The organism is Burkholderia aenigmatica, assembly GCF_902499175.1.
Taxonomy (GTDB): Bacteria; Pseudomonadota; Gammaproteobacteria; order Burkholderiales; family Burkholderiaceae; genus Burkholderia; species Burkholderia aenigmatica.
This window is the reverse complement of record NZ_CABVQC010000081.1, coordinates 1-40,442: the sequence shown is the minus strand read 5'-3', so window position 1 is coordinate 40,442 and position 40,442 is coordinate 1. Positions and strand designations below refer to the sequence as shown.

At 66.8% G+C, this 40,442-nt stretch carries 43 protein-coding genes and 1 tRNA gene; 32 read left to right on the top strand and 12 right to left on the bottom strand.

The annotated features are described in order from the left end of the window. From gspL to BDO18943_RS37005, 3 genes are all read left to right on the top strand, one after another. A partial coding sequence (gene gspL / locus BDO18943_RS37015; RefSeq protein WP_175026084.1) for a type II secretion system protein GspL occupies nt 1-679 on the top strand: 679 nt, incomplete at its 5' end. Continuing rightward, a complete protein-coding gene (gene gspM, locus BDO18943_RS37010) occupies nt 676-1,182 on the top strand; it encodes a type II secretion system protein GspM (RefSeq protein ID WP_175026083.1) in 507 nt (168 codons plus the stop codon). The genes gspL and gspM, both read left to right, overlap by 4 nt. 31 nt (nt 1,183-1,213) lie before the next feature. Then, nucleotides 1,214-2,002 carry a type II secretion system protein N gene (locus tag BDO18943_RS37005; RefSeq protein WP_175026082.1) on the top strand — a complete coding sequence of 263 codons (789 nt, stop codon included), beginning with the start codon at nt 1,214-1,216 and terminating at the stop codon, nt 2,000-2,002. A gap of 22 nt (nt 2,003-2,024) precedes the next feature. Here the strand turns inward: BDO18943_RS37005 and BDO18943_RS37000 are convergent, their stop codons facing one another. Together BDO18943_RS37000 and BDO18943_RS36995 are read right to left on the bottom strand one after the other, a co-directional pair. Continuing rightward, nucleotides 2,025-3,590 carry an efflux transporter outer membrane subunit gene (locus BDO18943_RS37000; protein WP_175026081.1) on the bottom strand — a complete coding sequence of 522 codons (1,566 nt, stop codon included), beginning with the start codon at nt 3,588-3,590 and terminating at the stop codon, nt 2,025-2,027. A 269-nt stretch (nt 3,591-3,859) separates the two neighbouring features. Then, nucleotides 3,860-4,144, bottom strand: coding sequence for a multidrug ABC transporter ATPase (locus BDO18943_RS36995; protein ID WP_011350474.1), 285 nt, complete (start codon nt 4,142-4,144; stop codon nt 3,860-3,862). A gap of 174 nt (nt 4,145-4,318) precedes the next feature. On the opposite strand from BDO18943_RS36995, the gene BDO18943_RS36990 reads away from it, so the two are divergent. Both BDO18943_RS36990 and BDO18943_RS36985 read left to right on the top strand, forming a co-directional pair. Beyond that, nucleotides 4,319-4,810: a MarR family winged helix-turn-helix transcriptional regulator gene (locus BDO18943_RS36990; RefSeq protein ID WP_175026080.1), complete on the top strand. Its 492-nt coding sequence runs from the start codon at nt 4,319-4,321 to the stop codon at nt 4,808-4,810. Nucleotides 4,811-4,987: 177 nt separating this feature from the next. Next, complete coding sequence (locus BDO18943_RS36985; RefSeq protein ID WP_175026079.1) at nt 4,988-6,550, top strand: DHA2 family efflux MFS transporter permease subunit; 1,563 nt, start codon at nt 4,988-4,990, stop codon at nt 6,548-6,550. 60 nt (nt 6,551-6,610) lie between these two features. Here the strand turns inward: BDO18943_RS36985 and BDO18943_RS36980 are convergent, their stop codons facing one another. Beyond that, complete coding sequence (locus BDO18943_RS36980; RefSeq protein ID WP_043184822.1) at nt 6,611-7,537, bottom strand: LysR family transcriptional regulator; 927 nt, start codon at nt 7,535-7,537, stop codon at nt 6,611-6,613. Nucleotides 7,538-7,675: 138 nt separating this feature from the next. Between BDO18943_RS36980 and BDO18943_RS36975 the strand changes: the two genes are divergently transcribed. From BDO18943_RS36975 to BDO18943_RS36895, 17 genes are all read left to right on the top strand, one after another. Continuing rightward, complete coding sequence (locus BDO18943_RS36975; protein WP_175026078.1) at nt 7,676-8,152, top strand: CidA/LrgA family protein; 477 nt, start codon at nt 7,676-7,678, stop codon at nt 8,150-8,152. A 13-nt stretch (nt 8,153-8,165) separates the two neighbouring features. Then, a complete protein-coding gene (locus BDO18943_RS36970; protein ID WP_175026077.1) occupies nt 8,166-8,888 on the top strand; it encodes an LrgB family protein in 723 nt (240 codons plus the stop codon). 269 nt (nt 8,889-9,157) lie between these two features. Next, nucleotides 9,158-9,694: a flagellar basal body-associated protein FliL gene (gene fliL / locus BDO18943_RS36965; RefSeq protein WP_143330941.1), complete on the top strand. Its 537-nt coding sequence runs from the start codon at nt 9,158-9,160 to the stop codon at nt 9,692-9,694. A gap of 22 nt (nt 9,695-9,716) precedes the next feature. After that, entirely contained in the window at nt 9,717-10,715 is a 999-nt protein-coding gene (fliM, locus tag BDO18943_RS36960) for a flagellar motor switch protein FliM (protein WP_043184817.1), read from the top strand. After that, entirely contained in the window at nt 10,708-11,196 is a 489-nt protein-coding gene (gene fliN, locus BDO18943_RS36955; RefSeq protein WP_043184816.1) for a flagellar motor switch protein FliN, read from the top strand. Before fliM ends, fliN begins: the two co-directional genes overlap by 8 nt. Next, nucleotides 11,193-11,765 carry a flagellar biosynthetic protein FliO gene (gene fliO / locus BDO18943_RS36950; protein ID WP_175026076.1) on the top strand — a complete coding sequence of 191 codons (573 nt, stop codon included), beginning with the start codon at nt 11,193-11,195 and terminating at the stop codon, nt 11,763-11,765. Before fliN ends, fliO begins: the two co-directional genes overlap by 4 nt. 36 nt (nt 11,766-11,801) lie before the next feature. Beyond that, nucleotides 11,802-12,563, top strand: a complete 762-nt coding sequence (fliP, locus tag BDO18943_RS36945; protein ID WP_043184813.1) for a flagellar type III secretion system pore protein FliP — start codon at nt 11,802-11,804, stop codon at nt 12,561-12,563. Between the two features lie 19 nt (nt 12,564-12,582). Next, nucleotides 12,583-12,855 (top strand): flagellar biosynthesis protein FliQ, encoded by a 273-nt coding sequence (gene fliQ, locus BDO18943_RS36940; RefSeq protein ID WP_006491272.1) that lies wholly within the window; start codon nt 12,583-12,585, stop codon nt 12,853-12,855. A gap of 22 nt (nt 12,856-12,877) precedes the next feature. Further along, nucleotides 12,878-13,660 (top strand): flagellar biosynthetic protein FliR, encoded by a 783-nt coding sequence (gene fliR / locus BDO18943_RS36935; RefSeq protein ID WP_175026075.1) that lies wholly within the window; start codon nt 12,878-12,880, stop codon nt 13,658-13,660. 176 nt (nt 13,661-13,836) lie between these two features. Further along, complete coding sequence (locus tag BDO18943_RS36930; RefSeq protein WP_043184811.1) at nt 13,837-14,841, top strand: ABC transporter substrate-binding protein; 1,005 nt, start codon at nt 13,837-13,839, stop codon at nt 14,839-14,841. 122 nt (nt 14,842-14,963) lie between these two features. Next, a complete protein-coding gene (locus tag BDO18943_RS36925; RefSeq protein ID WP_043184810.1) occupies nt 14,964-15,761 on the top strand; it encodes an ABC transporter ATP-binding protein in 798 nt (265 codons plus the stop codon). Between the two features lie 37 nt (nt 15,762-15,798). Further along, nucleotides 15,799-16,656 carry an ABC transporter permease gene (locus BDO18943_RS36920; protein WP_011350459.1) on the top strand — a complete coding sequence of 286 codons (858 nt, stop codon included), beginning with the start codon at nt 15,799-15,801 and terminating at the stop codon, nt 16,654-16,656. 88 nt (nt 16,657-16,744) lie between these two features. Then, nucleotides 16,745-18,112, top strand: coding sequence for a sensor histidine kinase (locus tag BDO18943_RS36915; protein ID WP_175026085.1), 1,368 nt, complete (start codon nt 16,745-16,747; stop codon nt 18,110-18,112). A gap of 12 nt (nt 18,113-18,124) precedes the next feature. Further along, the gene (locus BDO18943_RS36910; RefSeq protein WP_041492705.1) at nt 18,125-18,802 is read left to right on the top strand and encodes a response regulator; all 678 of its coding nucleotides are present in this window, start codon (nt 18,125-18,127) and stop codon (nt 18,800-18,802) included. A gap of 281 nt (nt 18,803-19,083) precedes the next feature. Beyond that, the gene (locus BDO18943_RS36905) at nt 19,084-20,214 is read left to right on the top strand and encodes a porin (RefSeq protein ID WP_043184808.1); all 1,131 of its coding nucleotides are present in this window, start codon (nt 19,084-19,086) and stop codon (nt 20,212-20,214) included. 337 nt (nt 20,215-20,551) lie between these two features. Next, nucleotides 20,552-22,570: a site-specific DNA-methyltransferase gene (locus BDO18943_RS36900; RefSeq protein ID WP_175026074.1), complete on the top strand. Its 2,019-nt coding sequence runs from the start codon at nt 20,552-20,554 to the stop codon at nt 22,568-22,570. Continuing rightward, on the top strand, nt 22,570-25,596 hold the full coding sequence (locus BDO18943_RS36895) for a type III restriction-modification system endonuclease (RefSeq protein WP_175026073.1): 3,027 nt from the start codon (nt 22,570-22,572) through the stop codon (nt 25,594-25,596). The genes BDO18943_RS36900 and BDO18943_RS36895 overlap by 1 nt, the downstream gene beginning before the upstream one ends. 256 nt (nt 25,597-25,852) lie before the next feature. Here BDO18943_RS36895 and BDO18943_RS36890 read toward each other — a convergent pair whose 3' ends face one another. The 5 genes from BDO18943_RS36890 to egtB form a co-directional block, all read right to left on the bottom strand. Next, complete coding sequence (locus BDO18943_RS36890; RefSeq protein ID WP_175026072.1) at nt 25,853-26,236, bottom strand: hypothetical protein; 384 nt, start codon at nt 26,234-26,236, stop codon at nt 25,853-25,855. 188 nt (nt 26,237-26,424) lie between these two features. Beyond that, nucleotides 26,425-26,679, bottom strand: a complete 255-nt coding sequence (locus BDO18943_RS36885) for a hypothetical protein (protein ID WP_011350453.1) — start codon at nt 26,677-26,679, stop codon at nt 26,425-26,427. Between the two features lie 37 nt (nt 26,680-26,716). Further along, a complete protein-coding gene (locus tag BDO18943_RS36880) occupies nt 26,717-27,019 on the bottom strand; it encodes a hypothetical protein (RefSeq protein WP_089449610.1) in 303 nt (100 codons plus the stop codon). A gap of 296 nt (nt 27,020-27,315) precedes the next feature. Beyond that, nucleotides 27,316-28,329, bottom strand: coding sequence for an L-histidine N(alpha)-methyltransferase (gene egtD / locus BDO18943_RS36875; RefSeq protein WP_175026071.1), 1,014 nt, complete (start codon nt 28,327-28,329; stop codon nt 27,316-27,318). Then, a complete protein-coding gene (gene egtB, locus BDO18943_RS36870) occupies nt 28,313-29,536 on the bottom strand; it encodes an ergothioneine biosynthesis protein EgtB (RefSeq protein ID WP_175026070.1) in 1,224 nt (407 codons plus the stop codon). Before egtB ends, egtD begins: the two co-directional genes overlap by 17 nt. Nucleotides 29,537-30,087: 551 nt before the next feature. Here egtB and BDO18943_RS36865 point away from each other — a divergent pair. Then, nucleotides 30,088-30,564 (top strand): carboxymuconolactone decarboxylase family protein, encoded by a 477-nt coding sequence (locus tag BDO18943_RS36865; protein ID WP_175026069.1) that lies wholly within the window; start codon nt 30,088-30,090, stop codon nt 30,562-30,564. Next, complete coding sequence (locus BDO18943_RS36860) at nt 30,564-31,445, top strand: sigma-70 family RNA polymerase sigma factor (protein WP_175026068.1); 882 nt, start codon at nt 30,564-30,566, stop codon at nt 31,443-31,445. Before BDO18943_RS36865 ends, BDO18943_RS36860 begins: the two co-directional genes overlap by 1 nt. Nucleotides 31,446-31,534: 89 nt before the next feature. On the opposite strand, the gene BDO18943_RS36855 is transcribed toward BDO18943_RS36860, so the two are convergent. Beyond that, entirely contained in the window at nt 31,535-32,038 is a 504-nt protein-coding gene (locus BDO18943_RS36855) for a DUF2628 domain-containing protein (RefSeq protein ID WP_175026067.1), read from the bottom strand. 319 nt (nt 32,039-32,357) lie between these two features. Further along, nucleotides 32,358-32,434: transfer RNA gene (locus BDO18943_RS36850), tRNA-Val, on the bottom strand. A 585-nt stretch (nt 32,435-33,019) separates the two neighbouring features. On the opposite strand from BDO18943_RS36850, the gene BDO18943_RS36845 reads away from it, so the two are divergent. Genes BDO18943_RS36845 through BDO18943_RS36820 form a run of 6 tightly spaced genes read left to right on the top strand, consistent with a single transcriptional unit; the run spans nt 33,020 to nt 36,043 of the window. Next, nucleotides 33,020-33,274 (top strand): hypothetical protein, encoded by a 255-nt coding sequence (locus BDO18943_RS36845; RefSeq protein ID WP_175026066.1) that lies wholly within the window; start codon nt 33,020-33,022, stop codon nt 33,272-33,274. Nucleotides 33,275-33,299: 25 nt separating this feature from the next. Continuing rightward, on the top strand, nt 33,300-33,611 hold the full coding sequence (locus BDO18943_RS36840; RefSeq protein WP_175026065.1) for an immunity 53 family protein: 312 nt from the start codon (nt 33,300-33,302) through the stop codon (nt 33,609-33,611). Beyond that, the gene (locus BDO18943_RS36835) at nt 33,608-33,946 is read left to right on the top strand and encodes a hypothetical protein (protein WP_175026064.1); all 339 of its coding nucleotides are present in this window, start codon (nt 33,608-33,610) and stop codon (nt 33,944-33,946) included. Before BDO18943_RS36840 ends, BDO18943_RS36835 begins: the two co-directional genes overlap by 4 nt. After that, a complete protein-coding gene (locus BDO18943_RS36830; RefSeq protein WP_175026063.1) occupies nt 33,943-34,761 on the top strand; it encodes a hypothetical protein in 819 nt (272 codons plus the stop codon). Before BDO18943_RS36835 ends, BDO18943_RS36830 begins: the two co-directional genes overlap by 4 nt. A 37-nt stretch (nt 34,762-34,798) precedes the next feature. Further along, a complete protein-coding gene (locus BDO18943_RS36825) occupies nt 34,799-35,710 on the top strand; it encodes an Imm72 family immunity protein (protein ID WP_175026062.1) in 912 nt (303 codons plus the stop codon). A 15-nt stretch (nt 35,711-35,725) separates the two neighbouring features. Continuing rightward, nucleotides 35,726-36,043: a hypothetical protein gene (locus tag BDO18943_RS36820; protein WP_175026061.1), complete on the top strand. Its 318-nt coding sequence runs from the start codon at nt 35,726-35,728 to the stop codon at nt 36,041-36,043. Between the two features lie 814 nt (nt 36,044-36,857). Here BDO18943_RS36820 and BDO18943_RS36815 read toward each other — a convergent pair. Continuing rightward, on the bottom strand, nt 36,858-37,616 hold the full coding sequence (locus tag BDO18943_RS36815; RefSeq protein WP_175026060.1) for an anti-sigma factor family protein: 759 nt from the start codon (nt 37,614-37,616) through the stop codon (nt 36,858-36,860). Next, nucleotides 37,613-38,134 carry a sigma-70 family RNA polymerase sigma factor gene (locus BDO18943_RS36810; protein ID WP_175026059.1) on the bottom strand — a complete coding sequence of 174 codons (522 nt, stop codon included), beginning with the start codon at nt 38,132-38,134 and terminating at the stop codon, nt 37,613-37,615. The genes BDO18943_RS36815 and BDO18943_RS36810 overlap by 4 nt, the downstream gene beginning before the upstream one ends. A 157-nt stretch (nt 38,135-38,291) precedes the next feature. On the opposite strand from BDO18943_RS36810, the gene BDO18943_RS36805 reads away from it, so the two are divergent. Both BDO18943_RS36805 and BDO18943_RS36800 read left to right on the top strand, forming a co-directional pair. After that, on the top strand, nt 38,292-39,386 hold the full coding sequence (locus BDO18943_RS36805; RefSeq protein ID WP_175026058.1) for a catalase family peroxidase: 1,095 nt from the start codon (nt 38,292-38,294) through the stop codon (nt 39,384-39,386). Next, nucleotides 39,386-39,916 carry a cytochrome b gene (locus BDO18943_RS36800; protein WP_175026057.1) on the top strand — a complete coding sequence of 177 codons (531 nt, stop codon included), beginning with the start codon at nt 39,386-39,388 and terminating at the stop codon, nt 39,914-39,916. Before BDO18943_RS36805 ends, BDO18943_RS36800 begins: the two co-directional genes overlap by 1 nt. Nucleotides 39,917-40,442 lie beyond the last annotated feature (526 nt).

Sequence of the window (40,442 nt, the reverse complement as noted above, 5' to 3'; positions counted from 1 at the left end):
GGCCGGCACGCTGGCCGCACTGGCGGGCGGCGGCGACGTCGAACTGTACGAACTCGGCGAACCGGGCGCGGAGCCGCGGCTCGCGTCGGTCGGCCGCGCCGACGGCCCGCTGCTGCCGGGCGCCGCGCCGCTGTCGTTCGATGCATTCGCGCGGCGCGCGCTGACCGAGAAGTTCGACCTGTGCCAGTTCGAATTCGAATCGCAGCCGTGGCGCTTCGACCGCGCGACGGTGAAGCGCCTGCGCGTGCCGCTCGCGCTCGTCGCGGCGACCCTCGGCGTGGCGGTGATCGGGATGAACCTGCACTGGTGGAAGCTGTCGCGCGAACGCGATGCGCTGTCCGCGCAGATCACCGAGACGCTGCTGTCCGCGTTCCCGAAGACGACGACGGTGCTCGATCCGCCCGCGCAGATGCAGCGCCAGCTCGACCAGTTGCGCCTCGCGGCCGGCGAGCTGTCGCCGAACGATTTCCTCGCGCTGTCGAGCGGGCTGTCGCGTTCGATGGGCGCGCTGCCGCTGAACGGCATCGCGTCGCTCGACTATCACGACCGGAAGCTCGACGTCGGCTTCAAGCCGGAGGTCAAGGTCGATCCCGATTTCACGCAGCGCCTCGCGCGTAACGGACTGTCCGGCGAAGTCGACAGCAACACGGGCAAATGGACGATCCGGAGCCGCTCATGAAAACGGAACAACTGAACCAGACGCTGGCCCAGTTCTGGGGCGAGCGCTCCCAGCGCGAAAAGATGCTGCTCGGCTGGGGCGGCGCCGTGCTGGCGGTCGCGATCGCGTATTCGGTGCTGTGGTCGCCCGCGCAGGACGGCCGCGCACGGATCCAGCGCGAGCTGCCGACGATGCGCCGCGAGCTCGCGCAGATGACCGCGCAGGCGAACGAGGCGAAGTCGCTGACGGCCGCCGCGCAGGGTGTGGCACCGACCGGCCTCGCGCTGAAGGATGCACTGACCGCGTCGCTGTCCGATCACGGGCTGCAGGGCGCGCAGGTGCAGATCGTCGGCAACGGCGTGCAGGTCCAGATGAAGAACGTGTCGTTCCCGGCGTGGACGCAGTGGCTCGACGATGCGCGCCGGCAGTTCAAGGTGCAGGTTGGCGAGGCACATGCGACCGCGCTGAAGGACGACGGCCAGGTCGACCTGACGGCCGTGATGCAACCGTCTACGCAGAAATGACGCAGTGGATGACGCAAGTGGCGGTCGGCCGATGAGGCCGGGGATCAAGCGGCTCGCCACCGCATTGCCGTGGGTACTGGCAGGAGGCTTGGCGACGGCGGTGACGCTCGTCGCGCTCGCGCCGGCCGCGTGGATCGCACCGCAGTTCGCGCGCGCGACCGGCGGGCACGTGAATCTCGTCGATCCCGACGGGTCGCTGTGGCACGGCTCGGGCACGCTGATGCTCGCGCCGGGGGCCGACCAGAGCGCGGCGACGCTGCTGCCGGGCCGGGTCGAATGGACCACGGGTTTCTGGCCGCTGCTGACCGGGCGCGTGCAGATGCGCATGCGGCAGACCGAGGCGATGCCCGATGCGGTCACGCTCGATGCGACGTGGCGCGGCGCGGTGCTGTCGGCGGGCACGATGGCCGTGCCCGCATCGCTGCTCGCGGGGCTCGGCACGCCGTTCAACACGCTCGACCTGCAGGGCGACGTGCGGCTCGGCTGGAGCGACTGGCGCCTGATCGGCAACAACGCGTTCGGCCAGCTGACGGTGACGATCGACTCGATGAGTTCGCGCGTCTCGCGCGTGAAGCCGCTCGGTTCGTACCGCGCGGTGCTGCAGGCGAAGGGGGCCGGCGCCGACCTCGACCTGTCGACGACGCACGGCCCGCTGTTCCTCGACGGTCACGGCAACTTCGGCCCGGGCCAGGGATCGTTCCGCGGCACCGCGCATTCGGCGCCCGAACAGCAGGCGAACCTCGCGGGGCTGCTGAACCTGCTCGGCCACCCGATCGGGAACAACGAGGTGTCGCTGATGTTCGGCGACGCGCAGCGCTGACGCGCGCGTCGCCCTTCCCTTCCTACTTCTGCGCGAGCGGCGCGGCAACCGACGGTGCGGTGGCCGCGGGTGCGGCCGCACCGGACGCCGGCACGGGTGCCGCCATGTCGCCGTTCTCGCGCGCCATCTCCGCTACGTTCCAGCCGCCGCCGAGCGCCTTCACGAGCCCGACCGACGACGTCATCCGCTGCCCGGAGATCGTCGCGAGCTTCTGCTGCGCGGTGAACGCGGTGGTTTGCGCGGTCAGCACGTTCAGGTAGGCGACCGTGCCCGCCTTGTACTGGTTCGTGACGATCGCGAGCGAATGCTCGGCGCTGTCGACCGCCTGCCGCTGCACGTCGATTTCCTGCGCAAGGATGCGCTGCGACGCGAGGTTGTCCTCGACGTCCTGGAACGCGGTGAGCACCGCGAGGCGGTACGCGGCGACGTCCTGGTCGTAGGTCGCACGCGCGGCGTCGGTCTGCGCGGCGCGCAGCCCGGCGTCGAACAGCGTGGCCGCGAGCTGCGGGCCGACCGTCCAGAAGCGCGCCGGCAGCGTGAACAGCTGCGACCACACCGAGCTCTGGAAGCCGCCGGTGGCCGACAGCGTGAGGGTCGGGAAGAACGCGGCGATCGCGACGCCGATCTGCTCGTTCGCGGCCGCTGCACGGCGCTCGGCCGCGGCGATGTCGGGCCGGCGTTCGAGGATCGCGGACGGCACGTCGACCGGCGTGATCGGCGGCTCGGCCGTGAGCGGATTCGGTGGCAGCGAGAAGGTCGATGCCGGCTCGCCGATCAGCGTCGCGATCGCATGCTCGTACTGCGCGCGCGCGACGCCGTTGTCGATCGACGCGGCCTGCGCGCTCTGCAGTTGCGTCTGCGCCTGGATCACGTCCGCGCGTGCGGCGACGCCCTGCGCGTACTGGTTCTGCGTGAGTTTCAGCGACTGTTCGTACGACTTCACGGTGTCGTCGAGCAGCTTCTGCAGCGCGTCGGACGTGCGCAGCTGGAAATAGGTCTGCGCGAGCAGCGCCTGCTGCGACAGCCGCGCATTCGCGAGATCGGCCGCGGCGGCCGCTTCGCCGGCGCGCTGTGCGCTGACCGTACGGCTCACCTTGCCCCACAGGTCGGGCTCCCAGCTTGCGTCGAGGCCGATGCTGTAGCTGTTGTTGATCGAGCCGGTCGAACCGCTGCCGAAACTCGACGATGAACCCGACGACACCGACGCGCGCGGCGTGCGGGCGCGCGAGCCCGATGCGGTCAGCCCGACGGTCGGGAAATACGCGGCCCGCGCCTCGGTGACGAGCGCGCGCGCCTGCCGGTACGCGGCGGCCGATTGCGCGATGGTCTGGTTCGATGCGTTGAGCTTGTCGATCAGCGCATCGAGCTGCGGATCGTTGTAGACCGACCACCACGCGCCGCGGTCGGTGCGGTCGGCGGGCTGCGCGACCTTCCAGCCGGCCGGCGCCTCCTTGTACGCGGCGGGGATCGACGTGTCGGGCCGGTGATAGTCGGGCCCGACGGCGCAGCCGGCGAGCAGCACGGCCGTCGCAACGGCGACGGCGGCGCTCAGCGGGCGAAGGGCGCGCGGGAGGGTGGCGTACGGCATGGTGATTTTCCTGTCTGGGCGCGACGTCCGGCGAGCGGCGTCGCGCGATGCGGTCGTCGTGCCGCTGGCGGACAAATGGTAACTGACGGCGGGAAAGCTGCGCAGCCCCAAGGGTACGGTGCGCGGCGACAGGAATGTGTTACCGGCACGAGCGGCCGGTTTACCGGCCATTACGGCCAGCGGGCGGGAAGACGGGTGTGCGACGCCGGCCGTGCGGGGTGCGGCCGGCGCTCAGTCGGAGCAGTCAGGAAGGCGGGAGACGCGCGATGTCAGTGGCAGCGCGCGGGCAGCGGGAGCGGTTCGGCGGCGGACCGCCATGTCGACGGCTCCGTCGCGGCCGGCTGGCCCGTGCGGCGAGCGCCGTCTTTCGCGTTGCGCTGCCGGCGATGATCGAACCATGCGAACCCGAGCGCCGCGAGCGAGCCGCCCGGGACCACCAGCATCGTCACGTACAGCGCGATCTTCCAGCCGCGGTGCGGCCCGGAAAACGCATGATGAGCGGTATCGGTCAGGTTGCGGCGCAGCGCGCCGGCGGCATTTTTCAGGAACAGCATCGCGAACATCCTCGGGGTGCCCGCAGCGCGGGCGCATCGGTCAGAACATAGTCTCCGGCAGTGCAACATGCACGTCGTAACTGGTTGCCTCAAATAATATTGACTAAGCAATTAATTTTCAAGATACTGGGCGCGTTTAAATCTGAAACGCACTATTGCTGCGCGCGCAATCGCATGACCGGCGGCCTCTACGATCCCGAGAACATCGCGCTGGAAACCAGCCTCGGCTATTACCTGTCGAAGGCGAAGCAGGCGCTCGTCGAGCGGATGGACCGTGCGCTCGAACCGCTCGACCTCACCGCGCAGCAGATCGGCGTGATCCTGCTGTTGTCGCGCGGCTATGCGCGCACGCCGTTCGAGCTGTCCCGCAAGATGTCGTACGACAGCGGTTCGATGACGCGGATGCTCGACCGGCTCGAACGCAAGGGGCTGGTCGCACGCTCGCGCAGCGAGCAGGATCGCCGGATGATCGAGCTGACGCTGACCGAACGCGGCGCCGACGCCGCCCGGGCGCTGCCGTCGCTGATCGCGACTGCGCTCAACGCGCAGCTCGACGGTTTCTCGGCGGACGAGCTCACGACGCTCACCGGCCTGCTGCAACGCTTCATCGCCAACGGGCCCGGCTCGACCGGTTGCCCGAAACCCGACGAAGAGGCGGACGGCTGATGTGCGCGGAGGCCCCATGTCTAGGTTAAGCGTTCGCTTATTTATCTGTCTGGGCAGAAGATGACAGGGCACGCGCTCCCCTTTTCCGTTGATCCGTTCCACCCGGCCGGGCTGCGCTGCGGCGCACGCCCGTGCGTTGTGCCGGCGCGTCGCGCGCGCCGCGTCTAGGAGATTTCGATGTCCGCCACCACGGCATCTGCCGCCTCGCCGGCCGCTTCGCCCGCACCGCTGTCAGGCGGTGCACTCGCGCTGCTCACCGTCGGGCTCGCGCTCGGCACCTTCATGGAAGTGCTCGACACGTCGATCGCGAACGTCGCGGTGCCGACCATTTCGGGCAGCCTCGGCGTCGCGACGAGCGAAGGCACGTGGGTGATCTCGTCGTACTCGGTGGCTTCCGCGATCGCGGTGCCGCTCACCGGCTGGCTCGCGCGGCGGGTCGGCGAGGTGCGCCTGTTCACGCTGTCGGTGCTCGCGTTCACGGTCGCATCGGCGCTGTGCGGCCTCGCGACCAACTTCGAGACGCTGATCGCGTTTCGGCTGCTGCAGGGCCTCGTGTCGGGGCCGATGGTGCCGCTGTCGCAGACCATCCTGATGCGCAGCTACCCGCCCGCGAAGCGCGGGCTCGCGCTCGGGCTATGGGCGATGACGGTGATCGTCGCGCCGATCTTCGGCCCGCTGCTGGGCGGCTGGATCAGCGACAACTACACGTGGCCCTGGATCTTCTACATCAACCTGCCGATCGGCCTCTTCTCGGCGACCTGCGCGTATTTCCTGCTGCGCGGCCGCGAGACGAAGACGTCGAAGCAGCGGATCGACGCGATCGGCCTCGCGCTGCTCGTGATCGGCGTGTCGTGCCTGCAGATGATGCTCGACCTCGGCAAGGACCGCGACTGGTTCAACTCGACGTTCATCGTCGCGCTGGCGCTGATCGCGGTCGTGTCGCTCGCGTTCATGCTCGTGTGGGAGGCGACCGAGAAGGAGCCGGTGGTCGACCTGTCGCTCTTCAAGGACCGCAACTTCGCGCTCGGCGCGATGATCATCTCGTTCGGCTTCATGGCGTTCTTCGGCTCGGTCGTGATCTTCCCGCTGTGGCTGCAGACGGTGATGGGCTACACGGCCGGCAAGGCCGGCCTCGCGACCGCGCCGGTCGGGCTGCTCGCGCTCGTGCTGTCGCCGCTGATCGGCCGCAACATGCACCGGCTCGACCTGCGGATGGTCGCGAGCTTCGCGTTCATCGTGTTCGCCGGCGTGTCGATCTGGAACTCGACGTTTACGCTCGACGTGCCGTTCAACCATGTGATCCTGCCGCGTCTCGTGCAGGGGATCGGCGTCGCGTGCTTCTTCGTGCCGATGACGACGATCACGCTGTCGAGCATCCCCGACGAGCGGCTCGCAAGTGCATCGGGGCTGTCGAACTTCCTGCGCACGCTGTCCGGTGCGATCGGCACTGCGGCCAGCTCGACGTTCTGGGAGAACGACGCGATCTACCACCACGCGCGGCTGTCGGAATCGGTGAGCGTGTATGCGCAGAGCACGACCGACTACCAGGGCGCGCTGTCGCAGCTCGGCATCGTCGGCCAGACGGCCAATGCGCAGCTCAACCAGCTCGTCACTCAGCAGGGCTTCATGATGGCGACCAACGACTTCTTCCTGCTGTCGGCGTTCATGTTCGGCGCACTCGCGTTGCTCGTGTGGGTCACGAAGCCGAGGAAGGGTGCGGGGCCGGCGATGGGGCATTGACCGCGCGGCGGGCAGCCGTTGCGCCCGCCTCGTTCGTTTTACCGCCCGCCTCGGCGGGCCTCACTCCCTCGCCCGCAACCCGCCAAACGCCAGATCGTCACCGGGCGCGATCGGCAACGTCGCCCGCGCCACTTCAAGCCACGCGCGCGCCGCGTGCGACAGATACCCCTTCTTCAGCCAGCCGAGCGCGATCGCCCACGTGATCTCCGGCTCGACGATCGGCCGGCACGTGAACTGGCCCGCGTCGAGCCGCCGGCAATACGGCTCGGGCAGCAGCGCGATGCCGACCCCCGCATGCACGAGCGCGGCCATGAAATCCCAGTGGCCGCTGCGGCTCACGATCGACGGCGTGAAACCGACCTGCCGGCACGCGTCCAGCACCGCGTCGTGCAGCGCGAGGCTTTCCGCGTAGAACACGAACGACTCGCGCGCGAGATCCCCGAGCGGCACGGCTGCGTGATCCTCCCAGCGCGACTCGCGTGGCGCGACGAGCCACAGCGGCGCGCGCACCATCGGCAGCCGCTCGAAGGTGCCGGGATCGACCGGCTCCAGCAGCCCGCCCAGCTCCAGCTCGCCCGACGTCAGCGCGGCCTCGATCATCCGCGCGCCCTGCTCGAACAGCTTCAGCTCGATGTTCGGATAGCGCTGCTTGTACGCGGCGATGATCGGCGTGAACAGCGAGCCGCCGAGCGGCGGAATCCCGATCGTCAGCTCGCCGCGCCCGAGCGTGCCGAGATCGTTCAGCTCCGACTGCAGCTGCGCCTGCGCGGCGAGCACGTCCTGGCCGCGCTGGAACACGATCCGCCCCGCGTCGGTCAGCACCATCTGCCGGCCGTCGCGCAGCAGCAGCGGCGAGCCGATCTCGTCCTCGAGCGCCTTCACCATCTTGCTGATGGTCGGCTGGGTCACGAACAGCTTGTCGGCGGCCGCCGTGAAACTCTGCTGGCGAACCACCTCGACGAAGTACCGCAACGCGCGCAATTCCATCGATGACTCCCCAAATTGGTGCGGCGATCTAAACGAATTCCGAATTGGAATGACAAGGATAGAGACAAGTCATTTTATTTATGGTTAGGGGAAACCCTATACTCCCACCATCAACGGAATATCTGTAGGGAGCCTGCCATGACCAAGCCGACCGCCGCACTCGCCGCCCGCCCCGCTGCTTCGGGCAGCATGGCGCACACGGGCCGGATCGCGCTGCAGGCCGCCGCGCTCGGCGTGCTGTGGATGGCGGTCGACTGGGCTGTGCGCAAGATCGGGCTGCCGATTCCGTCCGGCGTGATCGGCCTCGCGGTGCTCCTGGTGCTGCTGTTCTCGGGCCGCGTCGCGCCCGCGTGGGTGAAGGACGGCGCGAACTGGCTGCTGTCCGACATGCTGCTGTTCTTCGTACCGGCCGCCGTCGCGGCCGTGCAGTACGGCGGGCTGTTCCGCGAGGACGGCTGGCGCATCGCGCTGGTGATGCTCGCCGGCACCGCGTTCGTGATGGTCGCGGTGGCCGTCGCGGTCGACCTCGCCGCAAAGCTCGAGCGCCGGCTCGCCGCACAGCGCGTGTTCGCCGAACGCCGCCGCGCGCGCCTGAGCGCCGTGTCCGCCCACTGAGCCGGAGCCTGCCATGTTCGCCGCATTGTCGAACCTGTCCGCCGACCAGGCGAACACCGCGATCTCGTTCGGCTGCTTCGTGCTGACGGTCGTGCTGTACTTCGCGTCGAAGCGGCTCTACGCATACAAGAAGACGCTGCTGTTCTCGCCGCTCGTGTTCGTGCCGGGCGTGCTGGTGCTGCTTGTCCTGCTGACCGGCATCCCGTATTCGGTCTACTTCCGCGACACGCGCTGGCTGATGTGGCTGCTCGGCCCGGCGACGATCGCGTTCGCGGTGCCGATCTACGACTATCGTGACCTGATCCGCCGCCACTGGCTGTCGCTGTCGGTCGGCGTCGCGGTCGGGATCGGCGCGGGCGTGTGCGGGTCGCTGCTGCTCGCGAAGCTGCTGCACCTGTCGCCCGACCTGCAGCGCTCGCTGATGACGCGCTCGGTGTCGACGCCGTTCGCACTTGCCGTGTCGGACAAGATCCACGCGCCGAAGGATCTCACTGCGCTGTTCGTGATCGCGACCGGCATCTGCGGGATGCTGCTCGGCGAGCTGGTGCTCGCGCTGGTGCCGATGCGCACGCGGCTGGCGCGCGGCGCGCTGTTCGGCGCGGCCGCCCACGGCGTGGGCACCGCGAAGGCTCGCGAGATCGGCAGCGAGGAAGGTGTCGTGTCGAGCCTGACGATGATGATCGCGGGCGTCGCGATGGTGCTGATCGCGCCGCTCCTGACGCTGCTGCCGATCTGATCCGGCGGCCGACGCCCGCCAGGCGCCAGTCCAGCCCGATCGTGCCTGCCGCCTTCGGCGCGGCAGACCCCATGCGGCGGAAACGGCGCCACCTCCCGGCCCTGCCCGCGCCTCCGTTCGCCGGCCCGGCGGCCGTTCCGCACCCGGCATGGCCGCCTTCTCCCGCCCGCCCTACCCTGCATCGGGCCGACACCCGGCCGACAATCGGCTGAGATAGCCGCAAATCCCCCCTCTTTTCCACCCATCGGGCTCGGCCCGGATGCCGAACAATGCATGCTACGAGACATCACGCACGCATTCACATGGCCTCCACGACCGCAAACCCGACCGCCGACAAGCCGGCTTCATCCGGCAAGTTCAAGCGCATCGCGCTCATCGCCGTCATCGCGCTGGGCGCGGCGGCCGCCGCAGCCGGCGGCATGTACGTGTTCCTGAGCAAGGAAGGCGTCGGCCATGCGAGCACGCCCGCCGAGCCGGCACCGCTGGCCGCGCCGGTGTTCTTCCCGCTCGACCCGCTGACCGTGAACCTGCAGTCCGACGACGGCGCGCAGCACTACCTGCGCGTCGGCCTGTCGCTGAAGCTCACCGACCCGAAGGCGCAGGAGCAACTGACCGCGCGGATGCCGGAGATCCGCAGCCGGATCCTGCTCGCGCTGTCGAACAAGCATCCCGAGGAACTCGCGACGCCGGACGGCAAACGTTCGCTTGCGAAGGAACTGCGGGACCTGATCGAGCAGCCGACGCAGCCGGGCAACCAGCGCGCGAAGGTCGACGACGTGCTGTTCACCGAGTTCGTCGTCCAGTAACGCGGCCGCGAAAGGAGCGCGTATGGGTCACCAGGAGTTCATGTCCCAGGAGGAGGTCGATGCCCTCCTCAAGGGCGTCACGGGCGAAACCGATGCAGTCGACGAACAGCGCGACACATCGGGCGTCCGTCCCTACAACATCGCGACGCAGGAGCGGATCGTCCGCGGCCGGATGCCCGGCCTCGAGATCATCAACGACCGCTTTGCGCGCCTGCTGCGGATCGGCATCTTCAACTTCATGCGGCGCACGGCGGAAATCTCCGTCAGCCAGGTGAAGGTGCTGAAGTACAGCGAGTTCACCCGCAACCTGCCGATCCCGACGAACCTGAACCTCGTGCACGTGAAGCCGCTGCGCGGCACGTCGCTGTTCGTGTTCGACCCGAACCTCGTGTTCTTCGTCGTCGACAACCTGTTCGGCGGCGACGGGCGCTTTCACACGCGCGTCGAGGGCCGCGATTTCACGGCCACCGAGCAGCGGATCATCGGCAAGCTGCTGAACCTCGTGTTCGAGCACTACACGACCGCCTGGAAGAGCGTGCGGCCGCTGCAGTTCGAATTCGTGCGCTCGGAGATGCACACGCAGTTCGCGAACGTCGCGACACCGAACGAGATCGTCATCGTCACGCAGTTCTCGATCGAGTTCGGGCCGACGGGCGGCACGCTGCACATCTGCATGCCGTACTCGATGATCGAGCCGATCCGCGACGTGCTCAGCTCGCCGATCCAGGGCGAGGCGCTCGAAGTCGACCGCCGCTGGGTGCGCGTGCTGTCGCAGCAGGTGCAGGCCGCCGAAGTCGAGCTGACCGCGAACCTCGCCGAGATCTCGTCGACCTTCGAGAAGATCCTGAACCTGCGCGCGGGCGACGTGCTGCCGCTGGAAATCGAGGACACGATCACTGCCAAGGTCGACGGCGTGCCGGTGATGGAATGCGGCTACGGAATTTTCAATGGTCAATATGCGTTGCGCGTGCAGAAGATGATCAGCGCGGGCGATTCGATGAAGGAAGGTGGATATGAGTGAGCTGAACCAGACGCCCGAGGACGACGCACAAGCGATGGCCGACGCGGCCCTCGCGGCATCGGCCGCCGCGCAGGCGGCACCGGCCGCGGCGGAAGAAGATCCGGGCATGGACGACTGGGCGGCCGCGCTGGCCGAGCAGAACCAGCAGCCAGTGCAGGCGGGCGCGACGGGCGCCGGCGTGTTCCAGCCGCTGTCGAAGGCCGCGGCGACCTCGACGCACAACGACATCGAGATGATCCTCGACATCCCGGTCAAGATGACCGTGGAGCTCGGCCGCACGAAGATCGCGATCCGCAACCTGCTGCAGCTCGCGCAGGGCTCGGTCGTCGAACTCGACGGCCTCGCCGGCGAGCCGATGGACGTGCTCGTGAACGGCTGCCTGATCGCGCAGGGCGAGGTCGTGGTCGTCAACGACAAGTTCGGCATCCGCCTGACCGACATCATCACGCCGGCCGAACGCATCCGGAAGCTGAATCGATGAACGTAGTAGCGCCCGGCCGCCGCGTGCGCGTCGCAAGCGTGGCGGCGGCTTCCGCGGCCATTGCGGCGTCGCTTGCCTGCGCGCCGGCCGGCGCCGCCGACATGAACGCGGTAAACAACGCCGGGTCGATCGCATCGAGCGTGATGGTCGGCTCCGCCGCACCGTCGCTCGGCTTCGGCGCGGTGCTGCAGACGCTGGTCGGGCTCGCGGTCGTGATCGGTCTCGTATTCGCGTGCGCATGGCTCGCGCGCCGCTTCGGCTTCCAGCACGCCCGCCGCGGCGGCCCGCTGAAGGTCGTGTCGAGCGTCGCGGTCGGGGCGAAGGAAAGCGCGACGATCGTCGAGATCGGCGACACCTGGCTCGTGCTCGGCGTCGCGCCGGGCAACGTGCGACTGCTGCACACGCTGCCGGCCGGTTCGGCAGCGGCTCACGCGACGACGGCTTCGGCCGACGCGCCCGCCGGCGCCGCCCCGTCCGAAGGCGGCCTGCCCGGCACGTTCGGCTCGCGGTTTCGCGACGCGCTCGCGGGCGAAGCCGCGAAGCGCCTCGGTCGCGGCAAGGACCACTGACATGGCGCCGCGCCCTTTTTCCGACCCCGCATTCCGATGAAACACGCATTCCTGCATCGCGCGGCGCGCTTCGCGCCCGTGCTGATCCTCTGCCTCGCCCCCGCGCTCGCGTATGCGCAGGCGAACGGCCTGCCCGCGTTCAACGCGAGCCCGGGCCCGCACGGCGGCACCACGTATTCGCTGAGCGTGCAGACGATGCTGCTGCTCACGATGCTGTCGTTCCTGCCGGCGATGATGCTGATGATGACGAGCTTCACGCGCATCATCATCGTGCTGTCGCTGCTGCGCCAGGCGCTCGGCACCGCGACGACGCCGCCGAACCAGGTGCTCGTCGGCCTCGCGATGTTCCTCACCTTCTTCGTGATGTCGCCGGTGCTCGACCGTGCGTACAACGACGGCTACAAGCCGTTCTCCGATGGCTCGATGCCGATGGAGCAGGCGGTGCAGCGCGGCGTCGCACCGTTCAAGACCTTCATGCTGAAGCAGACCCGCGAGACCGATCTCGCGCTGTTCGCGAAGATCTCGAAGGCCGCGCCGATGCAGGGGCCTGAAGACGTGCCGCTGTCGCTGCTGGTGCCCGCGTTCGTCACGAGCGAGCTGAAGACCGGCTTCCAGATCGGCTTCACGGTATTCATCCCGTTCCTGATCATCGACATGGTCGTCGCGAGCGTGCTGATGTCGATGGGGATGATGATGGTGTCGCCGTCCACCGTGTCGCTGCCGTTCAAGCTGATGCTGTTCGTGCTGGTCGACGGCTGGCAGCTACTGATCGGCTCGCTCGCGCAGAGCTTTACGTAAGCGGCGGAGGAAACGCGCGATGACGCCCGAACAAGTGATGACCCTGGCGCACCAGGCGATGATGGTCGGCCTGCTGCTGGCCGCCCCGCTGCTGCTGGTCGCGCTCGCGGTCGGCCTCGTCGTGAGCCTGTTCCAGGCCGCGACGCAGATCAACGAGGCGACGCTGTCGTTCATCCCGAAGCTGCTCGCGGTCGCCGCGACGCTCGTGATCGCCGGCCCCTGGATGTTGACGACGATGCTCGACTACCTGCGGCAGACGCTGCTGCACGTCGCGACGCTCGGCGTCGGCTGAGCCGCGCACACACCCGGCGGCGATGTTCTCGGTTACCTACGCGCAGCTCAACGGCTGGCTCACGGCGTTCCTGTGGCCGTTCGTGCGAATGCTCGCGCTCGTCGCGACCGCGCCGGTCGTCGGCCACGCGGCGGTGCCCATCCGCGTGAAGATCGGCCTCGCCGCGTTCATGGCGCTGGTCGTCGCGCCCACGCTCGGCGCGATGCCTGACGTCACCGTGTTCTCCGCGCAGGGCATCTGGATCGTCGTCACGCAGTTCCTGATCGGCGTCGCGATGGGCTTCACGATGCAGATCGTGTTCGCGGCCGTCGAGGCGGCCGGCGACTTCATCGGGCTGTCGATGGGGCTCGGCTTCGCCACCTTCTTCGATCCGCACACGAGCGGCGCGACGCCCGTGATGGGCCGCTTCCTGAACGCGGTCGCGATGCTCGCGTTCCTCGCGGTGGACGGCCACCTGCAGGTGTTCGCCGCGCTCACCGCGTCGTTCCAGTCGCTGCCGGTGTCGGCCGACCTGCTGCACGCGCCCGGCTGGCGCACGCTCGCCGCGTTCGGCACGACCGTGTTCGAGATGGGGCTGCTGCTCGCGCTGCCGGTGGTCGCGGCGCTCTTGATCGCGAACCTCGCGCTCGGCATCCTGAACCGCGCGGCGCCGCAGATCGGCGTGTTCCAGGTCGGCTTTCCCGTCACGATGCTCGTCGGGCTGTTGCTCGTGCAACTGATGATCCCGAACCTCGTGCCGTTCGTGTCGCACCTGTTCGACATGGGGCTCGACGCGATGGGCCGCGTGCTGACCGGCTGGCGCTGAGCGCCTCCCGCCCCCGCTGTTCCCCGTTTCCCGCCTGTTCCGGCCCTGCGTTGCTGGAAAACCCCTAAAGGAATCGCCCGCCCGCGAAAGGTAGCGGAAGGTTTCGCCTCCCTATACTCGTCGTGACGATGCAGCAAGCATCGCGCCATACGAATACAACGAACGGAGACGACCCGATGCGACCCATCCTGCGCACCCTCGCCGTTGCAGCCAGCCTGAGCTGCGCGCTTGCCGCTCACCCCGCTTTCGCCGACGACGGCGGCAAGATCACGATCATGGTCGGCGGGATCGCGAAGCTGATCTACCTGCCCGCTCGGCTCACGCAGGAACTCGGCTACTTCAAGGCCGAAGGGCTCGACGTCGAGCTGCTGTCGCAGCCGGCCGGCGTCGACGCGGAGAACGAGCTGCTCGCGGGCGCCGTGCAGGGCGTGGTCGGCTTCTACGACCACACGATCGACCTGCAGAGCAAGGGCAAGGACGTGAAGGCGATCGCCGTGTTCGGCCAGGTGCCGGGCGAAGTCGAGATGGTGTCGACCAAGGCCGCGCCGACCTTCAAGTCGATGGCCGACTCGAAGGGCAAGACGCTCGGCGTGACGGGCCTCGGCTCGTCGACCAGCTTCCTCACCCAATACCTCGCGCTGCAGCACGGCGTGCCGTCGACGCAGTACACGATGCTGCCGGTCGGCGCCGACGCGAGCTTCATCGCCGCGATCAAGCAGGGCCGTATCGACGCCGGGATGACGACCGAGCCGACGGTGTCCGCGCTCGAGAAGATGGGCGACGCGAAGGTGCTGGTCGACATGCGCACCGTCGACGGCACGCGTGCGGCGCTCGGCGGCACCTACCCGGCCGCGAGCCTGTACGTGCAGTCGGCCTGGGCCGAGTCGCACAAGGCGCAGGCCACCAAGCTCGCGCACGCGTTCGCGAAGACGATGCAGTTCATCCACACGCACAGCGCCGACGAAATCGCCGCGAAGATGCCGGCCGACTACCAGAAGGACAAGGCGCTGTACGTGAGCGCGCTGAAGGCGTCGCTGCCGATGTACACCGCCGACGGCAAGATGCCGGCCGACGGCCCGGCCACCGTGCTGAAGGTGCTGTCGGCGTTCAACCCGTCGGTGAAGGGCAAGCATATCGACCTGGCGCGCACCTTCACGAACGATTTCGTGAACGCGAAGTAAGCGATCCCGGTAGCGGCGCCGGCGGCGGCGATCCCGCCGCCGAGCGTTCCCCCGTTCCGGCCCGGTTGACCGGCCCGGCGTCGTCACGATGCGACGCCCTCCTCACCCGCAGGACGAATGCGATGAACCAGGCAGTCTCCCCGAGCACACCGGCGATCGAGTTTCGCAACGTGTCGTGCCGCTTCATTTCGCCGGAAGGCAAGGCCACCGTCGCGCTGCGCGATTTCAGCATGAGCGTCGCGCGCGGCGAGTTCATCGCGATCGTCGGGCCGACCGGCTGCGGCAAGTCGACCACACTGAATATGATCACCGGGCTGCTCAAGCCCGTGTCGGGCGAGGTGCGCGTGATGGGGCGCCCGGTCGACGGGATCGATCCGCGCATCGGCTTCGTGTTCCAGGCCGACGCCGTGTTCCCGTGGCGCAACGTGATCGACAACGTCGCGGCGGGCCCGCTGTTTCGCGGCCGCTCGAAGGACGTCGCGTACGCGCAGGCCGAGGAATGGATCCGCAAGGTCGGCCTCGACAAGTTCACGAAGCACTACCCGCACCAGCTTTCCGGCGGGATGAGAAAGCGCGTCGCGCTCGCGCAGACCTTCATCAACCAGCCGGAAATCCTGCTGATGGACGAGCCGTTCTCCGCGCTCGACATGCAGACGCGCACGCTGATGCAGGACGAGCTGCTGCAGCTCTGGTCCGCGAACAAGGGCTCGGTCGTGTTCGTCACGCACGATCTGGAAGAGGCGATCGCCCTCGCCGACCGCGTGTTCGTGCTGACCGCGCGGCCTGCCACGCTCAAGCGCGTGTACGAGATCGACCTGCCGCGCCCGCGCGTCACGTCGGAGATCCGCTACGACACGCGCTTCATCGAAATTTCCAAGGACATCTGGCACGACCTGCGCGAAGAAGTGCAGATCGGCTGACGCATACGCTCAAGGCAAGAACAGCAAGGACAGGAGCATGACCGACATGACGCTTCCCCCCACCGCCATTCCGGCGACGACGCTCGAGGACGACGAGCGCGCCGCGCAACGCCGGCTGCGCCGCCGGCGCAACCTGATCGTCACGCTGCGGATCGCCGTGCTGGTGATCGTGCTCGGCGGGTGGGAACTCGCCGCACGCCTCAAGTGGATCGATCCGTTCTTCTTCTCGATGCCGTCGCTGATCTTCGACCAGATCCAGGACTGGTTCGTGAACGGCACGTCGCAGGGCCCGCTGCTCACGCAGGTGTGGGTCACGCTCGAGGAAACCGGCATCGGCTTCGTGATCGGCTCGGTTGCCGGCGTGATCTGCGGGATCGTGCTCGGCCGCAACAAGCTGATGGCCGACGTGTTCGGCCTGTACATCCAGATCGCGAACTCGATTCCGCGCGTCGTGCTCGGCTCGATTTTCGTGATCGCGCTGGGCCTCGGGATGGCGTCGAAGATCGCGCTGGCCGTCGTGATGGTGTTCTTCGTCGTGTTCGGCAACGCGTTTCAGGGCGTGCGCGAAGCCGACCGCTACCTGATCGCGAATGCGCAGATCCTCGGTGCGTCGCGCCGGCAGATCACCACGGCGGTCGTGATCCCGTCCGCGCTGAGCTGGATTCTCGCCAGCCTGCACGTGAGCTTCGGCTTCGCGCTGGTCGGTGCGGTCGTCGGCGAATTCCTGGGTTCCAAGCAGGGCATCGGTTTGCTAATCTCCACCGCCCAGGGCGCGTTCAACGCGAGCGGCGTGTTCGCGGCGATGATCGTGCTGGCCGTGGTCGCGCTGGCTGCCGACTACCTGCTGACCTGGCTCGAGAAGCGGCTGCTGAAGTGGCGCCCCGCGGCGTTCTGAACGCCGCAGACGGACGCCTGACATGACACTCCCGACCGCGCCGGCGCTCCCGGCGCGGTTCGGCATTTCGGAGAAGGAGCGCAACAGGATGGCGCACAGCCTGCGCGGACGGCTGCTGTGGTGGCTGCTGCTGCCGCTCGCGGTGTTCATGCTGATCGCGGGCGCGATGTCGTACGACACCGCGCGGACCACGGCCGCGCTCGTGCAGGACAGCGCGCTCGTCGCGTCCGCGCGCACGATCGGCGAGGACATCGAATGGCGCAACGGGCTGCCGGTCGCCGACGTGCCGCCGGCCGCGCTGGAGATTTTCGAATCGCCGTCGCGCGATTCGGTGTTCTACAAGGTGATCGACGGCCACGACCGCCTGCTCGCCGGCACGCCGGCGCTCGACGTGCCCGCGCGGCACGGCATCGAGCCGACGCTGTACGACACGTCGCTCGACGGCGTGCCGTTGCGCGCGGTGGCCTACGATCGCCAGCTGTACGACGAGGGGCACGTCGAGACGGTCACGGTGGTCGTCGCGAAGACGACCCGCTCGCACCGCGCGATGGTCGCGACGATCTGGCGGCCGCAGCTCGTGCGCCTGTCGCTGATGCTGATGCTCGCGATGGGGCTCGTGTACCTCGGCCTCACCTTCGAGATGCGGCCGCTGATGCAGCTGAAGGACGACGTGGCCGACCGCGGGCCGATGGAGCTGGAGCCGATCCGCCCCGAGCGGCTGCAGCACGAACTGCGGCCGATCGTCGACGCGATCAACCAGTGCATCGCGCGGCTCAATACGCACACGGCCACGCAGCGCCGCTTCATCGCGGATGCCGCGCACCAGCTGCGCACGCCGATCGCGGTGCTCGACACGCAGATCCAGTACGCGAAGCGGCGCGGGCATGACGATCCCGAGCTCGCATCGGTGCTCGACAGCATGCAGCGCAGCAGCCGCAAGATGGCCGACGTGACCGACAAGCTGCTGTTGCTCGCGCATGCGGAGGCGACGCCGTCGACGCTGCTGACCCATCGCGTCGATCTCGCGGCCGTGGTGTCGAGCGTGCTCGAGGAAACGATCGTGCTCGCACAGCGGCGCGACATCGACCTCGGCGCCGATCTCGGCGAGCGGCTCGACGTCGCGGGCAGCGACAGCCTGCTGACCGCGCTCGTGATGAACCTCGTCGACAACGCGGTGCGCTACACGCAGCCGGGCGGCTGCGTGACGGTGGCCGCCCGCCGCGACGGCGACGCGATCGTCCTCGACGTGGTCGACAACGGCCCCGGTATCCCGGCCGAAGCGCGGCCGCACGTGTTCAAGCGGTTCTACCGCGTGTCGGCCGATACCGAGGGCTCGGGCCTCGGGCTCGCGATCGTCCGCGAGATCGCGCAGGCGCACGGCGGCAGCGTGTCGCTCGCGCCGGGGGCCGGCAATCGCGGTATCGTCGTGACCGTGCGGCTGCCCGCCTACGATTGAAGAGAAGTCGCCATGAAACTCCTGCTGGTCGAAGACAACGCCGAACTCGCGCACTGGATCGTGAACCTGCTGCGCGGCGAGGATTTCGCGGTCGATTCCGTCGGCGACGGCGAACGCGCCGATACGGTGCTGAAGACCGAACGCTACGACGCGGTGCTGCTCGACATGCGCCTGCCCGGCATCAGCGGCAAGGAGGTGCTCGCGCGGCTGCGGCGCCGCAACGACAACGTGCCGGTGCTGATGCTGACCGCGCACGGCTCGGTCGACGACAAGGTCGACTGCTTCGGCGCGGGCGCCGACGATTACGTCGTGAAGCCGTTCGAATCGCGCGAGCTGGTCGCCCGGATTCGCGCGCTGATCCGCCGGCAGGCCGGTGTCGGCACGACGCAGCTCGTGTGCGGCGATCTCGTCTATGCGTTCGGCACGCGCGAATTCCGCTGCGGCGAAACCGTGCTCGCGCTGCGCCGCCGCGAGCACGCGATCCTCGAAACGCTGATGCTGCAGCAGAACAAGACGGTATCGAAGGCGCGGCTGATGGACAGCGTGTTCGCGCTCGACGACGAACCGAGCGCCGACGCGATCGACATCTACATCCACCGGCTGCGCAAGCATCTCGCGGGCAGCACGGCCGAGATCATCACGCTGCGCGGGCTCGGTTACATCCTGCGCATGAAGAGCACGCAGGACTGACAAGCTCCCTTGCGAGCCCTGAATATCGATTCGTAGCACGAAACGTCATCGACGCATGCCGGCGCCCCCGGCTTGCCGGCTTCCGCACACCTGCCCGATCCGTGATTATTGCGCGTTCGGTGTTTTCACCGATCCGATTCTTGCGTCCGGGAAAGCGTCGTGAAGGATTGCACCCTCTACGATGCTATGCGTCGGCCCTCTCGCTGTGGCCGGCAAGAGTCGGCATACATTACGTACTGCCAACGACCAGATTTCAATGCGGCAGCTCGGAGGAGACGATCTTGAAACGAAAAACCCTTGCCCTTTCCATCGCGGCGGCTGGCCTGTGCGCCGGCACCCAGGCGCATGCGCAGTCGAGCGTGCAGCTCTACGGCCTGATGGACCTGAGCTTTCCGACCTACCGGACCCACGCCGACGCGAACGGCAATCACGTGATCGGGATGGGCAACGAAGGCGAGCCGTGGTTCAGCGGCAGCCGCTGGGGTCTGCGCGGCGCCGAAGACATCGGCGGCGGCACGAAGATCATCTTCCGCCTCGAAAGCGAATTCGTGGTCGCGAACGGCCAGATGGAAGACAGCGGCCAGATCTTCGACCGCGATGCGTGGGTCGGCGTCGAGGACGAGCGCTTCGGCAAGCTGACGGCCGGCTTCCAGAACACGATCGCGCGCGACGCGGCCGCGATCTACGGCGATCCGTACGGCTCCGCGAAGCTGTCGACCGAGGAAGGCGGCTGGACCAACTCGAACAACTTCAAGCAGATGATCTTCTACGCGGCCGGCCCGACCGGCACGCGCTACAACAACGGCATCGCGTGGAAGAAGCTGTTCAGCAACGGTATCTTCGCGAGCGCCGGCTACCAGTTCAGCAACTCGACCGCGTTCGCGACCGGCTCCGCGTACCAGGTCGCGCTCGGCTACAACGGCGGGCCGTTCAACGTGTCGGGCTTCTACAACCACGTGAACAACGGCGGCTTCACGAACCAGACGTTCTCGGTCGGCGGCAACTACGCGTTCAGCATCGTGCGCCTGAACGCCGGCTACTTCCGCTACAACGGCGACCAGGGCTCGCTCGGCCAGCGCCACGACGATTCTTGGACGGTGTCGATGAAGATCGCGCCGAAGGGCGCGCTCGACTACGAGCTCGGCTACCAGCAGATGCGCGTGAAGAACGCCGCGTACAACACGGACGGTTTCGTCCCGAACGCGAACCTCGGCGCGTTCAGCCTGACGAACGGCGTCGGCAACGGCTTCAAGGAAACGATCTACGGGTCGGTGTTCTATCACCTGAGCAAGCGCACCGAGGTGTACCTCGCCGGCGACTACATGAAGCTGCACGGCGGCTACACGGTGTCGTCGACGTTCGGCGCGAAGAACCAGCTCGAACTGACGTCGGGCATCCGCACGCGTTTCTGACCCCAAGCGGGGCCCGCCGGGCCCCGCCGCACCCTCCGTCCGGGATTCTCCATGCGGGCACGTCGGCGCTTGGCGCCGACCGTGCCCTTTTTTTCGTCCTGTCCGGCGTGACGCCGGGGACGCCCGCCAGGCGCCCGTCGGCGGCCCATGCGACAACCGGCCCGAAGCCGCTTGCGGCCCGTCCGGCGGGCGATCGCGGCCGATGTCCGCACGATCGCCCCACATCGGCGCTTGACCTCGGACGATCGACTCGATAGCGTTTCGGGTTTGCCCGGGCGGCCGTTGCCGCCGGTGCCGCGAGCGCGCCCGACGTCCTGGCGCGCGCGGCCGGGCTCCGATGGAAAAGACGATGCAGAAACTCGATGCGGCGAGCCCGCAGGCGATGTCGACCGATTTCACCGCCGACAACGTCGCGCGCCTGAAGGCGCTGTTCCCCGAACTCGTGACCGAAGGCCCCGGCGGCGCGTCGGTCGACGTCGACGTGCTGAAGGCGCTGATCGGCGAACGCACGGTCGGCGACGCCGACGAGCGCTACGGCTTCCACTGGCACGGCAAGCGCAGCGCACGCCAGGCCGCGCTCACGCCGTCGACGGGCACGCTGCGGCCCTGCCCCGACGACAGCGTCGCGTGGGACGACACGCGCCATCTCGTGATCGAGGGCGACAACCTCGACGTGATGAAGCTGCTGCACAAGAGTTACGCAGGCAAGGTGAAGCTCGTCTACATCGACCCGCCGTACAACACCGGCAGCGATTTCGTCTATCCGGACGACTTCAGCGACAGCATCCGCCACTACCTGGCGATGACCGGGCAGACCCAGGGCGGCGTGAAGCGCAGCACCAACACCGAGGCGAACGGCCGGTTCCACACCGACTGGCTGAACATGATGTATCCGCGCCTGAAGCTCGCGCACGCGCTGCTGTCCGATGAAGGGCTGATCGCCGTGCACATCGACGAGCATGAAGTGCACGCGCTGGTGCTGATGCTGCGCGAGATCTTCGGCGAGGAGAACGAGCTCGGCGTGGCCGTGTGGGACAAGCGCAACCCGAAGGGCGACGCGCGCGGCGTCGCGTACCAGCACGAATCGCTGGTGCTGTTCGCGCGCAACGCGGAGACGCTGCTCGAACAGGCGCCGCTCAAGCGCCCGAAGCGCAACGCGCAGCGCATGCTCGACGCCGCGCACGACGCCGTATACCGCAGCGGCAACGCGAAGGACGCGCAGAAGGCGTATCGGGCATGGATGAAGGCGCAGACCAACCTGTCCGGCGGCGAGGTGATGTATGACCGGCTGTCGGAAGAAGGCCGCGTGTACCGCCTCGTGTCGATGGCCTGGCCGAACAAGAAGAAGGCGCCGGAAGAGTATTTCACGCCGCTGATCCACCCGGTCACCGGCAAGCCATGTGCGATGCCGGCGCGCGGCTGGCGCAACCCGCCCGCGACGATGCAGGCGCTGATCGAGCGCGGCCAGATCGAATTCGGCGCGGATGAAAGCACGCAGCCGCAGCGGATCTACTACCTCGACGAGAACATGTACGAAAACGTGCCGTCGGTGCTGCCGTTCGCCGGCTCCGACGACGCGCTGCTGAAGACGCTCGGGATCCCGTTCGACCTGCCGAAGCCGGTCGATTTCGCGGCGGCCGTGATCGGCTGGTGTACGCGCGGCGACGACATCGTGCTCGACTGCTTCGCCGGCTCCGGCTCGACCGGCCACGCGGTGATGCAGGTGAACGCGACCGACGGCGGCGCGCGCCGCTACGTGCTCGTGCAATTGCCCGAAGCGCTCGACCGCCGCGACAAGACGCAACTGGCCGCCGCCGATTTCTGCGCGAAGCTGAAGAAGCCGCTGACGCTCGCCGAAATCACCAAGGAACGCCTGCGCCGCACCGCGCAGCAGGTCGCGCGCGACTATCCGGAAAGCTATGGCGACCTCGGTTTCCGCGTGTACCGGCTCGACACGACCAACGTGATCGAGTGGGACCCGCGCCGCGACGATTTCGACCACGCGCTGTTCGCCTCCGTCGAGCACGTGAAGACCGGCCGCACCGAGGACGACCTGCTCGCCGAGCTGACGCTGAAGCTCGGCCTCGACCTGTGCACGCCGGTCGAGCATCACCAGGTGGCCGGCAAGACCGTGCACCTGATCGGCCGCTCGATCGTCGCGTGCTTCGATGCGCGCATCGCGCGCGACGACGCTGGCCCGCTGGCCGACGGCATCGTCGACCTGCTCGACGCGACCGGCACGACGCACGACGTCACGTGCCTGTTCCGCGACAGCGGCTTCGTCGACGACGTCGCGAAGCTCAATCTCGCCGCGCTGCTCGAACAGCACGGCGTGAAGCGCGTGCGGAGCCTGTGATGCGGCTGCATTTCGAAGCGGATCTCGACTACCAGCGCGAGGCGATCGATGCCGTCTGCGACCTGTTTCGCGGCCAGGAATCGTATCGCGGCGACTTCAGCGTGCTCGCGAACGCCGCGCCCGGCACGACGGCCGCAGCGCAAGGCTCGCTCGGCTTCGCGGTGTCGGAACAGGGCGTCGGCAACCGGCTGTCGCTGACCGACGACGCGCTCGCGCGCAATCTCGCCGACGTGCAGCTGCGCGGCGGGCTGCCGCCGTCCGGCCTGCCCGGCTCGCGCGACTTCACCGTCGAGATGGAGACCGGCACCGGCAAGACCTACGTGTACCTGCGCACGATCTTCGAGCTGAACCGCCGCTACGGCTTCACGAAGTTCGTGATCGTCGTGCCGTCGATCGCGATCAAGGAAGGCGTGCACAAGACGCTCGCGATCACCGAGGATCACTTCCGCGCGTTGTACGCGGGCGTGCCGTACGACTACTTCCTGTACGACTCCGCGAAACTCGGCCAGGTGCGCCACTTCGCGGCGAGCGCGGCGATCCAGGTCATGGTGATGACGGTGGCCGCGATCAACAAGAAGGAAATCAACAACCTCTACAAGGACAGCGAGAAGACCGGCGGCGAGAAACCGATCGACCTGATTCGCGCGACGCGGCCGATCGTGATCGTCGACGAGCCGCAAAGCGTCGACGGCGGGCTCGAAGGCCGTGGCCGCGAAGCGCTCGCGGCGATGGCACCGCTCTGCACGCTGCGCTATTCGGCCACGCACGTCGACCGTCACCACATGGTGTACCGGCTCGACGCGGTCGACGCGTACGAGCGCAAGCTGGTCAAGCAGATCGAGATCGCGTCGGCGATCGTCGAGGATGCGCACAACAAGCCGTACGTGCGGCTCGTGGGCGTGTCGAACCGGCGCGGCGCGATCAGCGCGCGCGTCGAGCTCGACGTCGCGACGACGGCCGGCGTGAAGCGCCAGATCGTGACGGCCACCGACGGCGACGATCTCGAACGCCTGACCAAGCGCGCGCTGTACGCGGGGCTGAGGATCGGCGAAGTCCATGCGGTGAAGGGTGCCGAATACGTCGAGCTGCGCCATCCGGAAGGCGAGGCGTTCCTGTCGCTCGGCGAGGCATTCGGCGACATCGACACGCTCGCCGTGCAGCGCGAGATGATCCGCCGCACGATCCGCGAGCATCTGGACAAAGAGCTGCGCCTCGCGGAGCGCGGCGTGAAAGTGCTGTCGCTGTTCTTCGTCGATTCGGTCGAGCGTTATCGCCGCTACGACGAGAACGGAATGCCCGTGAAGGGCGACTACGCGCTGATCTTCGAAGAGGAATATGCGCGGGCGGCGCGCGTGCCGGCCTACCGTGCGCTGTTCGACGGCGTCGACGTCGCGCTCGAAGTCGGGCGCGCGCACAACGGCTACTTCTCGATCGACCGCAAGGGCGGCTGGACCGACACGAGCGAAAGCAGCGCGGCGGCCCGCGAGAACGCAGAGCGCGCATACGGCCTCATCATGCGCGAGAAGGAAGCGCTGCTGTCGTTCGACACGCCGCTGAAATTCATCTTCTCGCACTCGGCGCTGAAGGAAGGCTGGGACAATCCCAACGTGTTCCAGATCTGCACGCTGCGCGACATCCAGACCGAACGCGAGCGCCGCCAGACGCTCGGCCGCGGGCTGCGTCTCGCCGTCGACCAGGACGGCGAACGCGTGCGCGATGCGGGCGTGAACACGCTCACGGTGATCGCGACCGAGCGCTACGAGTCGTTCGCGGAGAACCTGCAGAAGGAAATCGAGGCCGATACGGGCATCCGGTTCGGGATCGTCGAGGAACACCAGTTCGCGGCGCTGCCCGTGCAGGAAGGCGACGGGCCCGCGCATGCGCTCGGCGTCGAGCTGTCGCGCGTGCTGTGGAATCATCTGCACGAACAAGGCTACGTCGACGCGCAGGGCAAGGTGCTCGACCGGCTGAAGGACGCGCTGCGCCAGAGCGCGCTGGTGCTGCCCGATGCGTTCGAAATGCTGCGCGCGCCGATCGTCGCGACGCTGCGCAAGCTGTCGGGCCGCTTCGCGGTGCGCAATGCGGACGAGCGCCGTGCGATCGCGCTGCGGCGCGACGCGTCGGGCAAGGCCGTCGTGTTCGGCGAGGCGTTCCGCGCGCTGTGGGACCGCATCCGTCATCGCACCGTGTACCGCGTCGAGTTCGACAACGCGAAGCTCGTGCGCGACTGCGCGGCCGCGCTGCACGACGCGCCGGACATCGCGCGCGCCCGGCTGCAGTGGCGCAAGGCCGAGATCGACATCGGCAAGGCCGGCATCGAGGCGATCGAAGTGGCCGGCGCCGGCACGGTGCTGCTCGACGAAGGCGAGCTGCCGCTGCCCGACCTGCTCACCGAGCTGCAGGACCGCACGCAGCTCACACGCCGTTCGCTGGCGACGATCCTGGCCGACAGCGGCCGGCTCGAGGATTTCCGCGTGAATCCGCAGCAGTTCATCGCGGTCGCGGCCGATGCGATCAACCGCTGCAAGCGGCTCGCGCTCGTCGCGGGCATCGCGTACCGCAAGCTCGGCGAGCGCCACGTGCATGCGCTCGAATCGTTCGAGAGCGAGGCGTTGACCGGCTATCTGCGCAACCTGCGGCCCGATGCGCAGAAGTCGATCTACGAAGCGGTCGTGTGCGAGACGGACGCGGAGCGTGCGTTCGCCGATGCGCTCGAGGCGCACGACGGCGTGAGGCTGTACGCGAAGCTGCCCGCGTGGTTCCGCGTGTCGACGCCGCTCGGCAGCTATCACCCGGACTGGGCCGTGCTCGCGGAACAGGACGGTGGCGAACGGCTGTACTTCGTCGTCGATACGCCGAATGCGGACGGCCACGTGCCGAGCGAGCACGAGCGGGCGAAGCTCGCGTGCGGCGAGGCGCATTTCCAGGCGCTGGTGGACGGCGACGGCGCGGCGCGCTTCGTGCGCGTCAGGCAGGCGGACGCCTTGTTTGAACCTGCGGTGCCGCTGGCGGGCGCCGGGCGATAAAGCGAAGGGCGGCGATGAGCCGCCCTTTTTTATGGCCTGTTTCGACACGGTCGGCCGCGCTTGCGATGCGCGCGCTTCGCGCCGGTTTCCTGTCTGTCATCCACGTGTAAGCGTTCCGTATTCGCGCTCGTTCGCCGCGCGGTTACGGCTGGTTGCAAATCGGGTCGGCACGATGTTTTCGCGCGACAGCCGCGTGGCATTTCCGCCATGAAAAAAGGGCGCCGAAGCGCCCTTCCATCGCATTGGCGCGCTGCGCTTAAAGCGTGCGGCCCAATGCGTGGTGATGCGAATGATGCGTGGTCGTCGACGCGTGCGTGGTATGGCCATGCGCATGTCCGTGCGCGTGGCCGTGGCCCGGCTGCACGCCGGCGCGATCGGCGATCGTGTCGGAGCGGTCGGCCGCGCGCGACAGGCCCTTGTCGCGGTCGCCCGCGTGCATGCTATTCGAGTTGCTCATCGCCTGGCCGCTCATGTGGCCGGCGGACATGCCGCCTGCATTGCCGCCCAAACCGCCTGCACCGTGGCCGCCGCCACCGCCACCGTTTCCGCCGCCATTGCCGCCGGCTGCTGCATACGCGGAAACCGTGCCGAGCGCGAGCAGCGCGGCCATCAGTACGGACAGGTATCGTTGCTGTTTCATCTTGTGCTCCCTGGAGCGCGTTCGTGTGACTGCATTCTATGAACGCGCAAAATTCGCGCCACACGACGTTGTAAATGATCGTAACGATGCGCGCGGCGCGCATTCGTCAGATCAATCCGGATCGTGCGTGAACGGGGATCGAAGCAGGCGGGCGCGGCGCCGCTGCGCCGCCCCGGTGACGAGGGCGCTTACTGCGCCGGTTGCATGCCCTGCGCGGCGGCCTTGTGCTGCGCGGCCTCTTCTTGCGCGTGCTTCTTCGCCATGTGGTGACCGACGATACAGCCGCCAACCGCGCCGACGACCGCGTGGTGCCCCGCATAGTGGCCGGCCACACCGCCGACCACCGCGCCCTTCATGCAGCCCGCCGCGTGCGCGCTGCCGATGGTGGCAAGCGCAACGATGGCAGCGGTAGCGCACAGCCTGATGTGTCGAATGGGCATCATGTTTTCACTCTCCTCTTGCTGTGATCAGTCGAACCGCTTAATCCCAGCGGCCGCCGCGCCAACCGCCGCGATCGTGCCATTCGTGCTCGCGCCATTCACGGCGGCGCCACTCGTGTTCGCGCCATTCGCGCTGACGCCAGCCATCGCCGCGCCAGCCGTCATCGCGATAGCCGACCGGTGCGTACATGACCGGCGGCGGCGGTGCCACGTAGACGGGCGCCGGCGCCGCATAGGCCGGTACGCCGATGCCGACCGACAGGTCGACGTGAGCCGATGCGACGCCCGAGGCTGCCAGCGCCGCTACACCGAGAACTGCACCGAGAATGAGTTTCTTGTTCATCTCGCGACTCCCTGCACGTGTCGTGCGTCATGTGAATACGGTTCGGAGTCTAGGCACCGGACACTGACACAGGTGAAACGGGTATGCGAGACAGGTAACGGACGTTTACGGGTGCCCGCAAAGCCTTGTGCGACAAGGAAGAGGCGGCATTCTACGCACCGTTGCAGCGGTGCATCGGGCCGGTAAAAAGGGGATTTTCGGCACGAAGCCGCACGATCTGTACGCGCCGGCGTGTGCTCGAATGCGCCGAAAGCAAACCGCCCGCATCGTACGCGAGCGGTCCGCAAGCGCACGCGTCACGCGCGGATATCGTCGACGCTGCGCAGCCAGTGCACGCTGAACAGGTTGTCCGCGTCGGTCCACACGGTATCGGGCTCGAATCCTGCGCGGCGCGCGATCGCATGGAAGCCGTCGATCGTGAACTTGTGCGAATTCTCCGTGTGGATGCGTTCGCCTGCGTCGAAGCGGAATGCGTGGCCGCGCACGTGCACGGTCTGCGCGATGTCGCTGACGAGATGCATCTCGATGCGCTGCCGCGTGCTGTCGTAGAACGCGCAGTGCGAGAACGCGTCGACGTCGAAATCCGCGCCGAGCTCGGCGTTCGCGCGCACCAGCAGGTTCAGGTTGAACTGCGCGGTCACGCCCTGCGCATCGTTGTACGCGTCGTGCAGCGTGCGCGCGTCCTTCACCAGATCGGCGCCGACCAGCAAGCCGCCGCCACGCAGCAACCGCGCGGCATCGCGCAGGAACGCATCGGCTTCTTCCGGCGAGAAGTTGCCGATCGTCGAACCGGGAAAGAAGCCGATGCGCCGCGCCGGTGTCGCGGTCAGCTCGGCCAGTTGCTCGGCCTTCGTGTAGTCGGCCGCGATCGGCGCGACGTCGAGCCACGGATACGCGGCACGCAGCCGCGCGGCGGCATCGTGCAGGTAGTCGGCCGAGATATCGACCGGCACGTAGCGCGCCGGCGCGTTCGCATAGTTGCCCGCGAACGCGTCGAGCAGCACGCGGATCTTCTCGAGCGAGCCCGCGCCGAACTCGACGAGTTCCGCATGCGGGCCGACACGCCGCACGATCTCGGCCGCGCGATCGCGCAGGATGCCGAGCTCGGTGCGCGTCGGGTAATACTCGGGCAACTCGCAGATGCGGTCGAACAACGTGGAGCCGGCCGCATCGTAGAAGTATTTCGGCGGAATGCTGCGCGGCGTACACGACAGTCCGTCGATCAGGTCGCGCTCGAACGCGCTCGGCCGCGAATCGCGGGCGGGTTGCTGGCCACCGCTCGTGGCCGTCTGGTCAGACGTCTCGCGCAAGTCGCACTCCCGTGAATTGCCAGCGCGCGGCCGGCGGAAAGAAATTGCGGTACGTCGGCCGTTCGTGCCCGGGCGGCGTCGCGATGCTGCTGCCGCGCAGGACTTGCTGGCCGACCATGAACTTGCCGTTGTATTCGGCCGCGACACCCGCGAGCGGCCGAAAGCCCGGATACGGCTCGTAGGACGAGCGCGTCCATTGCCACACGTGCCCGAGCATTTGCCGGATGCCTTCGGCGGGGAACGCGGCTTCCCATTCGAATTCGGTCGGCAGGCGTGCGCCGGCCCATTCCGCATACGCGGCCGCTTCGTAGAAGCTCACGTGACACACCGGCGCGTCGGGTGCGAGCGGCTCGACGCCGTGCAGGCCGAACGTGCGCCGCACGCGCGTGGCGGCCGCATCGTCGTCGTCGGGCATCCAGTACGCGGGCCCTTGCCACCCTTCCCGCTGCACCGTGGCCCAGCCGTCCGACAGCCAGAACTCGGGGCGTGTGTAGCCGCCGTCGGCGACGAACGCCGCGAATTCCGCATTCGTCACCAGGCGGTTCGCGATCTCGTACGGCCGCACGAGCGCCGTATGGCGCGGCCGTTCGTTGTCGAACGAGAACGCATCGCCGTCGTGGCCGATCTCGACGAGCCCGCCCGGCTGGTGCAGCCAGTGCTGCGCGCCGGCGTCGCCCGCGGCCATTGCACCCGCGTCCGTCCCGTTGCGCGGCCGGAACGCCGGCTTCAGCGGGTTGCACGAGAACGCGTGCAGCATGTCGGTGACGATCAGCTCCTGGTGCTGCTGCTCGTGATGCAGGCCGAGCACGACCTCGGGCGCGATCGTCTCGAGCAGCGCCGGATCGGCACCGGCCAGTGCGCGCAGCATTGCATCGTCGACGGACTGCCGGTACGCATGCACTTCGTCGAGCGACGGACGTGTGAGCAGCCCGCGTTGCGGCCGCGGATGCCGCGGGCCGAGCGCTTCGTAATAGGAATTGAAGAGGAACTGGAAGGCCGCGTCGAACGGCGCGTAGCCGGGCACGCGACGCATCAGCACGACGGTTTCGAAGAACCAGGTCGTATGCGCGAGGTGCCATTTCGTCGGACTGGCGTCGGGCATCGACTGCACGGCCTGGTCTTCGGCGGAGAGCGTCGCGGTCAACGCGACGCTATGCGCGCGCACGTCCTGGTAACGGCGCTGAAGCTGTGATGCAAGGAGGCTCATCGGTTTACCGTCCACGTCGCGATTCGCTGCGTTGCGTTGCCGGAAAAAGGAAAGCCTTGCGCGTGATGCGCGCGGCTGACGTGCGACCTGCTGCTGCGTCGTCGGGCAGCCGGCGCGCGCGCCGGGCCGCACATGCGGCGTCACTTCATCTGCCCGTGCAGAACAGTATGGGCTAGAAATGTGAATGCTGCTGATCGAGATGCGGACGAAACGGCAGCGAAATGTAAATGTAAGTAACCGATCACCTGTCAATTGCTGACATCAGCGCATATCGAGGTGCGGGCGTCGCCCGTTGCGATCGACGCACGCCGCGGGCCGTTCACGCGGCGGCGATCGTCACCATGACGTGAACGCGGAATCGTCTGACCTGCACGGGCGCACGAAGCATGCTCGCCGCATTTTTCGCGTTCGACGCGCACCCTGCCCGCCCTTGCCCGGCGGCCTTTCGCATCGGTCCGCTCGCCGGCTTCGAAAAATTTTTTGCGCCGATGTCACACCCGCGGGGGGCTCGCTCGTCATATCACCGGAACCCACATGAAAGGAGAAGGACCATGACTGCGAAACTCAATCCGTTTGCCGCCGCGCCCGCCCTGATGAAGAACTGGATGACCATTTCGGTCGCCGCCGCGCAGAGCCTCGAGCCGACGCTCATCGAGCTGGTCAAGATCCGCGCGTCGCAGATCAACGCGTGCGCGAACTGCATTAACATGCACACGGCCGAGGCACGCGAGCAAGGCGAGACCGAGCAGCGCATCTACCTGCTGTCCGCGTGGCGCGAAGCGCCCTGCTACACCGACCGCGAGCGCGCGGCGCTCGGCTGGACCGACGCACTCACGCGGCTGTCGGAGAGCCACGCAGCGCACGAAGCAGCCTACGCGGCGTTGAACGACCACTTCAGCCAGGAGGAACAGGTGAAACTCACGCTGATGATCAACGTGATCAACGGCTGGAACCGTCTCGCGGTCGGCTTCGGGCTGTGGATCGATCCGGCCGACGCGAAGGCCGCCGCCGCGAAGATGGTGGCCTGATGCCGAACCTCGACCCGGCCAAGGGCAGCGTCGAAGAACGGGCCGATGCGGCCGCGAGCTTCGACCCGCTGCGCCGCACGCTGATCCGCGTCGCGTACCGGATGCTCGGTTCCGTCGCGGATGCCGAGGACATGGTGCAGGAGGCATTTATCCGCTGGATGGACGTCGACCGCACCGAGGTGCGCGTACCGGAAGCGTTCCTGCGCCGCATGGTGATGCGCATGTGCCTCGACCAGCTGAAGTCCGCGCGGCACCAGCGCGAGACCTATGTCGGCCCGTGGCTGCCCGAGCCGGTCGTCGAGGAAGATGAACAGGAAGACGTCACGCTGCCGCTGCTGCTCGCGCTCGAACGGCTCTCGCCGCTCGAACGCGCGGCGTTCCTGCTGCACGATGTGTTCGGTGTCGAGTTCGACGAAGTGGCCACGACGATCCAGCGCGACCCGGCCGCATGCCGGCAGCTCGCCGCGCGGGCCCGCACGCATGTGCGCGAGGCGCGGCCACGTTTCCATGTCGAGAAGCAGCGCGGGATCGAATTGGCGGAAGCGTTTTTCGCGGCGTCGCGCAGCGGCGACATGCGCGCGCTCGGCGCGATGCTCGCCGAGGACGTGAGCCTGCATTCGGACGGCGGCGGCAAGCGCACGGCCGCGGGCAAGCCGGTGTTCGGCTTCGAGCGCGTGATGAAGGTGCACGAGCATCTGGCCGAGCTGTTCGCCACGCATGCATCGAAGCTCGTGCGCGCGGGCTTCATCAACGGGCTGCCGGGCATCGTCACGCTGGAGTCCGACGGCGAGCTGCAGACCACGGCGCTCGAGATCGAGGACGGCAAGATCGTCGCGATCTATGTCGTGCGGAATCCTGACAAGTTGAAGCATCTGCACTGAGTGCGTCGGGTGTGCCGTGCGCACGCGCGGCCGCGATGCCCCCTTTCCCCGTCCTGCCGCCCTGCCTGACCAGCCGCCGGTTCCTGCGATCAATACGTCCCGGCCTCCATGTAGATCAGGATGCCGAGTAACGGCGTTGCCACCGCGAAACCGGCCGCCGCGAGCCAGTTCGTGCCGCCCTGCGCTTCGAGCAGCGCGAGAAACGATTCGCGCGACGTCGCGTTCGGGCGCAGCTTCTCGATCTGACGTTCGACGTGCGTCTTGTAGAGGCTGTTCCCGTACCAGCCGAGCGACACCGCGATCCCGATCGTGACCGGGTCGAGCGTGCTCGATTCGAAGTATTTCGGGAAGAACAGCAGCTCGACCAGCGTGATCGAGAGCGACGCGCCAAGGACGGCTGCCGCCTGCCAGTACATGGATCGATACGCCATCCAGACCGGGCCCAGGAAACAGGCTGCCCAGTTCCATGACAGCCGGTTCTTCCGCGACGCGGCGATCTCCCATTTCCGCTCGAACCAGGCAGCTCTCTTGCCGACGTAAGCGGCGATTTCGTCGTTGCTCGCGGACGATGTGGCGGTCGTAACGTCGGACATGGTCGTGTGCTCTCAGTCGCGCGGCTCGCGCGTCGTTGTTTTGATGCGGTTCGGAAGCGGTGAAGATCGAACGGCGTACGAAGCAGCCGCTTCGGTCGCACACGATTCTACCTGCCGTGCAGCGTCCGTCGTATGGCAAGTCGAGGTGTCGGTGAGGCAGGATGCGATGCCGGGGATCGCGCAACGCATCGGGGCGGCATGCGTTGTTTCGGACGGAAAAAGAAAAACGCCACGCGATGTTGCCGCGTGGCGTTTGTATGTTGGCGAGCCGCATTGCCTGTAGGCAAGTTGTGCTGCCAGACCCCTTCATTTTGTTCGTTGGTAGGCTCGATTGGATTCGAACCAACGACCCCCACCATGTCAAGGTGGTGCTCTAACCAACTGAGCTACGAGCCTAAGAAGCCGCGAATTATAGAGAGCGTTTTTAAGGAGCGCAAGCCCTTTCGTGAAAATTTTTTGAATCGGGGTGCGCGGGGGCCAACGATCGATGCTGACTCGCGATGCCGGGATCGCTGGCTTCAGCTGTTCGCATCACAGCAAAACGCGTCGATGTGCTGTGGGGTTATCCACATTGGCCTCTGGATAACCGTCCGATAAGCCTCTGGATTCACAGTGGAACGATTGAGGATATGTCGCCGCAGCTGTGAATCGACGAAAAGTTGTTCTGTGCTCCACGAAGCTGTTCACGTGCCACACCCAAGGTTATGCATCCAGCTTCCGGTCGAGAATTCATGGGGTTAGGGACGTTATCCACTGTGAGGCACAGGGTTTGTTAACTATCACTACGTATGTATACGAACTCTGTTAACACCTTTGGATAAGCACAGTCCGTCGACTGTGATCCGTGCAGGATATGCACTGCGTGCAGCGATCGGATAAACGAAACGGCAAGCTGTGAGGGCATCGGACGATGCGCGAGCCGCTGTGTCTGTAGAATCGCCGGCATTCAGGATGCGAGGGTCTGGCGCACAGGCTCACGACATGAGCGATTCTTCGTTGACCCGGCTCGACGCACTCGAGATCGATGCCGTCGTACACCGGTTGCAGCAACACCCGGGCGACATCGTGTTCGAGCAACGCGTGTCGATGCCGGAAGCCGATGTCCTGTGTTGCCGCTACAAAGGCGAGCGATTCAACGTGAAGTTCGATCTCGACTACGGGGTGTCCGTCGATCGCGTCGGGAGGCTGTCTCGCCGGGACATCGAAGAGATCGTCAGATGGCTCACCACGATGTGAGCCGGATGATGAGGGGCACAGGCACATGATTGATTCACTGACTGCGCTGCAGCGCTGGTACGCATCGCGCTGCGATGGCGTGTGGGAACACGCGCACGGCATCGAGATCGCCTCGCTCGACAATCCGGGATGGATGGTGAAGCTCAGCGGCGCGTCGTCCGGCAAGGCGCTCGATCTGGCGATCGAGCGCGACGAGTCGGACTGGATATCCGTTCGCGCGACCCATGCCGAATTCGCCGGCTATGGCGGCCCGGGCAAGTTGCCCGAGCTGCTGGCGCTCGCGGTCGAGTGGATCGACGGGAGCGCGACGAATGACGAAGGGCGAAGCGATCGATGAAGGCGCCTGTCAATGAGATGGTGGTGACGGATATTGCCGGCCACGTTGCGGTGGTCGTGACCGACGTGGAGTCTTCCGCCCATGCGCTGGTCCGGTTGGGCTTCGCCCGGCAAACCGATCGCTGGGAACGCGCGATCGCAGACGATGACGTCCGCCGGGCACTCGTGGCCGCGCTCGTCGAGCTCGATGCGCTGTTCTCCGCGGGCCGCGACTGGAGCCCGCAGGCGCTCGTCGAGTATTACCGGGAGATCGGCGTCGTTCGCAGCGCGTACCGTTCGATCGCATGGCGCGGGCCGGGGCAGACCATCATCGAACGCCACGAATGTGGCGTGTGATCGATCGACGTTTTCCGCGACGCGATGAAACCGAAGAAAGAGCAGGGCGACGCGAGCGGCGCTCGCAATGGGAGCAGGTAATGGGACCGAGGGTCTGCCATCGGCACGGCTACGATTCGATGGCGACAACGTCGACGGATGTTGCCGAACGCATCAGGGTGCGCGGACAGTGTCTGCCCGGCGAACTCGTGAAGGTCTCGCTCGACCGGCCGAGATACAGCTGGGAGATGTGGATGCTGCGCGCCGAGCTCGACGCGTACGAGGTCGATGCGACCTTTGTCGATCGGGTCGCACACGTGAAGGCATTTCCGAAGATCGCGGCGCTGGAGCGCTTGCGCGCGTATGTGTGTCTGGCGTGCCTGGACGAACTGCTGGTGCGCTCCGGCGAGACACCGCATAAACCGACGACGAAGGAGCAGGCGTTCGATACATCCATCGTCGCGGCGAATGCGAAATGGCCTCGCCAATACGCGCGATGCGAGCTTCACGGCTTGATCCGTCCGACGCGGGCCTCACCGGATATCGAAACCGCGATTCTGACGATCGACGTGATCCGCGATTGTCACGTCGTGCGGGTGATCGATGCCAGGGGGAAGCATGAATCCTCGTATTGGTTTGACGAAGCGTTTTTGCGCAAGGTGCTCGGGCCGGATATCGACATCGTTGAATCGACGTTTCGGATCGACGATCAGGCCACGTTCACAACGCTGTGGGACGCCGGTGAGTACGTGTGTCCGGTGTGTCTGCGAGAGGTGTTGAAACGCAGCGGCCTGGGCAACGACCAAACCGACGTGAACGCAACGGCGCAATCATGATGGACAGACAACCGGCACCGTTGCGCGAGGATCAAGGATGACGGACACGATCTGGCAGGACGACCCGACTGACCGCCTGACGGACGACGCGGCGCGGCGCAAGATTTTCTGGCTGCTTCAACGCGTGAGCAGCCTGTCGCTCTGGACGCGCAAGCGCGACGCGTTTGCGCGATTCGCGAACGCGTACGAGCATGCCGTGAACACGTGGCCCGATGGCGATCCGGAGGCGATTCAGGACACCCACTTTCCGGCCATCGCCGACATTCTCGCGGTTTACGATCGAGGGTTGACCGAGTTGGCCCGAGGGAACCGGCGTGTCTGGAAGAGCAATGGGCCTTTCGAGGACGTGTTCTGGAAATATCACCATCTGAACGCGTATTTCTACCCTAACCCCGATTACTGGGATCGCGGTGGGCAGATTGCCCCATACCCGCCGAAGATCGACGCGCTGGCCCAACTGCTGCACGCATCGGAATACCAGATGGACCATGCGCCGTTCGACCCGGGCAATCGATTCGGCGATATGGCAAAGCTGCGTTCGGCCAATCTCCTGCTGTCCCCGGATGCCTATGGGCACGGCTTCTACACGCTTCCGTATCCGGTGTTTCCGGCGGATCTGCCCGAGGTTCCGCAAGCCGTGGGCCCGGTGATCAAGACCGGCCAGAAAGTGCCGTGCGATGGCATCTGGGAGCCAGTCGTCTTCGAGTGGTCGAAGCGACCGGGTATCCTGCCGATCATCAAGCGCAGTGCGCGCAACGACGGTTGCTTCAATTATTTCATTCGAGGCGTTCGAGCGCCGCACGTCAGGGATGATCTCAGGGGATTGTTCATCCGGGCGCGCTGGCGATTGTTATGGGAAGACCGGCGTTACGTGGACGGCGTCGTCCCCGACGAATCGCAGTATTTCCTGGAGCCGCAACAGGTGCCGCAGACGAGCGCGTGCCCGTGATATTCGGAGAACACCATGAGTAAGCTGAATTTCGGCACGGTCGATCGATGTTCCGTTCGGCTCAATACCGCGACGCTGCTCGGCCTGAAGGCCGCCTATGAGGATTTTGCGAAGACCGGGCAGGACCTGCGCAACTTCGAGATCTGCGTCGAGGATGAAAGTGCCGCCAGAGTCGATCCGAAGCCCGAGGACGCCGTCATCAGCGTGACGTTCTCGGCGAAGATGCCGCCCGGCATGCGCGGGCTCGGTAACGCGAGTCCGCTCGGGACGTCGATCAAATATGTCGTTTCTCCGGAAACCGGCGAGATCCTCAGGGTTTATCTGACCAAGTGACTTCGGAGGCGGTGAAGGGGGCCGCCTTCGTATGTGGATAACCGCGATACCAAACGACGAGGAACGCTGTGCAAGCAAGCGGTGAGCATGCATCCGGATCGCAAGCCGGGCGCGGATCCGGGCGAATTCTGACCGTGACACGCCGATCCGAGTGCGCAAGTGCACGACTGGACGGCGGGCTACCGGTTCTACGACGTGGGCACATGCGGAATGTGCATCGCGTTTCATGCGCCTGCCGGCGGCTACGTGTGGACAACCCGCACACCCAATCAGTCGAATCGCTGTGCGCCGAACGGGTGAGTGCCGTGCATTCGACCACATGAATCGGCCCGAACGCCTTGTCTGGCAAGGTCTTTCCGGAATGGAACCGATGATGCGGAAAGCTTTTGCGTGATTCGTCGTGATGGAATGCCTTGTGGATATCGAGAAGTCAAAGCACTCGAAGGCCTGTGCATTCGGCGAGTGAGGGTAATCGAATTCGGAGCAGGTGTTCGCGCTATCTCACGGGTTGTGGATATCGCACGCCAAAGCAACCCGAAACGCTGTGCAGACCGAAGGTGGGCAAGCTGATCGATGACCGCGCGCGGTGCCGCCACGATCGATGTGGATATTCAGTTCCATGGCGACTCGAAACCCTGTGACCTCAAAGGGTGAGGGCACCGAAGGCGCGCCGGTGTGGACAACCGGCCGGGAAAGTCAGTCGAAACGCTGTGCAGGCGAACAGTGAGCGTGAGCACGCTCAAGCCAGCGAAGCCGCCTCGTTTGAGGCATTGGCGGCCACTGAGGGCCGCCAGCAGGGCGCGCATTGTACCGCTCAAGTCTGCTGATCGAGCGCCTGCACGACCGCTTTCTCCGCGAGGCTCCCGGCTGGCCCGACCACTGCATAGTTGAGCCCGTTCACCGACCCATACCGTGCCAGCAGCGTGCCGTCCACGCGTTGCCCGGCAGGTAGCAGCCGATGTACCGATTCCGCCGGCCGCAGATAAAAGCTCAGCGTTCGCCCAGCTGGATCCTCATAGAGCACCATTGCAGCCGTGGCCCCGCTGTCCGTCGTGAACAACCGTCCGCCGACCGGCCTGAACCCCGCCGCGCTCAAATCCGGCAGCTTCGCCGATGCGCCTACGCGCCGGGTGAGCCACCCCTGCAAATCTCCCGCACCTGTCGGCCGGTAATCGACCTTCGCCGTCTGATCGACCACCATCATCCGGTAGGCCTCGACCGCATCGCTCATCGGCGCGATGGGCGGCGGCGCGTTCCACCCGCGCGCTTGCCACCCGCCCAACGTCCCCAGCCCGACGCAGAACACGAACGAAGCCGCCATCGCGAACCGCATCCGCGTGCGTTCCATGCGCCGACCACGAATTGCCGCCGGATCCAGTGCAGGGTTATCCGCCGGCATCCGCACGCTCTCGAGCGCGGCCCGCAGCCGCTGCGCATCCTGCTGCCATTGCTTCACCTGTTCCGCGCGCTCCGGATGCAGCGCGAGATAGCGCTCGACCGCGGCGCGTGCATCGTCGTCGAGCTGGTCGTCGACGTAGGCCTGAAGGTCGTGTTCGTTCGGAGGCGTGTTCATTTCTTCATCAACCGGAGAGAAGGAGCGGGAAGCTCGCCGTCGCTGAGCTGGCGCAGCGTCTGGCGCGCGCGGGAGAGCCGCGACATCACGGTGCCGATCGGCACGTCGAGCAGGCTGGCGACTTCCTGATAGGTGAAGCCCTCGACCGCGACGAGCAGCAGCAGGCTGCGCTGCTCGTCCGAGAGCTGGCCGAATGCCTCGAGCGTCGCGCGCGCCGCGAATTCTCGTTCGGCGGACGGCCAGTGCGCTTCGTCGTCGTCGCGGATGCGACCGAGCAGCCACGCGTAGCGCTTCGCGCTGCGTTTGCCGTCGAGAAACTGCCGATACAGGATCGTGAAGAGCCAGCTGCGCAATGACGCGTCGTCGCGGCGGCTTGTCCAGCGCGACAGCGCGCGCTCGAGCGTCGACTGGACGAGATCGTCGGCCGCGTGGACGTCGCGCGCGAGCCAGAGCGCGAAGCGTCGCAGCCTGGGAATGAGTTCGCGCAGCGCGTCGTCGTCGAGGGCGGTGGAGGGCATGGCCGGGCCGGTTGCCGAATGGGTCGAGATGCTGCGTAGGACGCCGGTCGGCGCCGCTTATTCCACCAGCATAGGAAAAAATTTTTCGTGGAATAAAGCGGCGGGGGCGGCGTCCTACGCGGGTTCGACAATGACCTGACGGTCGGGAGCACATTCAATGGAGCGATCTTCTTCCTCTTCTTCGCCGCAGCGCGAGCCCGGGCGCGGCGGGTGGCGCTGGGCCGCGATCGGCGGCGCGGTGGCCGGCGTGGCCGTGGCGTTCGGGTACGTCGGCGCGTGGTTCGCGCCGGCGCGTCTGACCCCGCACCGGATCGTCGATGCGTTGCAGACGGCCGGCGGCGGTGTTCATCCGGGTTTCCGGCGCAATCACGCGAAGGGCGTATGCGTGACCGGCTACTTCGAAGGCAACGGCGCCGCGAGCGCGTATTCGGTCGCGCCGTTCTTCAAGGCGGTGCGCACGCCGGTGGTCGGGCGCTTCGCTTTGCCGGGCGGGAATCCGTATGCGCCGGACAGCAGCGTGCCGATCCGCAGCCTCGCGTTGAAGCTCACCGCGCCGGACGGCGAGCAATGGCGCACCGGGATGAACGCGATGCCCGTGTTTCCGGTCGCGACGCCGCAGGCGTTCTACGCGCAATTGCTGGCGACCCGGCCCGATCCGAAGACGGGCAAGCCCGATCCGGCGAAGGTGAAGGCGTTTTTCGGCGCACACCCGGAGACGGGGGCGTTCCGCGAATGGGTGAAGGGTGCGAAGCCGAGCGCGAGCTACGTCACCGAAAGTTATTACGGATTGAACGCGTTCTACTTCGTCGATGCGGCCGGCAAGCGCCAGGCGGTGCGGTGGCGTGTCGTGCCGGAGCAGACGGCCGGCGCCGGCGACGTCGCGACGGCCGCGGATCCGAACGTGCTGCAGCAGGACGTGACGCAGCGCATCGCGGCCGGTGCGCAGAAGTGGAAGCTGCTGGTCGCGCTGGCGGAGCCTGGCGATCCGGTGGACGACGCGACGAAGGTCTGGCCCGCGCAGCGCACGACGATCGATGCGGGCACGCTCGTGCTCGACCGCGTGGAGGCGCAGGACAGCGGGCCGTGCCGCGATGTGAATTACGACCCGACGGTGCTGCCGCAGGGGATTCAGGTGTCGGGGGATCCGTTGCTGGCGGCGCGGTCGGCGGCCTATGCGGATTCGTATCTGCGCAGGACGAGTGAAGAGGCCGGCGTGGCAGGCGTGGCCCGGTTGAGTGCGGAGGGACGGTGATGAAGGCTTCTACTACGTTTGGTGTGCCGGCGCGGGTGCTGCACTGGGTGATGGCCGCAATGATCATCGCGATGCTGTTCATCGGGGTGGGGATGGTGGCGTCGGTTTCGGAGCGGCATGCGGTCTTGGTGGCGATTCACAAGCCGCTGGGCATCGCCGTGCTGGTGCTCGTGTGCGTGCGGATCGTGGTGCGGGTTCTGTCGAAGCCGCCGGCATTGCCGGAGGATCTGCCGTGGTGGCAGAAGGTTGCCGCGCACGGGTCGCATCTCGTGCTGTATGCGCTGATGCTCGCGATGCCGCTGATCGGTTGGGCGATGCTGTCGGCGGGCGGGTATCCGGTGACGCTGGGCGGTGGTGTGCAGCTGCCGGCGATCGTGGCGGCGGATCCGGTGACGTTCGCGTGGCTCCGGGTCGCGCATCGGGTGCTGGCGTATCTGTTCTTCGCGACGTTCCTCGCGCACTTTGCCGCTGCGCTGTATCACGGGCTGATTCGGCGCGACGGCGTGGTGAGGGCGATGGTGGGGCGGTGAGCGACGGAGGGTTGCGCTTCCGATGCGGCGGGGCTGTTTCCGGGCGACCGAGACGGTTCCTGCCGTGTCGCTTATATATGACCATTGGAGAGGTTCAGCGACCCCCGGGACCGCATGTCAAAATAATTTCACAAAAGGGGTTGCGGAGATGGAAGCTGGTGCTTAGAATCACGCCTCTTTCGCGCTAACGGAAACGCAGCGCGGGGGGAAGAAGGGAAGCGGTGCTGTTGAAGTCGGATTTATCGACTCCAGTGCACACGAAATTAAACCGCAGTCGTCGCAACGAAGTAGTTAAAAAAGTTGTTGACGAGTTTGAAAAAACGGTTGATAATCTCGCTTCTCTGCTGCTGAAAACGCAGCGCTGCTGAGAAACACGAAGTTCCTCGCAGAATGCTCTTTAAAAATTAACAGCCGATAAGTGTGGGCGCTTGATGGAAGCGAGCTGATCCTCGGATCAGATAGCGAAAGTATCAAGAGTCTCACACTAAAGTAAGTCAGGTTTATGAAGTGATTCATATTCCTGTCA

Coding starts and splice junctions, on each gene's coding strand:
- gspM (WP_175026083.1), top strand. CDS start 676: ATGAAAACGGAACAACTGAACCAGACGCTGGCCCAGTTCTGGGGCGAG.
- BDO18943_RS37005 (WP_175026082.1), top strand. CDS start 1,214: ATGAGGCCGGGGATCAAGCGGCTCGCCACCGCATTGCCGTGGGTACTG.
- BDO18943_RS37000 (WP_175026081.1), bottom strand. CDS start 3,590: ATGCCGTACGCCACCCTCCCGCGCGCCCTTCGCCCGCTGAGCGCCGCC.
- BDO18943_RS36995 (WP_011350474.1), bottom strand. CDS start 4,144: ATGCTGTTCCTGAAAAATGCCGCCGGCGCGCTGCGCCGCAACCTGACC.
- BDO18943_RS36990 (WP_175026080.1), top strand. CDS start 4,319: ATGACCGGCGGCCTCTACGATCCCGAGAACATCGCGCTGGAAACCAGC.
- BDO18943_RS36985 (WP_175026079.1), top strand. CDS start 4,988: ATGTCCGCCACCACGGCATCTGCCGCCTCGCCGGCCGCTTCGCCCGCA.
- BDO18943_RS36980 (WP_043184822.1), bottom strand. CDS start 7,537: ATGGAATTGCGCGCGTTGCGGTACTTCGTCGAGGTGGTTCGCCAGCAG.
- BDO18943_RS36975 (WP_175026078.1), top strand. CDS start 7,676: ATGACCAAGCCGACCGCCGCACTCGCCGCCCGCCCCGCTGCTTCGGGC.
- BDO18943_RS36970 (WP_175026077.1), top strand. CDS start 8,166: ATGTTCGCCGCATTGTCGAACCTGTCCGCCGACCAGGCGAACACCGCG.
- fliL (WP_143330941.1), top strand. CDS start 9,158: ATGCATGCTACGAGACATCACGCACGCATTCACATGGCCTCCACGACC.
- fliM (WP_043184817.1), top strand. CDS start 9,717: ATGGGTCACCAGGAGTTCATGTCCCAGGAGGAGGTCGATGCCCTCCTC.
- fliN (WP_043184816.1), top strand. CDS start 10,708: ATGAGTGAGCTGAACCAGACGCCCGAGGACGACGCACAAGCGATGGCC.
- fliO (WP_175026076.1), top strand. CDS start 11,193: ATGAACGTAGTAGCGCCCGGCCGCCGCGTGCGCGTCGCAAGCGTGGCG.
- fliP (WP_043184813.1), top strand. CDS start 11,802: ATGAAACACGCATTCCTGCATCGCGCGGCGCGCTTCGCGCCCGTGCTG.
- fliQ (WP_006491272.1), top strand. CDS start 12,583: ATGACGCCCGAACAAGTGATGACCCTGGCGCACCAGGCGATGATGGTC.
- fliR (WP_175026075.1), top strand. CDS start 12,878: ATGTTCTCGGTTACCTACGCGCAGCTCAACGGCTGGCTCACGGCGTTC.
- BDO18943_RS36930 (WP_043184811.1), top strand. CDS start 13,837: ATGCGACCCATCCTGCGCACCCTCGCCGTTGCAGCCAGCCTGAGCTGC.
- BDO18943_RS36925 (WP_043184810.1), top strand. CDS start 14,964: ATGAACCAGGCAGTCTCCCCGAGCACACCGGCGATCGAGTTTCGCAAC.
- BDO18943_RS36920 (WP_011350459.1), top strand. CDS start 15,799: ATGACCGACATGACGCTTCCCCCCACCGCCATTCCGGCGACGACGCTC.
- BDO18943_RS36915 (WP_175026085.1), top strand. CDS start 16,745: ATGGCGCACAGCCTGCGCGGACGGCTGCTGTGGTGGCTGCTGCTGCCG.
- BDO18943_RS36910 (WP_041492705.1), top strand. CDS start 18,125: ATGAAACTCCTGCTGGTCGAAGACAACGCCGAACTCGCGCACTGGATC.
- BDO18943_RS36900 (WP_175026074.1), top strand. CDS start 20,552: ATGGAAAAGACGATGCAGAAACTCGATGCGGCGAGCCCGCAGGCGATG.
- BDO18943_RS36895 (WP_175026073.1), top strand. CDS start 22,570: ATGCGGCTGCATTTCGAAGCGGATCTCGACTACCAGCGCGAGGCGATC.
- BDO18943_RS36890 (WP_175026072.1), bottom strand. CDS start 26,236: ATGAAACAGCAACGATACCTGTCCGTACTGATGGCCGCGCTGCTCGCG.
- BDO18943_RS36885 (WP_011350453.1), bottom strand. CDS start 26,679: ATGATGCCCATTCGACACATCAGGCTGTGCGCTACCGCTGCCATCGTT.
- BDO18943_RS36880 (WP_089449610.1), bottom strand. CDS start 27,019: ATGAACAAGAAACTCATTCTCGGTGCAGTTCTCGGTGTAGCGGCGCTG.
- egtB (WP_175026070.1), bottom strand. CDS start 29,536: ATGAGCCTCCTTGCATCACAGCTTCAGCGCCGTTACCAGGACGTGCGC.
- BDO18943_RS36865 (WP_175026069.1), top strand. CDS start 30,088: ATGACTGCGAAACTCAATCCGTTTGCCGCCGCGCCCGCCCTGATGAAG.
- BDO18943_RS36860 (WP_175026068.1), top strand. CDS start 30,564: ATGCCGAACCTCGACCCGGCCAAGGGCAGCGTCGAAGAACGGGCCGAT.
- BDO18943_RS36855 (WP_175026067.1), bottom strand. CDS start 32,038: ATGTCCGACGTTACGACCGCCACATCGTCCGCGAGCAACGACGAAATC.
- BDO18943_RS36845 (WP_175026066.1), top strand. CDS start 33,020: ATGAGCGATTCTTCGTTGACCCGGCTCGACGCACTCGAGATCGATGCC.
- BDO18943_RS36840 (WP_175026065.1), top strand. CDS start 33,300: ATGATTGATTCACTGACTGCGCTGCAGCGCTGGTACGCATCGCGCTGC.
- BDO18943_RS36835 (WP_175026064.1), top strand. CDS start 33,608: ATGAAGGCGCCTGTCAATGAGATGGTGGTGACGGATATTGCCGGCCAC.
- BDO18943_RS36825 (WP_175026062.1), top strand. CDS start 34,799: ATGACGGACACGATCTGGCAGGACGACCCGACTGACCGCCTGACGGAC.
- BDO18943_RS36820 (WP_175026061.1), top strand. CDS start 35,726: ATGAGTAAGCTGAATTTCGGCACGGTCGATCGATGTTCCGTTCGGCTC.
- BDO18943_RS36815 (WP_175026060.1), bottom strand. CDS start 37,616: ATGAACACGCCTCCGAACGAACACGACCTTCAGGCCTACGTCGACGAC.
- BDO18943_RS36810 (WP_175026059.1), bottom strand. CDS start 38,134: ATGCCCTCCACCGCCCTCGACGACGACGCGCTGCGCGAACTCATTCCC.
- BDO18943_RS36805 (WP_175026058.1), top strand. CDS start 38,292: ATGGAGCGATCTTCTTCCTCTTCTTCGCCGCAGCGCGAGCCCGGGCGC.
- BDO18943_RS36800 (WP_175026057.1), top strand. CDS start 39,386: ATGAAGGCTTCTACTACGTTTGGTGTGCCGGCGCGGGTGCTGCACTGG.